The 56,265-nt window shown below is 50.1% G+C and carries 64 protein-coding genes (1 of these 64 only partly in view); 2 read left to right on the top strand and 62 right to left on the bottom strand.

Translation table 11 applies throughout. The features are described from left to right. The 3 genes from EH198_RS16705 to EH198_RS16695 form a co-directional block, all read right to left on the bottom strand. Positions 1-225: the 5' portion of a hypothetical protein gene (locus EH198_RS16705; protein ID WP_124696662.1), read on the bottom strand. The gene continues 1,554 nt to the left of window position 1, outside the view; the window shows 225 of its 1,779 coding nt (coding positions 1-225); it begins with the start codon at positions 223-225; its stop codon lies off the left edge, out of view. A 77-nt stretch (positions 226-302) separates the two neighbouring features. Then, on the bottom strand, positions 303-827 hold the full coding sequence (locus EH198_RS16700) for a PulJ/GspJ family protein (RefSeq protein WP_124696661.1): 525 nt from the start codon (positions 825-827) through the stop codon (positions 303-305). Then, positions 811-1,380, bottom strand: coding sequence for a prepilin-type N-terminal cleavage/methylation domain-containing protein (locus tag EH198_RS16695; RefSeq protein ID WP_124696660.1), 570 nt, complete (start codon positions 1,378-1,380; stop codon positions 811-813). Before EH198_RS16695 ends, EH198_RS16700 begins: the two co-directional genes overlap by 17 nt. Before the next feature lie 186 nt (positions 1,381-1,566). On the opposite strand from EH198_RS16695, the gene EH198_RS16690 reads away from it, so the two are divergent. Further along, on the top strand, positions 1,567-2,352 hold the full coding sequence (locus tag EH198_RS16690) for an alpha/beta hydrolase (RefSeq protein ID WP_124696659.1): 786 nt from the start codon (positions 1,567-1,569) through the stop codon (positions 2,350-2,352). 458 nt (positions 2,353-2,810) lie between these two features. Here the strand turns inward: EH198_RS16690 and argH are convergent, their stop codons facing one another. The 30 genes from argH to EH198_RS16540 form a co-directional block, all read right to left on the bottom strand. Continuing rightward, the gene (gene argH / locus EH198_RS16685; protein ID WP_124696658.1) at positions 2,811-4,223 is read right to left on the bottom strand and encodes an argininosuccinate lyase; all 1,413 of its coding nucleotides are present in this window, start codon (positions 4,221-4,223) and stop codon (positions 2,811-2,813) included. 248 nt (positions 4,224-4,471) lie between these two features. Further along, positions 4,472-5,707 (bottom strand): argininosuccinate synthase, encoded by a 1,236-nt coding sequence (locus tag EH198_RS16680; RefSeq protein WP_124696657.1) that lies wholly within the window; start codon positions 5,705-5,707, stop codon positions 4,472-4,474. Positions 5,708-5,771: 64 nt separating this feature from the next. After that, the gene (gene argF, locus EH198_RS16675; protein ID WP_124696656.1) at positions 5,772-6,734 is read right to left on the bottom strand and encodes an ornithine carbamoyltransferase; all 963 of its coding nucleotides are present in this window, start codon (positions 6,732-6,734) and stop codon (positions 5,772-5,774) included. A gap of 67 nt (positions 6,735-6,801) precedes the next feature. Further along, on the bottom strand, positions 6,802-8,085 hold the full coding sequence (locus EH198_RS16670; protein WP_124696655.1) for an aspartate aminotransferase family protein: 1,284 nt from the start codon (positions 8,083-8,085) through the stop codon (positions 6,802-6,804). 133 nt (positions 8,086-8,218) lie between these two features. Continuing rightward, on the bottom strand, positions 8,219-9,001 hold the full coding sequence (gene argB, locus EH198_RS16665; protein ID WP_246014374.1) for an acetylglutamate kinase: 783 nt from the start codon (positions 8,999-9,001) through the stop codon (positions 8,219-8,221). A gap of 131 nt (positions 9,002-9,132) precedes the next feature. After that, the gene (gene argJ, locus EH198_RS16660) at positions 9,133-10,359 is read right to left on the bottom strand and encodes a bifunctional glutamate N-acetyltransferase/amino-acid acetyltransferase ArgJ (RefSeq protein ID WP_124696653.1); all 1,227 of its coding nucleotides are present in this window, start codon (positions 10,357-10,359) and stop codon (positions 9,133-9,135) included. A 20-nt stretch (positions 10,360-10,379) separates the two neighbouring features. Then, positions 10,380-11,435, bottom strand: coding sequence for an N-acetyl-gamma-glutamyl-phosphate reductase (argC, locus tag EH198_RS16655; protein ID WP_124696652.1), 1,056 nt, complete (start codon positions 11,433-11,435; stop codon positions 10,380-10,382). Between the two features lie 324 nt (positions 11,436-11,759). Then, a complete protein-coding gene (locus tag EH198_RS16650; RefSeq protein WP_124696651.1) occupies positions 11,760-12,644 on the bottom strand; it encodes a YitT family protein in 885 nt (294 codons plus the stop codon). A gap of 3 nt (positions 12,645-12,647) precedes the next feature. Further along, positions 12,648-13,761 (bottom strand): peptide chain release factor 2 gene (gene prfB, locus EH198_RS16645; RefSeq protein ID WP_124696650.1). Its coding sequence is split into 2 segments (ribosomal slippage): positions 12,648-13,688 and positions 13,690-13,761, totalling 1,113 coding nucleotides; the frame shifts between segments, so codons are not numbered across the junction. Positions 13,762-13,905: 144 nt separating this feature from the next. Then, positions 13,906-16,413: a preprotein translocase subunit SecA gene (secA, locus tag EH198_RS16640; RefSeq protein ID WP_124696649.1), complete on the bottom strand. Its 2,508-nt coding sequence runs from the start codon at positions 16,411-16,413 to the stop codon at positions 13,906-13,908. Positions 16,414-16,704: 291 nt separating this feature from the next. After that, positions 16,705-17,256 (bottom strand): ribosome hibernation-promoting factor, HPF/YfiA family, encoded by a 552-nt coding sequence (gene hpf, locus EH198_RS16635; RefSeq protein ID WP_124696648.1) that lies wholly within the window; start codon positions 17,254-17,256, stop codon positions 16,705-16,707. A 171-nt stretch (positions 17,257-17,427) separates the two neighbouring features. Next, entirely contained in the window at positions 17,428-18,837 is a 1,410-nt protein-coding gene (locus EH198_RS16630) for an S-layer homology domain-containing protein (RefSeq protein ID WP_124696647.1), read from the bottom strand. A gap of 243 nt (positions 18,838-19,080) precedes the next feature. Then, positions 19,081-19,278, bottom strand: coding sequence for a cold shock domain-containing protein (locus EH198_RS16625; RefSeq protein WP_025336789.1), 198 nt, complete (start codon positions 19,276-19,278; stop codon positions 19,081-19,083). A 221-nt stretch (positions 19,279-19,499) separates the two neighbouring features. Next, positions 19,500-19,841, bottom strand: a complete 342-nt coding sequence (locus EH198_RS16620; protein WP_124696646.1) for a flagellar protein FliT — start codon at positions 19,839-19,841, stop codon at positions 19,500-19,502. Continuing rightward, positions 19,834-20,223, bottom strand: a complete 390-nt coding sequence (gene fliS, locus EH198_RS16615; RefSeq protein WP_124696645.1) for a flagellar export chaperone FliS — start codon at positions 20,221-20,223, stop codon at positions 19,834-19,836. Before fliS ends, EH198_RS16620 begins: the two co-directional genes overlap by 8 nt. Positions 20,224-20,250: 27 nt before the next feature. Further along, entirely contained in the window at positions 20,251-21,750 is a 1,500-nt protein-coding gene (gene fliD, locus EH198_RS16610) for a flagellar filament capping protein FliD (RefSeq protein WP_124696644.1), read from the bottom strand. A gap of 18 nt (positions 21,751-21,768) precedes the next feature. Continuing rightward, on the bottom strand, positions 21,769-22,158 hold the full coding sequence (locus tag EH198_RS16605; RefSeq protein WP_124696643.1) for a flagellar protein FlaG: 390 nt from the start codon (positions 22,156-22,158) through the stop codon (positions 21,769-21,771). A gap of 454 nt (positions 22,159-22,612) precedes the next feature. After that, entirely contained in the window at positions 22,613-23,731 is a 1,119-nt protein-coding gene (locus tag EH198_RS16600; RefSeq protein WP_124696642.1) for a flagellin N-terminal helical domain-containing protein, read from the bottom strand. Between the two features lie 143 nt (positions 23,732-23,874). Next, positions 23,875-24,105 (bottom strand): carbon storage regulator CsrA, encoded by a 231-nt coding sequence (gene csrA / locus EH198_RS16595; RefSeq protein WP_124696641.1) that lies wholly within the window; start codon positions 24,103-24,105, stop codon positions 23,875-23,877. Continuing rightward, entirely contained in the window at positions 24,099-24,545 is a 447-nt protein-coding gene (locus EH198_RS16590; RefSeq protein ID WP_124696640.1) for a flagellar assembly protein FliW, read from the bottom strand. Before EH198_RS16590 ends, csrA begins: the two co-directional genes overlap by 7 nt. An 82-nt stretch (positions 24,546-24,627) precedes the next feature. Beyond that, the gene (locus EH198_RS16585) at positions 24,628-25,182 is read right to left on the bottom strand and encodes a DUF6470 family protein (protein ID WP_124696730.1); all 555 of its coding nucleotides are present in this window, start codon (positions 25,180-25,182) and stop codon (positions 24,628-24,630) included. Positions 25,183-25,208: 26 nt separating this feature from the next. Then, positions 25,209-26,129, bottom strand: a complete 921-nt coding sequence (flgL, locus tag EH198_RS16580; protein ID WP_124696639.1) for a flagellar hook-associated protein FlgL — start codon at positions 26,127-26,129, stop codon at positions 25,209-25,211. A gap of 17 nt (positions 26,130-26,146) precedes the next feature. After that, positions 26,147-27,745 (bottom strand): flagellar hook-associated protein FlgK, encoded by a 1,599-nt coding sequence (gene flgK, locus EH198_RS16575; RefSeq protein ID WP_124696638.1) that lies wholly within the window; start codon positions 27,743-27,745, stop codon positions 26,147-26,149. 88 nt (positions 27,746-27,833) lie between these two features. Next, complete coding sequence (locus EH198_RS16570; RefSeq protein WP_124696637.1) at positions 27,834-28,334, bottom strand: flagellar protein FlgN; 501 nt, start codon at positions 28,332-28,334, stop codon at positions 27,834-27,836. Positions 28,335-28,346: 12 nt separating this feature from the next. After that, the gene (flgM, locus tag EH198_RS16565; protein ID WP_124696636.1) at positions 28,347-28,634 is read right to left on the bottom strand and encodes a flagellar biosynthesis anti-sigma factor FlgM; all 288 of its coding nucleotides are present in this window, start codon (positions 28,632-28,634) and stop codon (positions 28,347-28,349) included. Between the two features lie 103 nt (positions 28,635-28,737). Then, positions 28,738-29,148, bottom strand: a complete 411-nt coding sequence (locus EH198_RS16560; RefSeq protein WP_124696635.1) for a TIGR03826 family flagellar region protein — start codon at positions 29,146-29,148, stop codon at positions 28,738-28,740. Between the two features lie 114 nt (positions 29,149-29,262). Further along, complete coding sequence (locus EH198_RS16555; protein ID WP_124696634.1) at positions 29,263-30,267, bottom strand: ComFC family protein; 1,005 nt, start codon at positions 30,265-30,267, stop codon at positions 29,263-29,265. Further along, on the bottom strand, positions 30,264-30,977 hold the full coding sequence (locus tag EH198_RS16550) for a helicase-related protein (protein WP_124696633.1): 714 nt from the start codon (positions 30,975-30,977) through the stop codon (positions 30,264-30,266). The genes EH198_RS16555 and EH198_RS16550 overlap by 4 nt, the downstream gene beginning before the upstream one ends. Before the next feature lie 67 nt (positions 30,978-31,044). Further along, positions 31,045-31,434, bottom strand: coding sequence for a phage holin, LLH family (locus EH198_RS16545; RefSeq protein WP_124696632.1), 390 nt, complete (start codon positions 31,432-31,434; stop codon positions 31,045-31,047). Continuing rightward, the gene (locus tag EH198_RS16540) at positions 31,434-32,669 is read right to left on the bottom strand and encodes an N-acetylmuramoyl-L-alanine amidase family protein (protein WP_185702931.1); all 1,236 of its coding nucleotides are present in this window, start codon (positions 32,667-32,669) and stop codon (positions 31,434-31,436) included. Before EH198_RS16540 ends, EH198_RS16545 begins: the two co-directional genes overlap by 1 nt. Positions 32,670-32,832: 163 nt before the next feature. Here EH198_RS16540 and EH198_RS16535 point away from each other — a divergent pair, with 163 nt between their 5' ends. Then, on the top strand, positions 32,833-33,063 hold the full coding sequence (locus EH198_RS16535; protein ID WP_124696630.1) for a hypothetical protein: 231 nt from the start codon (positions 32,833-32,835) through the stop codon (positions 33,061-33,063). Here EH198_RS16535 and EH198_RS16530 read toward each other — a convergent pair. The 29 genes from EH198_RS16530 to EH198_RS16390 form a co-directional block, all read right to left on the bottom strand. Further along, positions 33,023-36,643 (bottom strand): hypothetical protein, encoded by a 3,621-nt coding sequence (locus tag EH198_RS16530; RefSeq protein WP_124696629.1) that lies wholly within the window; start codon positions 36,641-36,643, stop codon positions 33,023-33,025. The two genes, EH198_RS16535 and EH198_RS16530, sit on opposite strands and share 41 nt — an antisense overlap. 12 nt (positions 36,644-36,655) lie before the next feature. After that, positions 36,656-36,928, bottom strand: a complete 273-nt coding sequence (locus EH198_RS16525; RefSeq protein ID WP_185702930.1) for an aggregation-promoting factor C-terminal-like domain-containing protein — start codon at positions 36,926-36,928, stop codon at positions 36,656-36,658. Positions 36,929-37,035: 107 nt separating this feature from the next. Next, positions 37,036-38,646 (bottom strand): hypothetical protein, encoded by a 1,611-nt coding sequence (locus EH198_RS16520; protein WP_124696628.1) that lies wholly within the window; start codon positions 38,644-38,646, stop codon positions 37,036-37,038. A 74-nt stretch (positions 38,647-38,720) separates the two neighbouring features. Next, a complete protein-coding gene (locus EH198_RS16515; protein ID WP_124696627.1) occupies positions 38,721-39,260 on the bottom strand; it encodes a stalk domain-containing protein in 540 nt (179 codons plus the stop codon). A gap of 41 nt (positions 39,261-39,301) precedes the next feature. Continuing rightward, positions 39,302-40,141 carry a hypothetical protein gene (locus tag EH198_RS16510; RefSeq protein WP_124696626.1) on the bottom strand — a complete coding sequence of 280 codons (840 nt, stop codon included), beginning with the start codon at positions 40,139-40,141 and terminating at the stop codon, positions 39,302-39,304. Then, complete coding sequence (locus tag EH198_RS16505) at positions 40,141-41,532, bottom strand: hypothetical protein (protein WP_124696625.1); 1,392 nt, start codon at positions 41,530-41,532, stop codon at positions 40,141-40,143. The genes EH198_RS16510 and EH198_RS16505 overlap by 1 nt, the downstream gene beginning before the upstream one ends. 33 nt (positions 41,533-41,565) lie before the next feature. After that, positions 41,566-41,826 (bottom strand): hypothetical protein, encoded by a 261-nt coding sequence (locus tag EH198_RS16500; RefSeq protein WP_124696624.1) that lies wholly within the window; start codon positions 41,824-41,826, stop codon positions 41,566-41,568. 41 nt (positions 41,827-41,867) lie between these two features. Beyond that, entirely contained in the window at positions 41,868-43,469 is a 1,602-nt protein-coding gene (locus EH198_RS16495) for a right-handed parallel beta-helix repeat-containing protein (RefSeq protein WP_124696623.1), read from the bottom strand. Beyond that, positions 43,466-44,050 (bottom strand): phage adaptor protein, encoded by a 585-nt coding sequence (locus EH198_RS16490; RefSeq protein ID WP_124696622.1) that lies wholly within the window; start codon positions 44,048-44,050, stop codon positions 43,466-43,468. The genes EH198_RS16495 and EH198_RS16490 overlap by 4 nt, the downstream gene beginning before the upstream one ends. Before the next feature lie 46 nt (positions 44,051-44,096). Then, on the bottom strand, positions 44,097-44,384 hold the full coding sequence (locus EH198_RS16485; protein WP_124696621.1) for a hypothetical protein: 288 nt from the start codon (positions 44,382-44,384) through the stop codon (positions 44,097-44,099). 54 nt (positions 44,385-44,438) lie between these two features. Next, a complete protein-coding gene (locus tag EH198_RS16480) occupies positions 44,439-45,401 on the bottom strand; it encodes a N4-gp56 family major capsid protein (protein ID WP_124696620.1) in 963 nt (320 codons plus the stop codon). Between the two features lie 5 nt (positions 45,402-45,406). After that, entirely contained in the window at positions 45,407-46,201 is a 795-nt protein-coding gene (locus tag EH198_RS16475; RefSeq protein WP_124696619.1) for a hypothetical protein, read from the bottom strand. A gap of 81 nt (positions 46,202-46,282) precedes the next feature. After that, on the bottom strand, positions 46,283-48,019 hold the full coding sequence (locus EH198_RS16470) for a portal protein (protein WP_124696618.1): 1,737 nt from the start codon (positions 48,017-48,019) through the stop codon (positions 46,283-46,285). Continuing rightward, complete coding sequence (locus EH198_RS16465) at positions 48,020-48,205, bottom strand: hypothetical protein (RefSeq protein ID WP_124696617.1); 186 nt, start codon at positions 48,203-48,205, stop codon at positions 48,020-48,022. It abuts the gene before it with no gap. After that, a complete protein-coding gene (gene terL / locus EH198_RS16460) occupies positions 48,199-49,662 on the bottom strand; it encodes a phage terminase large subunit (RefSeq protein WP_124696616.1) in 1,464 nt (487 codons plus the stop codon). The genes EH198_RS16465 and terL overlap by 7 nt, the downstream gene beginning before the upstream one ends. Beyond that, positions 49,628-50,101, bottom strand: coding sequence for a hypothetical protein (locus tag EH198_RS16455; protein ID WP_124696615.1), 474 nt, complete (start codon positions 50,099-50,101; stop codon positions 49,628-49,630). Before EH198_RS16455 ends, terL begins: the two co-directional genes overlap by 35 nt. An 81-nt stretch (positions 50,102-50,182) precedes the next feature. Continuing rightward, the gene (locus EH198_RS16450; protein ID WP_124696614.1) at positions 50,183-50,389 is read right to left on the bottom strand and encodes a DUF3797 domain-containing protein; all 207 of its coding nucleotides are present in this window, start codon (positions 50,387-50,389) and stop codon (positions 50,183-50,185) included. 580 nt (positions 50,390-50,969) lie between these two features. After that, positions 50,970-51,155 carry a hypothetical protein gene (locus tag EH198_RS16445; protein WP_124696613.1) on the bottom strand — a complete coding sequence of 62 codons (186 nt, stop codon included), beginning with the start codon at positions 51,153-51,155 and terminating at the stop codon, positions 50,970-50,972. Next, positions 51,155-51,583, bottom strand: a complete 429-nt coding sequence (locus EH198_RS16440; RefSeq protein ID WP_124696612.1) for a sigma-70 RNA polymerase sigma factor region 4 domain-containing protein — start codon at positions 51,581-51,583, stop codon at positions 51,155-51,157. The genes EH198_RS16445 and EH198_RS16440 overlap by 1 nt, the downstream gene beginning before the upstream one ends. Before the next feature lie 212 nt (positions 51,584-51,795). Next, positions 51,796-52,908: a coiled-coil domain-containing protein gene (locus EH198_RS16435; RefSeq protein ID WP_124696611.1), complete on the bottom strand. Its 1,113-nt coding sequence runs from the start codon at positions 52,906-52,908 to the stop codon at positions 51,796-51,798. Positions 52,909-53,208: 300 nt separating this feature from the next. Beyond that, on the bottom strand, positions 53,209-53,559 hold the full coding sequence (locus EH198_RS16430) for a DUF1064 domain-containing protein (protein WP_124696610.1): 351 nt from the start codon (positions 53,557-53,559) through the stop codon (positions 53,209-53,211). Further along, complete coding sequence (locus EH198_RS16425; RefSeq protein WP_124696609.1) at positions 53,549-53,887, bottom strand: hypothetical protein; 339 nt, start codon at positions 53,885-53,887, stop codon at positions 53,549-53,551. Before EH198_RS16425 ends, EH198_RS16430 begins: the two co-directional genes overlap by 11 nt. Continuing rightward, entirely contained in the window at positions 53,880-54,095 is a 216-nt protein-coding gene (locus tag EH198_RS16420) for a hypothetical protein (RefSeq protein ID WP_124696608.1), read from the bottom strand. Before EH198_RS16420 ends, EH198_RS16425 begins: the two co-directional genes overlap by 8 nt. A 112-nt stretch (positions 54,096-54,207) precedes the next feature. Beyond that, a complete protein-coding gene (locus EH198_RS16415) occupies positions 54,208-54,522 on the bottom strand; it encodes a hypothetical protein (RefSeq protein WP_124696607.1) in 315 nt (104 codons plus the stop codon). A 20-nt stretch (positions 54,523-54,542) separates the two neighbouring features. Next, positions 54,543-54,887 (bottom strand): hypothetical protein, encoded by a 345-nt coding sequence (locus tag EH198_RS16410; protein WP_124696606.1) that lies wholly within the window; start codon positions 54,885-54,887, stop codon positions 54,543-54,545. A 14-nt stretch (positions 54,888-54,901) separates the two neighbouring features. Further along, complete coding sequence (locus EH198_RS16405; protein ID WP_124696605.1) at positions 54,902-55,273, bottom strand: YopX family protein; 372 nt, start codon at positions 55,271-55,273, stop codon at positions 54,902-54,904. Positions 55,274-55,305: 32 nt separating this feature from the next. Beyond that, the gene (locus EH198_RS16400; protein ID WP_124696604.1) at positions 55,306-55,599 is read right to left on the bottom strand and encodes a BC1872 family protein; all 294 of its coding nucleotides are present in this window, start codon (positions 55,597-55,599) and stop codon (positions 55,306-55,308) included. Beyond that, positions 55,596-55,883: a hypothetical protein gene (locus tag EH198_RS16395; protein WP_124696603.1), complete on the bottom strand. Its 288-nt coding sequence runs from the start codon at positions 55,881-55,883 to the stop codon at positions 55,596-55,598. The genes EH198_RS16400 and EH198_RS16395 overlap by 4 nt, the downstream gene beginning before the upstream one ends. A gap of 3 nt (positions 55,884-55,886) precedes the next feature. Beyond that, positions 55,887-56,144: a hypothetical protein gene (locus tag EH198_RS16390; RefSeq protein WP_124696602.1), complete on the bottom strand. Its 258-nt coding sequence runs from the start codon at positions 56,142-56,144 to the stop codon at positions 55,887-55,889. Positions 56,145-56,265: the final 121 nt, after the last annotated feature.

The raw sequence follows: 56,265 nt of genomic DNA, 5'->3' as shown, positions 1-56,265 counted from the left end.
CCTGCCCATGTAATTCTGTATCTTTTGGTTCACATCGGCGGTCACATACGCCATGACTTCATCAATTTTTTTCTGCGCCAAATGGATGCTCTGCACATCGTTCTCCCGCGTTTCGGTCCGTGTGGCTCCGCCGATAGTTGCGCTAAGAACACCGACTCCGAGAATCGTAAGCAAAAGCACAATGAACATGACCAGCACGAGAGCAGAGCCCTGTTCGGAGGACAAACGCTCTCCTATCCGTCCTAATCTCATGTCTGTACGATCAGAAGTACCGCTCCTCCGCATGTTGTAAACCGAACCTCCTAAAATCCGAATTGACTGCTCAGCTCCAGCTTATCCTCTACATTTCCTTGGTATTTCAGCACCAGCTTGATCTCAATGGTCCCGGATTCATAGGGAGTGTCAAGCGGTGCGGTTCTTCCATCCGTCTTGATCAACGTGATCGTTGACCCCTCCAGTTTAGATTGAACGGCAATCGGGGAGCCGGAGTCCGCGCCGGTGCTGCCCGTTGCAATAACAATCTCATCGCCGTTTACAGCGATGATCTCCGGGTTGGCACCGCTTTTGATCAGTTCAATGCCGCCGGTTATGTTCTGCACTCGTTCGGGACCATAGGTGTACAGCTTCGTAATGATGGTGGACATAATGAGATCGGCCTCATCCCGCAAAGCGTTCTGTACTGTAATTTGGTGATAGCTTCGCATGCCGAACATCGTCACACCAGAGATCAGTCCCAAGACCATGGCAAAAATCGTAATCGAGCTGATCAACTCGACCAGGGTGAAACCCCGTTCCTCTGCTTTTAGGCGCCTAACGAATTCGTTCATCGGTTATATACCCCTCCACCTCTACGGTATTGGCAGGTGGACTCACGGTATTCGCACGTCTGACCTCCACTTTAACCGGCAGCAAGTAGCTCCGGACAGATGACTGGTTAAGGATGCTTGACACCGCGCCCGTTGGCTGGGGCTGGTTGCCCCATACACCCGACTGATAAACGACATCGATGGTGTAAGTAACGCCGTTCACCCGGGGATGCAGCACACTCGCCAAAGACTCCGTGTCAAAAGTATCCCGGTAAGCCTGCCCTTCAGCGGTGGTATTGTTGCCGCAGGCATCGATTTGGCAGACATTGGCGGATACCGTGTAGCCTTTAGTGACAAAAAAATCCTGCGTTTTCTCAAAATCCTGCTTCTCCATATAAAAAAGCGCGTTCCGCGCCAGATTGACCATAATCGTCTTGTTCTGGTTCGATTTCGAGTAGGACATCGCGTTGACGAAGTATGACGTCAGGACCAGGGAGACGATGGATAAAATCACAATTGCCGCGAGCACCTCGATAAGGGTGAAGCCCCGCTCCTGTTTTAGGTCGAACCGCATAGTTTTCTTTCCTCCGGACCGCATGATGATTTCGCGTTTGCACATCGTTTAGACCTAGTTCTCCTATCATTATATGCTGTGGGCCTAAGACCCACAATGAGTTTCACCGAGAGAATCTAGCACTCTCTACAATGTATATCGGTAAAAGACTATGCTATGATTTGGCTGAAAGGAGGATTTGATGATATGGCTTTGATTGAATGCCGGTTTTATTCGGAAACCTTGGGGCTGGGCACGTCGATGACGGTAATTCTGCCGCAGCAGACGAAGACGCAAATTGGAATGGGCGGCGTCACCCGGGGAACTTCCCTCCATCCCACCTTGTATCTGCTGCACGGCTTATCGGATGACGACTCCATTTGGCTGCGCCGCACGTCGATTGAGCGGTATGTCGCTGATTTGGGGATCGCGGTCGTTATGCCACAGGTGCACCGCAGTTTTTACACGGACATGGCATCCGGAGGCAGCTACTGGACCTTTATCAGCGAGGAGCTGCCGGCGCTGGCGCGCTCGTTCTTTCCGCTGTCTGCGGAGCGTGAGGATAATTTCGTAGCGGGCTTGTCGATGGGAGGGTACGGGGCAATCAAGCTGGGGCTTCGTAAGCCGGAGGCTTTTGCCGCCGCGGCCAGCCTGTCGGGAGCGCTGGATGTGACGAATCTCCATTTAAGACATGGCAACGTGATGTCCAAACGGGAATTTGAGTTGATCTTTGGCAAGGAGGATATCTCGGGGACCGATGAGGACCTTTTAGCCTTAATCCGCAAGGCGGACGCCTCGGGCGGACCGAAGCCGCTGCTCTACCAATGCTGCGGTACGGAGGATTTTCTGTACGAGGACAATCTGCGTTTTCGCGACGCCGCCCGATCGACTTCATTATCCTTAACTTATGAGGAGGGCCCGGGAAGCCATGAATGGGGTTACTGGGATACCAAAATTCAGGATGTGCTGGCCTGGCTGCCTCTGCGAGGGTAAATTCACTTTAAGAGGATAAAACCACTTATTAAGAAAGCTGCCCTTCTCCACTTGAAAGTGGTCTCCTCTTATCCACTACGGGTGCTTTTCCGGTGCTGCCAAAACTGTAATAGTGCATCTTCTTTCGTTGATCCTTTAATCGATTGGAAATGAGCTGCGATCGTGCAGGAATTCCAAGCTATTTCTGCAATAGCAAGAAATTAAGTGGAAAAACATGTATTCGCGCAGGAATGTTCCCTCTTAAGCTAATTTACTGACCATCTTTCAAAGTCAAAAACTTTATTGATCGCGTCGATCGTATGCCAAACTTTATTCTCCTGTGTATATAGAAAAAATGACATTCAACTGTTGCCAGTTTGAATGTCATTTTTAGTGAATTACTTTGTTTGTTCCTCAAAACAGAACCCGTGATGTCTACTCGAGTGGCCTCTTGGATCTGTTTTTGCCGGATAACACGCTTAAAGTTTCTCCGCAAGCTCCGCAACCCATTTTTTCGCTTCGAGCAGATTCTCTTCCGCCCTAACGATCGCCGCCTGCACCTGCACAGTTGCCGTACCGCCGTACACGTTGCGCGCATTGACGACCGCTTCCGGCTGAAGCACCGCGTAAATATTCTCGTCGAACAGCGGCGAGAACTGCTTGAATTCGTCCAGCGTCAGATCGAGCAGGAATTTGCCTTCATTGATGCAGTACAGCACCGTTTTTCCGATGACTTCATGCGCCTGACGGAACGGCAGTCCTTTGCCGACCAGAAAATCCGCAATATCCGTCGCGTTGGAGAAATCGGTATTGACCGCTTCCCGCATCCGCCCCTTGTTCACCTTCATCGTCGCAATCATCGGCGCGAACAATTGAAGGGCGCCCGTCAGCGTCGTTACCGTGTCGAACATGCCTTCCTTGTCTTCCTGCATGTCTTTGTTGTACGCCAGAGGCAGGGATTTCAGCACCGTCAGCAGGCCGATCAGGTTACCGTAGACACGGCCCGTCTTGCCACGCACAAGCTCCGGCACGTCCGGATTCTTCTTCTGCGGCATAATGCTGCTGCCTGTGCAGAAGGCATCATCCAGCTCCACAAAGCTGAACTCCGTGCTGCTCCACAGCACCAGCTCTTCGCTAAGGCGCGACAGATGCGTCATGATCAGCGAGGCGTTCGCCAGAAATTCGACGATAAAATCACGGTCGCTGACGGCATCCAGACTGTTCTCATAAACACCATCAAAACCAAGCTGTTCCGCAACAAAATGACGATCGATCGGAAAAGTCGTTCCCGCCAGCGCTCCGGCGCCCAGCGGCAGCACATTGATGCGCTTATAGCTGTCACTCAGCCGCTCCGCGTCCCGGCGGAACATCGAGACATAGGCGAGGAGATGATGCGCGAACAGAATCGGCTGGGCCCGCTGCAAATGCGTATATCCGGGCACAATGGTCTCCACATTGTCTTTGGCCTGCTCAATCAGCGCTTCCTGAAGCCCATGCAGCAGGTCGACAAGCTCCACCACCCGGTTGCGCAAATACAGATGCATGTCCGTCGCCACCTGGTCGTTGCGGCTGCGTCCCGTATGAAGCTTGCCGCCGACCGGGCCGATTTCCTCGATCAGATGCTTCTCGATGTTCATATGAATATCCTCATCCGAAACGGAAAATTCGACTTCTCCGGCGCGAACCTTTTCCAGCACCTTTTGAAGTCCGTTCTTAATCGTCTCTACATCTTCCTGCGGCAAAATCCCGCATTTGCCCAGCATCGTCACATGCGCCAGACTGCCCTGCACATCTTCTTCCGCCAGCGCTTTATCGAAGCCGATGGAGGCTGTGTATTCCTCCACGAGCTTATTCGTTCCTTTGGTAAAACGTCCACCCCACAGCTTGCTCACCGCTCAATTCCCCCTCTTACGACGTCAGAGGCCGCTCCTTCCTTACGGGGAGGAACGGCCTTCGTCAGTTCTTATGTGACGGATACTTTTGCGTACCCGATTTTTGCTCGATCCTGCGAATTCGCGGCAGTACAAGCCATTCCCAAGCATCCAATTTCCTTCTCAAACCTATACGCCGAACAAACTAAGGTTTATCCAGGCACTTCGCACACTTCAGACCTGCCGGTTTACATCGACAGACCTGCGGCTTATTTCGCCGATTCGGCCACTCCGGTCGAAACCTTCAGACGCAGCGCGTTCAGGCGGATGAAGCCGGTAGCGTCGCCTTGATCGTAGGCCTGTGTCGGATCGGCCTCCATTGTCGCGATATTCGGATTGTACAGGCTGACCGGACTCTTGACGCCGGCGCCGATAATGTTGCCTTTATACAGCTTGAGGCGTACGGTTCCGGTTACGTTCTGCTGGCTCTCGGCTACAAGCGCCTGAATCGCCGTGCGTTCCGGAGCGAACCAGAAGCCGTTGTACACAAGCGTGCTGTAACGGGTAATCAGGCTGTCGCGGACGTTCATGACTTCACGGTCCATCGTGATGGACTCCATTTTGCGGTGAGCGGTGAACAGAATCGTTCCGCCCGGCGTTTCATAAACGCCACGGCTCTTCATGCCGACAAAGCGGTTCTCGACCATATCCACACGGCCGATGCCGTGCTTGCCGCCAAGCTCATTCAGCTTCTCCATAACCTGGAGAGGTGCAAGCGGTTCGCCGTTAAGGGCAATACAGTCGCCCTTCAGGAATTCCAGCTCAATGTATTCCGCCTCGTCCGGAGCGTCCTCGGGCGCGTTCGTCAGCAGGAACATTTCCTTGTTCTCCGGCGCGCTGGCGTCGAACCACGGATCTTCCAGTACGCCGCTCTCATAGCTGATATGCAGCAGATTGCGGTCCATGGAATACGGCTTTGCAGCCGATGCCTGAACCGGGATGCCGTTCGCTTCCGCGTAAGCGATCATTTCCGCGCGGCCCGGGAATTGGTTACGGAACTCTTCCAGCCGCCAAGGCGCGATAACCTTGATGTTCGGAGCCAGACCAGCCGCTCCAAGCTCGAAGCGGACCTGGTCGTTGCCCTTGCCGGTCGCGCCATGCGCAATCGCTGTCGCGCCTTCCGCGATGGCGATGTCGACCATGCGCTTGGCGATCAGCGGGCGGGCGATGCTGGTGCCGAGCAGGTACTGCCCTTCATACAGCGCCCCCGCCTGGAACATCGGGTAGATGAAATCCTTGGCGAATTCCTCGCGCAGGTCGTCGATATATACTTTCGACGCGCCGGTAGCGAGCGCTTTTTCCTCCAGGCCATCCAATTCTTCCTTCTGGCCGATATCGGCCGTAAAAGCGATAATTTCCGCATCGTATGTTTCTTTCAGCCATTTCAGAATGACCGAGGTATCCAGGCCGCCGGAATAGGCGAGCACGATTTTTTCTTTTGCCATTACAAATGTCTTCCTTTCTGCTTAAGGGATTTCTCGCTGCACTTTATCTCCAGGCAAGGAGGGATCAGCCCATCAGGGCGGCCATCAGCGCTTTTTGCGCATGCAGCCGGTTCTCCGCCTCGTCGAAAATAAAGGAGTTCGGTCCGTCGATCACTTCGGCGGTCACTTCCTCGCCCCGGTGGGCTGGCAGGCAGTGCAGGAACATATAGTCGCTCTTAGCGCCTTTAACGAGCTCCTCATTGACCTGAAAATCCTTGAACGCCGCTTCCCGCGCCAGCTGCTCTTCCTCGAAGCCCATGCTCGCCCATACATCCGTGTAGATGACGTCGGCATCCTTCACCGCTTCTTCCGGACTGCGCGTGATAACGATCTCGGAGCCAGTCTCTTTAGCAATTTCCCGCGCCTTGGCTACAACGGCGGCATCCGGCTCGTAGCCTTCCGGTCCTGCGATGGAGACATGCACCCCAAGCTTGGCCCCGCCAAGCAGAAGGGAATGCGCCATATTGTTGCCGTCGCCGATATAGGCAAGCTTAAGGCCTTTCAGCCGGCCTTTTTGCTCATAGACCGTTTGATAGTCGGCCAGAACCTGGCACGGATGCGCCAGATCGCTCAGGCCGTTAATGACAGGCACCGAAGCATAGCGCGCCAGTTCTTCGACCTTGTCATGCCCGAACGTGCGGATCATGATGCCGTCCAGATAACGCGACATAACCTGCGCCGTATCGCCCACCGTCTCGCCGCGTCCAAGCTGGATGTCGTTCTTGCTCAGGAATAAAGCATGTCCGCCAAGCTGAAACATGCCCACCTCGAAGGAAACGCGCGTGCGTGTGGATGATTTTTCAAAAATAAGACCGATCGTCTTGCCCAGCAGTGGCTGATACACTTCACCGTTCTTCTGCTTGCGCTTCAGCTCGATAGCCAGGTCGATCAGATACTGGATTTCCTCCGGACTGTAGTCGTCCAGCTCCAGAAAATCCCGGCCTTTGAGCACGATGCCCTTTGCATTGTCCGTGATGCCCTGACCCATGAATCCGTTCCTCCTTCTTATTGTTGCGGAAACCCGCGAATATATAAACGCTTGTATGCTCTATCGCTTAAGCCTTGTGATTGTTAGCATAAGTATGAATGAGTTCCGAAAGGATGTCCACCGCCTGGTGGATTTCTTCCTTGGTTACGTAAAGGTTCGGCAGCAGACGGATGACATGCGTTCCCGCCGTGACGAACAGCAGACCCTTGGACTGTCCGGCCAGTACGATCTCACCGACGGGCGACTGGCACTCGATGCCGATCAGCAGGCCTTTGCCGCGGATGTCCACTACGAATGGACAATCGGCCAGCTTCTCTTTCAGCAGCCCTGTCAAAAACTCGCCGGACTCGGCCGCGCGCTGCGGAAGATTGTCCTCCAGCATCGTCTCGATGGTAGCCGCCATAACCGCCGTCGCCAGCGGTGTGCCGCCGAACGTCGTGGCATGGCTGCCCGGAGTGAACACCTCGCGCAGATAGCCCTTTGCAAGCATTACTCCTGCCGGGAAGCCGCTCGCTATGCCCTTGGCAACCGTGAAAATATCAGGCTCAATGCCGTAATGCTGATGCGCGAAGAGCTTGCCCGTGCGGCCCATCCCGGTCTGCACTTCGTCCACGATCAGCAGCAGGCCGTGCTGCTTGCACAGCTCCACGACGCTGTTCAGGAACTCCGGCTGCACCTCAAGCACGCCGCCTTCCGCCAGCACCATCTCCAGCATAATTGCAGCTGTATTATCCCCGATGGCCGCTTCGAGCGCAGGAAGATCATGGAGAGGCACCGTGACAAAGCCCTGCGGCAGCGGCAGGAAGCCGTCTTTTACCTTCTGCTGTCCCGTTGCCGTCAGCGTCGCCAGCGTGCGTCCATGGAAAGACTGTTCGAATGTAATGACCTCGTAGCGGCCCGTACCTTTCACCTTCTGGTGGTAGCGGCGCGCCAGCTTGATCGCGGCTTCGTTCGATTCCGCCCCGCTGTTGCAGAAGAACACCTGATCCGCGCAGCTGTTCGCGGTCAGCAGTTCGGCCACCTTGTCCTGTCCAGGGATGTGGAACAGGTTGGATACATGCCACAGCGTATCGATCTGGGCTTTCAACTTCTCGCCAACCTTCTCCGGAGCGTGTCCGAGACTGGTCACCGCCAGACCGCAGGTAAAATCGAGATATTTATTGCCTTTATCATCCCATACCCAGCTTCCTTTGCCTTTGACCAGACTGATATCAAATCTCGCATAGGAAGGAAAAACATGTTCCAGCTTCCCCGAAGACACCTGCTGACCCGCTGTGCTGATTCCCGCTCCCGTGTCCGCGACCTGTACTTCCTTCAAAGAATGATTTTCCGCCTGCGTAAGCTTGCTCATTTCCATTCACTCTCCCCCCGCCCACGCCGCTCTTAAGCGACGGCCGGCATGATTTTATTGGATTCCACCCAGCAGGCCCCCGGCGTTCCAAGTATACCGTCCTTTGCCGTTTGCCTAACTATCCGTTATTCCCTTATTCCCGCACGATCCGTGTACCGATAGTCTCGCCGGACAGCACCCGCCTCAGCACTCCCGGCTCCTTGCCGTCGACGATCACGACCTCGGATACGCTGCCCTGGATACAATCCACCGCGGCCCGAACCTTGGGGATCATTCCCCCGTAAATCTCGCCGCTGCCGATCATTTGGTCGATCTCGTCAACCGTTACCGAAGGCAGAACTCTTTTGCTTCCGTCTTCAACAGTCGTCATAATTCCCGGCACATCCGTCACCACAATCATCTGCGGCGACTGCATGTAGGAAGCAACCGCTCCGGCCGCCGTATCAGCGTTGATATTGTAGCGCTGTCCGGCAGCGTCCACGCCAAGCGGCGCGATCACGGGGATGTAGCCGAGCGCCAGAATACCCGCCACAATTTCCGCTTTGACCCTGGTCACATTGCCCACGAGCCCTACCTCATCACTGTTCGCCACAGGAGCTGCGGTAATGAGATTCCCGTCCACGCCGGATAGGCCGATCGCCTTCCCTCCGCTTCCCTGAATCCGTCTTACAATCGCTTTGTTGATGCTGCCCGACAGGGTCATCTCCACGACATCAAGCACTTCCTCAGTCGTTACCCGCAGACCCTTCACGAAGCTGCTCTCAATGCCGAGACGAGCCAGATTGTCCGATATCGCCGGGCCACCGCCGTGAACGATGACCGGCTTTACCCCTTCCTCTTGCAGATGCCGAAGCTCATCAAAAAAAGAGTCCGGAAGCGCGGTCAGCGTACTGCCGCCGCACTTCATCACAAACATTCTCTCATTGCCCGCGCTATTATCTTTATAAGCACCATTTTGCGTCATGAGTTTCGTTATCCTTCCTTGTAGAAGGCCGTATTATGCCTTCATTGTATATGTCATACAGCAACGCCGGAAACGTCCGCCTTTTAAGTCCGGTAAGCGGCGTTGATCCGCACATAGTCATAAGTCAAATCGCAGCCCCATGCGGTGGCGCTGCCCTCGCCGTCAGCCAAATTCACGGTAATAAGTGTGGTGTCCCCCTGCAAATAGGCCAAAGCCTCCGCTTCGTCAAAGATCACAGGCTTCGACTGGCGCAGCACCTCAATAGTGCCAAGCGATATATTCACCTTGTCGACCGATACCGGAACACCCGCTCTGCCGACTGCGGCAATAATCCGTCCCCAGTTGGCATCCGCGCCGAATATGGCGGATTTAACCAGGCTGGAGCCTACCACCGTCTTCGCAATCGCACGCGCCGCCGCTTCGTCACCCGCGCCGTTAACCTGTACCTCAACCAAATGAGTTGCGCCTTCGCCGTCTCTGGCAATCGCCATCGCAAGATGGCGGCACACATGCGTGAACGCTGCTTCAAAAGCTTCCCAATCCGGATGCAGCTTATTCAGCTCTTCGTTGCCTGCCAGACCGCTGGCCATCGCTACGAGCATATCGTTGGTGCTGGTATCGCCGTCCACGGTAATCATATTGAATGTCGTGTCCGTCGCCTTGCGCATCAGCGTCTGAAGCGCCTCCTGTCCAACGACGGCATCCGTCGTCATAAAGCCGAGCATGGTGGCCATATTCGGATGAATCATGCCGGACCCCTTGGCCGCTCCTGAGATCAGGACTTCCGTATCCCCGATTCGGACCTTTACACAGCATTCCTTTTTCACCAGATCGGTCGTCAAAATCGCCTGGCAGAACTCCTCCGCCCCGTCCGCATCGCCCGAAAGCTTCGCCGGAAGAGAGGCAAGGCCGTCGCGCACGCGGTCCATCTTCAGCAGCTCGCCAATAACGCCCGTCGATGCAACCGCCACATCATTCTCGCTGACGCCGAGGTGCCGGGCGGCGACCGCCCGCATCTCATAGGCATCAGCCTCGCCCTGTTCTCCGGTGCAGGCATTGGCATTGCCGCTGTTGACAACTACAGCCCGAAGAACGCCGCTGCCGAGGCTCTCCCGTGTTACCTTAAGTGGAGCCGCCTGGAACAGGTTCGTTGTATATACCGCCGCTGCCGTCGCCGGCACCTCGCACAGTATGGCTGCGAGATCGTTGCGGTCAGTTTTTTTCAAGCCGCAGTGCAGGCCTCCGGATGTAAACCCTCTAGGTGTCGTAATGCTTCCGCCTTCCACGACGGTGTACAGCTTCTCACTCATGTCTTATTTCCCGTTAAGCTTTACGGATACACAGGCGTGTAACCGAGCCCAAGGGTTTCCTCCCATCCCATCATTAAATTGAGATTTTGAATCGCCTGCCCCGCCGCGCCTTTCACGAGATTGTCGATAACCGAAATAATCGTGACCCGGCCAGTACGGGCATCCGTCGCAAATCCGATGTCGCAAAAGTTCGATCCGCTGACTTCCTTCGTCGCCGGCCAGATCCCGGCATTTCGCACCCGGACAAAAGATCTTCCCTCATAATAGTTACGATATAAATCGACAAAATCCTGCTCGCTGTAATCTCCGTTCATACCCGCATACATCGTGGTCATAATCCCCCGGGTCATCGGAACGAGATGCGTGGTGAACGTTACCGTCACCGCTTCTCCGGCAATCTCAGTCAGAGCCTGCTCGACTTCGGGAATATGCTGATGCTTGTTGATCTTGTAGGCTTTAAAGTTCTCATTTACTTCCGCATAATGAACGCCTACGTTTACTCCGCGTCCCGCGCCCGATACACCCGATTTGGCGTCAACGATGATACTGTCCGGTTTGATCCATCCCGCCTTAAGCGCCGGAATCAGCCCAAGCAGCGTCGCCGTCGGATAGCAGCCCGGGTTGGAGATAAAATCCGCGCCCGCCGCGCGTTCCCCGAACACCTCGCACAGTCCGTATACCGCCTGTTCCAAATAACTCGCCTGCGGAGCCGGATGCTTGTACCAGCGCTCGTATTCGCCGCCGTCTTTCAGCCGGAAATCGCCGGACAGGTCAACGACCTTAAGGCCCGCCTCCAGCAGCTGCGGAACCAGCTTGGCGCTTACGCCGGCCGGCGTAGCCGTGAACACGACATCCGCCCTTTCCTTCATTTCCGCCGCATCCACGCCGTCCAGATTTCGATGCAGCACGCCGGTCAAATGCGGAAATCCTTCTTCGATCGGCGCTCCTGCGCTTGAAGAGGAAATCACCGAGGTGATTTCCACCTTCGGATGAACCTGAAGCAGCCTTATCAGCTCCACGCCTCCATATCCCGTCGATCCCACAATTGCCGCTCTTAGCTTGCCTTCCACCGTCATTTCCGGTTACCTCCTGCCGTTTCTCTCTATTATACCGGATAATTCGACTTATCCGCCGTCCTTGGAAATATGTATTATTATACGTCCTAATTAATATAAATACAACCGATTATGTAACATTTATATCCTCCAAGAATAGCCGATTCCCACCCCATACCATGTACATTTTCCACTTTCCTATTTTAAGAAGAAACGCCTGACGGCGTCTTTTAAGACGCAAGTACGTTTCTCGTAAAAATATAAGACCAAACGATAAGCGCGAAGCTTATAAAGTCTTATATTTCGAAAAAAGAAGCGCCGCTTCTCCTATAGTTACAGGAAAAACTACGCTTCTCTCTTGAATCCTTCGCCCAGCACCTCATGCGCGTCGCTGATAATGACGAACGCTCCGGGGTCCACCGAGCGGACAATTGCCTTCAAACGGGCCGTCTCATTCTGCCCGACCGCCACCATCAGGATCGTACGGTTATCGCCGGTATACCCGCCGTGAGCATCCAGCTTCGTTAGGCCCCGGTTCAGATCATGCAAAATCGCGTCGGAGATCGCCTCGGTATGATCCGAAATAATATAGGCTACCTTGGTATAGCTGAAGCCCACTTCCAGCGCGTCGATGACCCGGCCCGTTACGAACAGACCGATAAGGGCATACATGGCCTGCTCCATCCCCAGCACGAATGCGGCCAGCGTAATCACCGTGCCGTCCAGCAGGACGACGGACAAGGAGAAGCTGAAACCGGTCACCCTCTGGATAATCTGCGCCAGAATGGTAAGGCCCCCTGTCGATCCGCGTCCGCGGAACACAAGGCCGAGGCCGAGACCGACACCGATTCCGCCGTAGATAGAGGCCAGCAGAGGATTAGCTGTCGGCACCGGACCGTCTTTGGTCAAGTAAATAAACAGCGGTAGCACAATGCTGCCCAGCAGCGACCGGAGCCCATAGCTTCGGCCCAGGATCAACACGCCAAGTATAAAGAGCGGGATGTTAAGCGCCCACTGGGTAAAAGCCGGCTCCGCTCCGAACCACGACTCCGCCAAGATGGACAAGCCCGATACACCGCCGGAAGCGATCCGGTTCGGCAGCATGAACAAGTTGAAAGCGAGCGCGGTAATGAGCGAGCCAACCATGATCATCGTCGTATCCGCAAGATGACGGAGCGGTCCGTTCAGCGGAATAAGCGGCGGCCTGCCCCGTGTTTTCATTGCAGCCATCGGTTACTCAGCCTCGGTCTTGATCTGGCTGCGTAAATATCCGTCGATAAAAGCATCGAGATCGCCGTCCATTACGGCACCGACGTTGCCGGTCTCCACTGAGGTGCGATGGTCTTTGACCATGCTGTACGGGTGGAAGACATAAGAGCGGATCTGACTGCCCCAGGCTATGTCGGATTGCTCGCCGCGAATCTCATCCAGCTCCCGCTGCTGTTCCTCGAGCTTGCGCTCATACAGCTTGGAACGCAGCATCGTCATCGCGCGCTCCCGGTTCTTGATCTGGGAACGTTCATTCTGACAGGTCACTACTATGCCTGTCGGCTGATGGGTAATCCGGACTGCTGAGTCGGTCGTGTTGATATGCTGACCGCCCGCGCCAGTGGCCCGGTACGTATCAATCTTCAGATCCTCGGTGCGGATCTCGATGTCGATATCTTCATTGATTTCCGGCACCACGTCGCAGGATACAAAGGATGTATGCCGTCGCCCCGAGGCGTCGAACGGGGAAATGCGCACCAGACGGTGAACACCTTTTTCCGCCTTCAGGTAACCGTATGCGTTATAGCCTTTGATCAGCAAAGTTACGCTTTTGATTCCGGCCTCATCGCCCGGCAGGTAGTCCAGTACCTCCACCTTGAAGCCGCGCTTCTCAGCCCAGCGGGTGTACATTCGAAGCAGCATCTGGCCCCAATCCTGGGATTCCGTTCCGCCGGCTCCCGGATGAAGCTCCAGAATGGCGTTCAGCTTGTCGTAAGGCTGATTGAGCAGAAGCTGAAGCTCAAACTCTTCCAGCTTGCCCGTCAGCGCGCGTACATTCGCTCCGATCTCGGCAGCTAGTTCTTCGTCGCCTTCTTCATCCGCGAGTTCGGCCATCAGCAGCGCATCGTCATATTCCTGCTGCAGCTTCTGGTACTCGTCTACGCCAGACTTAACGGCGTTCATCTCGGCAATAAGGCCCTGCGCCTTCTCATTGTCATCCCAGAAATCCGGAGCGGCCATCTTCTCCTCGAAGTTGGCGATCATCTCCTTCTTGAGGTCTAAGTCAAAGAGACCCCCTAAGGTTGGTTAATTTCTTGCCGATTTCGCGTAAGTCTTGCTTTACACTTGGATCAATCATGTACTCACTGCACCTTCCATAAAGGATATATTTGAATGGGTATAATCAAGAAGAAACGGCCGAGCCGCTTACGGGAATCTCCCCGGCCCAGCCGTTCCTCATTTTCTTTTCATCATACCGACTTTGTCGGCGGATTTAACCAAATTAGGCGTTTTGTCCGTGGCAGTTCTTGAATTTCTTGCCGCTGCCGCAAGGACAAAGATCATTACGTCCCACCGTTTGGCCGACCGCTACCGGACGCTTCTCGGCAGGCTCGCCGTTTGTAGAGATTTTATTCTCTTCCACAACGGATTGACGCTCCTGGTTCGTCTCAATATGAGCCTTCATGATGTAGGTCGCCACTTCTTCCTGAATGGTCGCCGTCATCGCATTGAACATCTCAAAGCCTTCGAACTGATATTCGCGCAGCGGATCGGTACCGCCATAAGCACGCAGATGAATGCCTTGGCGAAGCTGATCCATCGCATCAATGTGGTCCATCCATTTGCTGTCGACAGCGCGCAGCACAATAACCTTCTCGAATTCGCGCACCAGCTCGGAGCCGAGCCGTTCTTCACGGGCTGCATATTTCTCCAGCACCTTCTCGAAGATGGACTCCACGATCTCCTCGGCTTCCTTGCCCCACAAATCGTCGCGGGTGAGGGAGCCTTCGTCAAGGAGCTTGCTGTTTACATAATCAGCGACTTCCTGCAGCTCCCAGTTCTCGGGAATGTCGTCGCTGCAGTGCGCTTCTACGACCCGTTCGATGACCGGACGGATCATTTCAATAACGATATCCTTGATATTTTCCGATTCCAGAATTTCGCGGCGCTGCTTGTAAATAATTTCGCGCTGCTGGTTCATGACATCGTCATATTGGAGAACCACCTTGCGGATGTCGAAGTTATTGCCTTCCACCCGTTTCTGGGCCGATTCTACCGCACGTGTAATCATCCGGCTCTCGATCGGCTGGTCTTCTTCAAACCCAAGGCGCTCCATCATGTTCAGCACATTGTCCGCGCCGAAACGCTTCATCAGTTCGTCGCCCAGCGACAGGTAGAACTGCGTCGAGCCCGGATCGCCTTGGCGGCCCGCACGACCGCGGAGCTGGTTGTCGATCCGCCGGGATTCATGGCGCTCGGTACCGATGATATGCAGTCCCCCGACTTCCGATACACCTTCGCCGAGAATGATGTCGGTGCCGCGGCCCGCCATATTGGTTGCAATCGTTACCGTGCCGGGTTGTCCCGCATGCGAGATGATTTCCGCTTCCGCCGCATGATGCTTGGCGTTAAGCACCTGATGCTTGACGCCCTTGCGCTTCAGCATTTCCGAGACAAGCTCGGAGTTCTCAATCGACACCGTACCGACCAGCACCGGCTGGTTCTTCTTATGGCGTTCCACAATCTCCTCGACAACGGCGTTAAACTTGCCGTTCTCGCTCTTGTAGACCACATCAGGCATATCTTCGCGCTGGTTCTGCTTGTTCGTCGGCACCTGAAGAACTTCCAGTCCGTAAATTTTCTTGAATTCCTCTTCTTCCGTCTTTGCCGTACCGGTCATACCGGCCAGCTTGCGGTACATACGGAAGTAGTTCTGGAACGTAATGGTGGCTAGTGTCATGCTCTCGTTCTGTACCTGAATTTCTTCCTTCGCTTCAATCGCCTGATGCAGGCCGTCGCTGTAACGGCGTCCCGCCATCAGACGTCCCGTAAATTCATCGACGATGACAACTTCATCCTCCGTCACCACATAATCGACGTCACGGCGCATAATGACGTTTGCCTTCAGGGCTTGAACAATATGGTGGTTGAGCGTGACGTGGCTGTGGTCGTACAGGTTCTCGATGCCGAAAGCTTTCTCGGCAATCGCCACGCCTTTTTCGGTCAGCGCGACGGACTTCACCTTGATATCCACAGTGTAATGCTCTTCAGGCTGCAATCTTTTCACGAAACGGTCAGCTGCATAGTACAGCTCCGTCGACTTCTCGGCTTGTCCGGAAATAATTAGCGGCGTCCGAGCTTCATCGATCAGAATGGAGTCCACTTCGTCAATGATGCAGAAAAAGAGCGGACGCTGCACCATTTGCTCTTTGTAGAGCACCATGTTGTCGCGCAAATAGTCAAAACCGAATTCGTTATTCGTGCCATACGTAATATCGCAGGCATAAGCATTCTGTTTATCGGCATGGTCCATGCCGCTCAGGTTAACCCCGACCGTCATGCCCAAAAAATTATAAATTTGTGCCATTTGGGCGCTATCGCGCTGGGCCAGATAATCATTGACCGTAACGACATGCACGCCTTTTTCAAGCAGAGCGTTCAAGTAAACCGGCAGTGTTCCGACCAGCGTCTTGCCTTCACCGGTCTTCATTTCGGCGATTCTGCCTTCATGCAGCGCCATTCCTCCGATGAGCTGCACATCAAAGTGCCGCATGCCCAGCGTACGCTTTGAAGCCTCGCGTACGGTTGCGAAAGCCTCCGGAAGAATTTCATCCGCCGTCTCACCTTTTTCAATCCGGGCACGGAACTCCTCGGTCTTGGCTCTCAAGGCTTCATCGGACAACGCCTCAAATTCAGGCTCCAGCCCGTTAATGATTTCGACCGTCTTCAACAGACGTTTGACATCGCGTTCATTCGTGTCGCCGAATATTTTTTTAACAAGTCCTAGCATGGTTAACCCCTTTCATGCAACACAGATGGTGGAATCTCAGCCCATCCTCACAAAATTGAAAGGGCCACTTAACCTATTCGATTCCGCTGCTTCATAAATTGTAACAGTTTGTAAGAGTTGCCGCAATACAAGCAGAAGTTACCTGCTCTGCGGACCTTCATATATACGCACAAGAGCCCTATCCGCTTCATGCGAATAAGGGCTCGGGTAATTATTTTCATCTGGATGACATTTCAGCTTATCCAAGGATGACCTTGCAATGGGACACCCTCATTTACCGATCACATCTGGTCAATCCTGTTCAATCAATCCATATTTGCCGTCATTTCGTTTGTACACGACACTTACCTCGGAAGTGTCAATGTTGGAAAATACAAAGAAATTATGTCCCACCATATTCATTTGCAGGATCGCTTCCTCCACGTCCATCGGCTTCAATGTGAAGCGTTTGTTTCGCACAACCTCCAATTCTTCATCCTGTTCTTCCAAGGCGACGGAACCATTCGATCCGCCTTCCACGAAAAGCGTCTTCAGGCTTCCTTCCTGACGGAACTTCCGGTTGAGTTTGGTTTTGTGCTTGCGGATTTGGCGCTCAAGCTTGTCCACTACCCCGTCGATCGAAGCATACATATCATCGCTGCGGACTTCCGCGCGAAGCGTGACACCGGCCAGCGGGATTGTCACTTCCACCGTATGAAGACCCCGTATAACGCTGAGCGTCACGAAACCTTCTTGAGTAGGGGGCGCATCGAAATACTTCTCAAGTCTGCTGAGCTTCTTATCAACATACTCTCTCAAAGCGTCGGTCACTTCAATTTGTTGACCTCGAATGCTGAATTGCATGGGCACTCCTCCTTTGCACCTTTATTATACCAAAACGTAAGCTGCATGTAAAAAGTTTAAATTTAAACTAATGCGCTTTCAAGTGCAAAAAAAGACCTGAAGCACCAAGGCTTCAGGTCCGCGGGTAACTTGCTCCGATATAAGTTGTTGAGCTTTCTATCCTGCTGTTTGTTATTTCGTCTGCACGGTGACGACTTCAACCGGTGAGTATCCGCCGGTGTCGTCCCCTGCTACAAGGTATACCTTGTATTCCTTGCCGCTGGCAAGGCCGGTGATCGTAATTGAAGTTTGGGTTCCGGGTATAATGACCGGTAGGCCTCCACTCCATCCGCTGCCGACGGCAACTCCTGAGGCGTTTTGCCCGTTCCATACCTGCGCGGCGGTAGGAGCTGCGGCTCCCGTCGCAATCGACGGGTCGGATGGAATCACGACATAGCGGATTTGTCCGGCCAGATCACCCGCAGAGCCGTAAGTTACATATACCACCGATGTAACAGTAGTCGATGTTCCTGACGCGGCGTAAGTGATTCCCGTTACCGTGCTTGCCGTTGTCTTGAAGTCCACTCTCGCTACGCTCACCGACCGGTTGCCGTAATTATCAACCAGGATAATAAATGCGGAATAATTCGTACCGGCCGTCAGTCCATATACGGAGAAGGAAACAGTACTGGATGCAGTCGTGGACTTCAGTCCTTTATTCACCACCGATACGCCGCTTCCAGCCGAACCGTTAAGAACCTCGTTAACGGTTGGCAGCGCTGCCGAGCCGGCTGCGACCACATAGTATACCGAACCGGTAACGTTGGACGTGAAATAGACGTCTGCCGTTACCGAGCCCACATGGCCGTAAGTCGCTCCGCTTACTGTCGGATTTACGACCGTGCCGCCTCCTCCGCCGCCCCCACCAGTGGACGGTGTCGGAGCAGGGGTAGCCGACGGCGTCGGCGTCGCTGGTGTCGTACTCGCGCCGCCGGTATAATGGGCGGACGAGTTGCCAACGATGATCACCGCTTCCGCGCGGGTCAGCGGTTTCTTCGGTCCGAACGTACCGTTCGGATAACCTGTAATAATCTTCAGGTTGGCCACAGCCGCAACCGAGCCACGGGCCCATGCCGAGATTTGCGCAGCATCCTTGAATGTCGTTGACGTTGCATCGGTGCTAAGGTGCAGTACCTTCGCCGCAATGACCGCCGCTTCCTGGCGTGTAATCGGACTGTTGGGGTGGAAGGTGTTGTTTGAATAGCCGTTGATATATCCGGCTTTAACCGCCTTCGCTACCTCGCTGTAAGCCCAGTTCGTGGTCTTGACGTCCGTAAAAGTAACCGTTGCCGTGTCCTTAAAGCTGAACAGTCGATTGACCACAGCTACAAATTCCGCCCGTGTAATCGCTTTGTTCGGCTTAAAGGTACCGTCCGGATACCCCGTCAAATATCCTTTGTCCAGCCAGTCCTGCACTTTGCTCTGCGCCCAGTGCCCTTGAATGTCCTTAGGCGTGGATGCGGCGGATGCGGCTCCAAGCGAGCCGAACACCATTCCGATTCCGAGGACCCCGGTCAGAAGACCGCGCCAAAACTTTTTCATACTGTTATTCACTCTCCTATCTTTGTAGTGGGAATAGTCATTAAATAAAGACAGAATAAGCTCAACAATTACCCGCTCTCTCTATTCCAGGGCATTTTACCAAATTCCTGCTTGAAATTTACAAAAGATGTATTCTTCTCAAAAAAAATAAAAAAAGACCCCAGGATTCCCCAGGGTCTCTCGCTAGCGTCGTCTCAATTTGCTAACCATCTACCGTATATGTAGGTCGGCTATGCCGGATGATTATAATTTGATTACGTTAGCTGCTTGTGGTCCGCGCGCGCCTTCCACGATGTCAAACTCAACCGACTGTCCTTCTTCCAATGTTTTGAAACCTTCGGTTTGGATCGCGGAGAAGTGAACGAATACGTCGCCGCCTTCTGCAGTCTCGATGAAACCGTAACCTTTTTCTGCGTTAAACCATTTAACTTTTCCTTCCATTGCTTGAACATTCCCTTCATCATCAAATGAACGTGAGTCTTGCTCACAATTCTGACTATACCACCGCGAGTTCTCTGTTGTCAATTGGAAAAGAAAATGATTACCTTCAATTATTTCCCATGCCAATATTTATAGAAAAACAATGCGCGACAATAAATCAAAAGAGGAACAGATGAGTAGTATTACCCAAGTGTCCCTCCGATTGAAACATGTATACGAAATTATTTTTTTCGGTCCATTAAAATGCTGTCCGGGGTGTAGCCGGCCTCGTAGGCGCTGCGTTGGGCTTTGGCCATATTGCGCTTGTGCAGTCCGTCCTGGGCTTCCAGGCGGTGCGCATTCATACGGGCGAGGATCGCGCCATCGTGTTCCAGAATGCTGCGGATGGCGAGTTTTTGGGACTCAGTCAAAGACTGATGATTTTCGACAATCTGCTTGCCGATATTATCGACAAGATTCTGCCGTTTCTCGACAAAAGCTGTAAGTTCTTCGTAAGGGGCTTCCGGCAGACGAGTTAGCATACTATCAGTAAGTCGGCCCAGCTCGGAAATTAAACTATCCATTCTGAATTTCCTGGCCCGCCGTCATCTTGGCTGCTTGGGCGAAGGCCTGGCGCAGTTCGGACAGGTAGCCGAGAGCCTCTTCTACCGGCTCCTTAGCCTTCTTGATGTTGGCCTGAATCAATAGATGGTTGGTATATTCATACAGAGCGTAAAGCCCATTCGAAACTTCATAAGATCGATCTAGCGTTATAATCAATTCGTTGACAATGGACTGGACTTTTCCCAGGTTGGTGTTGACTTTCTCATAATCGGCGGCGTCCATGCCCTCCATCGCACTCTTACCGAACCGGATCGCTCCGTCAAACAACATAAGCAACAGTTGCGATGGGCTCGAGGTCTGCACGGCCGACTGCCGGTATTTATCGTAAGGAGATGTGATCATAGCGTTCACCTTTCTTTTGCGTCTGGCTTATGAATTTAAGTAGCTTGTTAGGCTGGAAGATTGACTGTTATACTTGCTGATTGCCGTTTCCATGGCAGTGAATCTTTTGTAAAGATTATCTTCGTAATCATTCAATTGATTTTGAAGATTTAAAATACGGGTAGTATAATCGGAAAGCTCTTTTCCCATAACACTGTCCGATTTGAACGCGGCTGTCAAGTCGGATGAATATTTGGAAGTACCGGCTTTTGTCGATAATTTCTCAATGGCGTTAGTCATCCCGGTAGATAAGCTGTCGAACAGCCCGGTAGTCGAACTGCCAGAACTCCCCTGAAAAATTGTCGTAACCTGCTGGGGATTATCCGAGAGAGCTTGTTTCAGCTTGTCTTCATCAATGTAAAGCTTGCCGTTCTCGTAGTATTTCCCCGTCGTAATTCCTATCGCGCTTAGCTGCCCCAACTTGTCCGTCAAAGCGGAACGCATGGAAGTAAGGGTCGATTTCAGAATGTCGTCGTTTTTCAGCAGCCCGCTTTTGGCTTTGGTCTCCCAAGCCTCAATCTGTGTATCCGTCATTTCCTTCTTCTGGTCATCGGATAAAGGAGTATAGTCAGTATATCTTTCTTCACTAACTTTCGTATTTAATGCGCTCAGCAAATTATTATAATCGGATACAAAGCTTTTAATGGACTCTAGTGCCTTTGCTGGATCTGTCGTGGTGGTTACCTTGGCGGATGTCGTGGTTTGAGACAATAATGTAAGCTGCACTCCGTTAAGTTTGAAGCTGTTGGTGGCAAAGGTCAGATCGGTCGAGCCACTGGAACCGAGGACCTTGATTTTCGCTGGCTCATAAGTCGAGATTGGATCTGTAACGCCACCAAACAGATTCTGAAAAGTGTCGCCGGCACCCAGTGTAAGGGTACCGGAGGAACTATAAGTTTTGGACGCGATAGTTAGCTTTCCGGTTACCTCGTCGAATTTCGCTGTTACATTGGCGTCGGTGGTATTGTTGATCTTTGAAATGGCCTCCGATATACTTAAATCTTTAGAAAGTTCGATTGGCACACCATTATTAACCGTTATTGTATAGGTATTCGAAGCCGTTACACCTGTGTTAATTGCCTGTAAATCGGCCAAGGTGGAATTTGAGGTAATTCTCGTTCCGTCAGCCTTCACCATTGAGGCTCCTGCTGTCTCCGCCGTTGCAGACTTAGCGAGTTGAACGACTTGTATGTCCATAGAAACCCCGTTGGCATCCGCCGTCGCTTCCGCTTTAAGAGCCGTTGTATCACCGGTGACTACCGCCGTTTGAGTATTCATAGCACTTGATTTATCGTAAGCAGTGAGTTTATTTGTTTTAAAATCAACAAGCTTGCTATTTATCTCCCGGTAGTTGTCTCTTTGCCACTCCATGACCTGTTTCCGCTGGGTCAGTTTATCCAATGGCATTCTTTTGGCTGTCATCATCTGCTTAACAATGCTATCAGTATCAATCCCGGAAACTATACCGCTCACTCGAAGAGTCGTCATGACTATTCCCCCTATCCTCTAAACTCTTTCATCTACAATTATTCCTGCGATCTCCATCATATTGGCAACGATATCCAGTGTTTTCTCCGGAGGAATCTCTCTGATCAGTTCGCCGGTGTCTTTATTAAGGACTTTAACCATAATCGCTTTTGTTTCTTTGTGTATACTAACTTCAAATGTTGTCTCAGGTCCTTCCAAAGCTTTTAGGAGCTTTTCTAGCGCCTTCACAGTTTGCTCTTCCCCCGGTGATACGGTAACACCCTGACTCTCCAGTTTCTTCAGTTGGCCGGTCGTATGAACACTTTCAATACTTAAGGTGTCCGCTTCCGATGACTTGAAACTCGGCTTAATCCGGTAATCTGGAATTGAATTTTTGTAACCTCCTGTATTCGATAAGCGGACATCCATAATCGGCACCCTCCGTGGAAATATTTATACTATATTTATCGGATATTACCGTAAGGAATTAATATAGTTTCCAAATAATCTTTTCAGTTTCAAGAAGTTATCCAAGTTAAAAGAGCCATTATCCGGGGCCTCAAATTCACTGCACTCTCGCACCTCCCGACCTGTCATCGGCACTTTTATCGATGTGCTTCCACTTACTTTCTTCGTTATGAGCAGGCGTCCAGCTAAGCAAGGAATTGAATCCTTCTTTGACCGGACTTTCATCAGCCTAGTGAACGTGCTTACTAGGTACGCTGAAACTTTAAGTAGGGCTCCTCCAAAGAGAAGCCCCCAATGCTCAAATATCACACACTATGTATGTTCTAATATATGATATATGCTTTCGTCTCGTATCCGTTCGTTTCAAAAGAAAGAGACTCTAGAAGATCTAGAGTCTCTTTGCATTCCATTAAGATTAACGGAGTAATTGCAGAACGCCTTGTGGCTGTTGGTTCGCTTGAGCCAACATTGCTTGAGCTGCTTGTGCCAAGATGGAGTTCTTGGTTTGTTCGCTCATTTCCTTCGCCATATCCACGTCACGAACACGGGATTCTGCGGCGCTCAGGTTTTCAGAAGATGTGTTCAAGTTGTTGATGGTGTGTTCCAAACGGTTTTGATAAGCACCCATTTTCGAACGCTCATCAGACACTTGTTTGATTGCATCGTCAACAATTTGCAAACGCGCATTAAACGTTTGAGCAGCATTTGTTACGTCTACATCCGACACATGTGCAGCTGCACCTGTACCCAATGCAGTAGCTTGCATGTCGTTAAACTGCAGGCTAAGGGTTTGGTTTTGGTTGGCACCAATTTGAAGTGTAGCTGTGTTACCTGTGGTATCGATAGTTTTAGCAGTGATAGCAGCATTAGTGTAATCCACAGTTGCTGTTGATGTAAGTTTCACGCCTAGCTTATCAAAATTAAGCGTTCCACTATAAGTAGCGGCAGCAGCAACAGTGAGAGTTTGGCTCACGCCGCCTTGAGATAAGGAAATCGTTGTAGCAGTAGTTGCAATTGTATAAGTTGCACCTGTTTTCGCTCCTGCAGCATCGATACTTACACCAGCGGCTGCAAGGCCTACCTCAGCAGTACCAGTACCCGCTGCTTTCACTCCCAATGTACCAGTCAATAATTTTTGAGTGTTAAACTCAGTTCTATTTGCAGTTGCTGTAATTTCTGTGGACAATTGGGCTACTTCTTGCTGGATAGAACTTCTGTCAGCAGCAGTGTTTGTATCGTTGTTGGATTGGACAACAAGTTCCCGCATACGTTGCAGCATAGAATGAGTTTCATTCAACGCGCCTTCGGCAGTCTGAATCAAGGAAATACCATCTTGCGAGTTACGAGCCGCTTGGTCCAAGCCGCGAATTTGTCCGCGCATTTTCTCGGAAATCGAAAGACCCGCAGCATCATCACCGGCACGGTTGATGCGAAGACCCGAAGAAAGCTTCTCAATGTTCTTGCTTTGGTTAGCTGTGTTGGTATTCAATTGACGCTGCGTGTTAAGCGATGCAATATTGTGGTTGATAATCATTTGATATTTCCTCCCTGAAATAAGTTGATCCACATCCATGTGGTAACACTGCTGTTAAGGTCGGCCGCCCCTCCAATCAGTGCCTACTATATATATCGTCTGCTTGCAAGCAATCTTTATAGCATTTTTCTCTTTTTTCAAATTTATTTTGACCTCAGGTGGTCAATCAGGGCATTCAAGCTGCTTGCAGCCGGGGCTGCGGATTCCTTATTGCTTTCTTTTATGGACAAGTAGACCTCCTGCCGAAAAATATCCACATTCCTCGGAGCGGATATGCCGATCTTGACGTTGTCTCCCTCCACACTGAGAATCGTGACCTCGATATTGTCCTGAATGACAATGGATTCTCCCTTTTTGCGCGCAAGAACTAGCATGATGGCTCACCCTCCTTGGTTTGGCCTTCCGTCCACAAAAGCTGCTTGGCCAAGTAAGGAGAACGGTGAAGCACAATCTGCTTACCGAGCCGCTTCTCCGGATTAAGCACGACGGGGGCGAGCAGATTCAACGTAGATTCTTCCGGCGTGTCTCTGATTGTTACAATGGCACGCACCAGAACCGAATCCGATATTTCCAACTCCTCCGCTTCCATGTCAGGCAGCTCAAACTCATAATGAGGATAAAAAACAAAGGGATCGGTCAGCAGAAAAGAAAGATTCTCCGTCTTAAGCGATTGCAGATACGAAAACGGCCCTTCCTGCAGATCAATCATCGCAAATTCCGTCTCCTGCTCAAACCCGGGAATTCCTTTCGGAAAATGGTAGATCTGTTCATCATGTATATCAAGCGGACCTAAAGCGGTTGTTTCGATAATCATTTCGTTCAGCACTCCTCTTCGTTAATTGTCGTATTAAAAAAGCTATAGATGGCCGTTAACATTCCATCTATAGCTTATAGTCCTAGACCTGCGCGTCAAGCACCTGCGGCGTAAAGGTCAAAGATGGCTTTTGCCGCAAGTAAATCTCAACGCTGGACGGTGTGTAATGAAATTGCGGTTTATTTTGCTCCACCTGGATATGAACTTCGGCTCTGCGATACTCGATCTGCACTGGAACCGCCTTAATATCAATATCTACATTATCATAGGAGGCGGGACCGCGCACTTCCGGATAAGATACCGGCTGCCAGTCCTCTCCATAAACTTCACCGATCGAGTTCCCGGGCTTGTGGAAATTGGCCATGCGTTCGCCCTGTTCCATTCTCTTGGCGATTCCCTGCAGCCAAAGCTGTTCAACGCCCGAATAAATGCGCTGACTCATCTCGCGGTACGTTCCGCCCGTATATGCGGCGCGTGCCCGGGATTGGTCAATCGTCACCTCGGGTCCCGGCTGGTGAATATTCCATTCCCCCGGCGTTGTCGTGATCTGTATATCTGCCGGAGGCTGGCTGATTGTCAGATTTCCCGGCGTTGTCTCCATCCCGATGAGCGCCGGTGTCTGAGAGATTTGCACCATCACCTTCAAGGATGAGCACCTCCTGTCTATCTAATGAAGTCAACCAGAGAATTTTGAATAATCTTTGCCCCAACCGACAGAGAAGCATTATAGATATTTTCTTGAACTTTAGACTTCGTCAGCAGTTCGGCATAATCTCCGTCTTCCGTTTTGGATTGCATATCCGTTAAATTGACCTCCAAATCGGTCAGCCGATTCTTCATTAGTTCAATCCGGTTTGATTTGGCTCCTACATCTGCTTGAACGGTTAACATTTTATTGTATCGGCTATCAAGATTGCCCAATTGATTGGACACTTCCGAGGTATCGCCATTTGCCAGCGCAGCGGAGATTTTATCAATTACCGCAAAGATATTATCGCCTTCCTGTCCGCCGAACATTTCATTCCCCGTAATATTGATAGGAAGCTGTACGCTCTCCCCTACCGTGTAATTTAACTGACCGTCATCTGTTATAACCGAGGAGGCGCTAGAAGTATCCAATTTACCGTCGGCCCCAGTTGGAAATTGATAGGGCTGCTCTGTGTACTGCTGACCGTTAAAAATATATTTCCCCTTAAACTGGCTGTTCGCGATATCAATCAGCTGTTCCTTGAGCTGCTTCACTTCAGCATTAATGCTGTCGAGTGCCTCTTGGGGATTCGTTCCGTTCGCTCCCTGAACCGACAACTCCCGCAGCCGCTGAACAACATCTCCCGCCTGCGTCAGAACTGTATCATTAAATTCCAACCATGACGTCGCATCGTCCACATTCTCCTGATACTGCGAGTTCGCGGACAGCTCCGACCGGTAACGAAGGGAGTAGGTGATCCCGACGGGATCGTCAGACGGCTTATTGAGCTTTCGGCCGGTGGACAGTTGGAGCTGAGTGTCATTCATGGTGCGCGCGTTGCGGTTAAGATTTAGCAGGAGCTGTGAGTTCATCATATTGGAAGTTACTCTAAGCATCTCTAGTTCCTCCTCTCTTATCTGCCGACGGTGCCGGTGGAATTAATGAGTTTATCAAGCATTTCATCATAAGTCGTCATAAAACGCGCTGCGGCGCTGTAAGCATGCTGGAACACGAGCATATTAGACATTTCTTCGTCGAGTGATACACCGCTTACGGATTGGCGGCGGGCGTCGACCTGCTGTACCAAGTAGTTGGAGTTCTCCGTCTGACGGGTCGCCTCCTGCGACTGAACGCCAAGCTGTCCCACCATTGTCTTATAAAAAGTGCCTGGAGTGGCTTTGATTCCGGTCGGAGCGGCGAATATTCCTGTCTGCTGATTGGAAATCAGAAGCGCCAACGTATTGTTTCCCTTCACAACAGTCTCCGATGTTCCGGTACCGCTTGTGCGCAGCGAAGTCGCCAGCAGGTTGGTGTCAGTAGCAATTTCAGGATTAAAGGTGATATTGCCTGCCGTAATTGCACCTCCGTCGCCGGTGAACAGCGGCTTACCTGGATTTAGTGTGCCGTCCATTGTATAGCCCAGCTGGTGCAGCCCGTTAAGCCCGTTAACCGTCGTTTTAACGTCTGCGTTCAGGGTTGCTCCCTGCGGCATGGCGTCGCCGGCGGTCAGCGTAGCTGTTGTACCATCCGCCTTCGTAATCGAAGCATCATTGGTCAGAATAGTTCCCGCAGGCATAATGGAACCCTTGGGCAGCGTAACCTCGACCGCTCCGGTAGCAATCGTATTGGCCATGTTATTAAGCTGGGCTTTATAGTCAGCCACGTACCTCTTGCTGGAATCGATCATGCCGTAGACTTCCCCGGATTTCAAATCGCCGGTTGCCCCATCTCCGTATGCGCTAGTCAACGAATCCGAAGTGACGTTCGAAGCCGCGAAGCCCTGAACAAGCTGCTGGCCGCCTAGAGAAATATTGTAGCCGCTGTCGGTTGGCGTCACGCTGATATTGATGATTTTGGACAGCTTGTCTGTCATCAAATCGCGCTGGTCGCGAAGATCGTTGGCCTTGTCGCCCATGCTCTCTATCCGGAATATCGACTCGTTAAGGTTCGCAATCGAGGATAAATAGCCATTGATCTCGGTCGCTTTAACGCCCATATTGGTCGCCAGGTCGCTGTCCAGATTGTCCAGCTGTCTGCTCATATAGTTGAGCGCGTCCGCCATCGACTGGGAGGTCTGAACGACGATTTTACGCGCGGTGCTGTCTTCCGGATTTTTGCTGAGATCGGACCATGATTTCCAAAAGTTATCCAATACGGTGCTGATTCCCGTCTCCGAAGGCTCGTTAAAAATCGACTCCAGCTTGTCCAGCGTATCGGATTGAATGGTCCAGCTACCGAGCGAGGAGTTCTCCCCGCGGAACTGGTCGTCGAGAAAAGTCTCTCGGATACGTTCAATGGAGCCGAATTCCACGCCTGTGCCAAGCTGCCCCGGAGAAGTGGAGTTGCTGAAACCGTAAGCTTCAATCGGTCTGGAAGCGGCCATTTTGACAGTCTGGCGTGTATAGCCTTCGGTATTGGCGTTGGCGATGTTGTGTCCCGTTGTGTTGAGCGCCGCCGTCTGCGTGACAAGGCTTCGCCGGGCGGTTTCAATTGAGTGGAAGGTTGATGTCACTTCTTTTCCCCCTTATGCCTTCTGGTTAATCCAAAGCAAGCTTGCGGTGAATCTATACCTGTCTGTATGGTGAAAGTGCTAATCCATGCTAACCCCTAGCGTCAAAAAGACCCGGTCGGCTCGGAGAGCTGGCTCTGCCAGACGGAGGTTGATACGTAATTTCCTGATTTGGTCTTCCGACCAGCAAATCAAGGGAATAATCTATAAATGCAAGCGACTGCTCAATCAGTCTCTGGTTCAGTTCATTGGCCTTTTTCAAACGGTCCAAAGTGTCTGCCAGTTGGCCCTGGATATGCAGCAGCCGCGCTTTGTCTTCAGGATCAAATACAAGCCGGGAAAGTTCAGTCAAATTTAAATTTAATTGAGAACGGATGCCGACTCCCTGTAAAAAAGCGAATACGCTCTGTTCACGCTGCTCCTCAAGCTGAGCGCTAATCTTCGTCAGTTTGGACTCCCGGCTCAGGATATCGACCAGACTCTCGATGTTGTTGTCCATGATAGCCTGTTTCTTCGCAGCGGCCAGATCAAGCATCTGTAAATGGTTCTCGTCCAGCCGCTCCAGCAGTTCAATCAATGTTGTTAATGACATGGATGGATTCACCTAATTCTCGGAGGATTGCTTAAAAAAGGGGGCGAGTTTCTCAGCGAGTTGGGATGCGTCTACTTGATAAGTACCGGCGGAGACCTGTTGCTTCAAGCTTTGAATTCTTTGGGCGCGTTCCTTATCGACATTCCCGCTGTTCTGCGCTTCCAAAAGCTTCATGGCTTCCGTAGAAATGGTTACCTCGTCTTTGCGTGTGCTTTTTTTCATTTGTTCCTGCCTTTGCGATTCCGCATTCCGTTGGTAAGGGTTAATCGGATTAATTCGTCCGCTTTCGTTGATTTTCACAATTCACACCTTCTTTCGATTATAAAAAGGCCGATAATCTTTACTAAGTTTATCGGCCTTAATTGAAACATACTTTATAGCTGAAAGCGTATTTTTCCGGAAATTATTGGCCGCGCAGCTTGTCAACCGCCCTATAGGCTCCATTGGAACCCTTCCGGGAAGCTTCCGCAGCGGCGCTTTCTTTCGATGCATTCATTAAATCTTTGGTCAGTCTTCCGCGGCAGCTGTCGCACATATGCCCTTCCCGGATCAGCGTTCCGCATACCTCACAAGGGTACATTATATTCGGCGCGTTCGCGATGGAAATTCGCCCCTCACGAATAAAGCGGGTAATTTCTTTGATTGGGATCTCTGTGGCATCGGAGAGCTCTTGAATATTGGCGCCTCTATTCTCACGCAAGTATTTCACGCAAATCTCATACTGCTTCTCCAGTTCCTTGATGCAGGGCTGGCACAGCTCCATAACATTCTTGACGTAAATCCGGCCGCACCGTGGACAATTATCGATATTCATATTCGGCAGCCCCCTTTCCTTCCATATTATCCGTCATTAGACTGCTTGTGCTCCTAGATTACATGATTGCGCCGGTTTCGTCTATGGCTTCCCAATCTGGAGAAAGGATTACCTTTACGAGCGCGCCCAAGTCAGGCTGTAAATTTCGGCTTGGCAGCCGGCGGACGATACCATCTTCTGCAGCACATCTGCACAAGCACGGATGGTGCTTCCCGTCGTGTAGATATCGTCCACTATAACAATTTTTAACGGTTGCGAACTAACTGGAGATTGGTTGGTGTTCCCGGAAGCGGAGCGGTGAGAAAATAAAAGCCTTTCCGCAAATCCACCTGCCCATACCGGATTCGGAACAAAAGCGCGCTTCATATCGGCAAGCCGCTCCGCCCTGGTCTTAAAGCTCTGTTTGCCGGTATGATGTGCGCGGACCAGCAGTTCCATAACGGGGATGTCGCGGCGTGCCGATATGAACTGCGCCAGTCTTTCCGCCTGATTGAAGCCGCGCTCTGCGAGCCGGACGTCACTGACAGGTACAGGAACAAGCAAGTCCGCCTCCCATCGGCGAGCAATGCCGGATCGAGCCGCGCGAATGGGCAGTCGCGGGCGCTGAGAAGATACCGGCGGAAAGTGAAGCCATGACAGCAGGTCCTCCCATCCACCGCGCCGATATCCGAAATGCCGCTTGGATGCAGTTGCCGGATTTCCGGATTTGGCTGTGGGTGCCCTTTCCGCTTCACGCCCGGACTTCGCCTCAGCTTCCATTTCGGCTTTAAGCGTTCTGTAGGCTCTATCCAGCATGACTCCAAGGACTTCGACAAAGCGCTCGTCTCCCCTATATTTGTACTGTCCAAGCCATTCCCGCATCTCGCTGCTGTAGGCCACCGCACTCCTGTTGCATATCAGAGAGGAAGTATCGTTTCCGCGAGCGCAGTCCGGGCAGCCCACATGGCGGCCGCATTTTTGGCAGCGGGGGTGCAAAATCCACGGAACGGCTACGGCGCAATGTTCGCAGATGCCCGGCAACTGGGACGACAGCCTTCCTTCCCGGCCGCACGTCAAGCAATGATCCTGTACCGGAGCCAGGAGAGAATGAACGGCATGCAGCCAGCTTCCCCGCTTCATTGTACCGTCGCCTCCTTGTTCAGATAGCCCTTTTTGCGGGCGATCCGGTTCATTGTCCGAATCTGCGCACATGCGCCGCGCTGCGAGCGGTCCCACTGCCTGGAAGCAAACACGACTCTGCCCCTAGGGTCGTCCTTGGAGCGGCCGGCTCGTCCGGCCATCTGAACCAGTGAAGCCTCGTCAAAGAGCCGGTTGTCCGCATCCAGCACAAACACATCGCTGCGGGGAACGGTGACTCCCCTTTCCAGAATGGTCGTTGTTACAAGCAGGGAAATTTCCCGGCGGCGGAAAGCGGCCACCTTGTCGACTCTTCCGGGGTCCTGCGAAGAGGTTCCTTCGATGACAATGCCGGGAAGAGCGCGGCGCAAAAGCTGAAGCAGCCTATTAATCTGCGCAATCCGTGCCACAAACAGAAAAATCTGCGCCTTCCGTTCAAGCGACTGCTTCAGCGCTCTTACCAGCTTTACCGGCAGCCGTCCACGCTTCAGGCATTCGCCGACTGGGGGCATTTTTAAATGTTTCGGCACCGGAAGAGGAAAGCCATGGAAGCGGACAGGCACTCTCGCATGCGCCAGTCTTCCCCGGCGAACCTCACGCTGCATATCCTGCGGCGGCGTAGCAGACAAGTAAATAAACGCTCCTCCGGGCTTGCAGGCTCCTTCGGCGGCAAAGGCAAGCATGGGATCGTTATGGTAAGGAAATCCGTGCATACTAATTTACACACGATTATGATTTTTTTCTTCTATTGTAATTATAGTTTAACAGTAAAAGACCTCATTAAGAGGTCTTCTTATATTCCAGCGTTTTTGTTTTTGCATTATAGTCCAGCACCGCTTTTTCGATAGCTCCCTTGATTTGTTCCGGGGTAATCGGTATGCCAACTCCTGCCGCCCGTTTGGATAGGCGGGAAAATGCTTCGTTATACTTTTGGCTACTTGGCATATTGTAAAATTCTTTTTCAACGACAGAAAATACTTCGCTGGCGATTTTTTGAACCATTTCAATCTGCTTCAGAGATTCGGTTGTTTTAGCCAATGCTTTTTTGCTTTCAATGTATTCATTCCATTTGACTTCAAGCAGAGAAAGTGTGCGAAGGAATATTCGTGTCAGCATACCGACAACAGCAATGGCGATAATGACAAGCGCTTGATTTACGTAATCTTGCATTAGATAGCCCCCTCTTGTTTTGGTGGATACAGAAGTACGGCCTTGGCGTTTTCAAGGCTTGGTTCGTAGAATACCCCTACGCCTGCTGGAACAAGGTCACGCGCCTTAATATAGGCCGTGTTGTCGATCAGCAGCGTATCAAGCGGCGTTCCGCTTAGTACGACCTGCTTATCTTGGAACGTCCATAGGGCGCCGAGTATGGTCAGTACGGACCTGGCAGGGACCCAGCTTATTCCTTCCTTGATATAGCCGGGATCGGGCAGCTTCTCTGTGCCGATTACCGTTGTGATTGGAGTAAGTCCCGGGTTCGCGGTAGAAACGTTGTACGTGACGCCAAAGAATGCGCAGGAACCTTGGACAATAGCTTCTGCAAACGTATCTTGGAACTCTTCAGTCATGAGGACAGCTTCTTCCTTGGGATTACTGAGGAATCCCGGCTCGAGCAGAATGGCTGGCATCTTCGTTTTTCGCGTCACCGATAAACTTTTTTTATTGACTTTACCATCTTTGAAACATGTTGCTTTCAGTACATACGGATGGAACATGGTAGCAAAGTCTTTGCTTATGACATTCGTGTAATACGTCTGTGTTCCTTGGGACGATTTAAAAAAACTATTTGCATGGATGGAGATAAAAGCGTCTGCTTTCGCTTCATTAGCTATTTTGGAACGGTCTGTAAGCTTGATGAATACGTCTGTGCTGCGGGTTAAGATAACTTTCACTTCAGGGATGGATTTAAACCGTTCTGCAACTTTCAGCGCTACAGACAAATTGAAATCCTTCTCCAACTTCTTTGTGCAGCTAATCGCTCCTGTGTCCTTTCCGCCGTGTCCAGCGTCAATTACTACGGTTAGCTCGTCCATTGTCTTCCTCCTTTGCTGGGATCCCCGGGCGGTGACCGGCTGTGATAAGGTCGATGATGTAGTTGAGTTCTTCGCTGCCCGTTTCCTTGATCGTTTGGTACGTCCATACAACCTCGTTGGCTGCCATTTTGCACCACCTAATAATTCGATTTGTTTCGTTGCCCATTTACGCCAGTCCTCATTTTCATCAGCCAAATACGGGAAGTGATCAGCCAGAAACTTGCGGAACATCTTCATTCCTGACCGTTTACCCACGGCGTAGACAATATAAATCAAGAGTGCATCCCACTTTAACGTGTCAGCGCTCTTGTAAATGAAATATGATACGTCATACAGCAGGTCCAAGAGATTCCACAATATCTTCACCACCATAAAGGAACATGTCGCGGACTTCCGGCCCATGAAAAAGCAGTATCAGATGTAGGAGTTCATCCGATACTGCTGATTGTTTGTATTCTGATTCGTCGAATTGGATCATTTGCTCACCTTGTTTTCCATAATATAATAAGATCAACAACATTACGGAGGGGTAAAAATGACATATTTTGCGTATTCCGTGTACGGTATTCTCGGAATCTTCGCTTTGCGATTTGTATTTTGGGAAATCCCGATGATGTGTTCAAGCTACTGGAAAGGCGTGCTTTATGCCATCGGTGGGATTTCCCTGTTAATCGGCGTTTCGTTCCTGTTTACCCATTACTTTTTGATCGGCGTCATGCTTACGATTACTGCTGCAATTGTTTTATTTTGTCTTCGATCTTTGTGATTTCCTCATACTTTTTCTTCTCACTCATGGCAGGATCTTTTTGAATCTCCTTGATCTTGCGCCGGTTCGTCTCAATCGCCCGTTTCATCATGGCCGCGTCATAAAATCCCCCTTTGTCCGGTGCAGCAAGGTACTGCTTCGTCTGTTTCTCACTTAGCGGTCTGCGGTCGTTTTTGTAATACTCTTGACCGCTGCTGGTTGCCGGTGCGCCAAACAACAATCCCCTGCTGATTTCGGCTGGGGTTTTTTCGATTCCGAATTTGAGTTCCTTTTTCTCATTCTTGATGCCGGTAGTAAGCACGTTTTCGGTATACGCACCGCCGCGAAGAATGGCGTCTGCCCCGGTGATGGTTTTTTTGATCTGATTTCCGCCAAACGGGAGGACCATTTTAAACAGCGGATCTTGAATTCCTTTGGTCAGTACCAGACCTTCACCAAACCGCGTCGGGTCTTTGTCTCCAAACAGTTTTTCACGGCTAGGTAATTTTATCCCGTACAGCGTGGTTCCGTTTTCCGGGTACATGGACGCTGCCGACTGTCCAAGCGGAAGGTTAGATAAGACTTCACCGCCGAGTCTTCCGGCCCGTTCCAATGGTGATAAATCGTCTTCCGTCGCTGCTGTATAAATGGCGTCAATCGGGTCAAAAGCTACACCGCTTCCCGTTACTTTCTCCATGCCCTTGTTTAACAGGAAGTTGGCCGCGAACAACGTTGCAATCCCCACAAAATCTTTTTCGCTCACAAAGTCCTTCATGACTTTCCATAGATTTGCAACTTCCAGTTGGAACGGAGCAACCACCTGGAACACCTTGGACTTTTGAAGCAAAGGCACTTCCCCAATTCCCCGGCCAGCTACCAAGCGGCGGGTATGTTCATCCGCGTATTTTACCGCATCAGTCACCTTAAGAGACTTTCCTTTTGCATAGGCCGAGTTCCAGACAAACGAAGTACCCACGCGGTCTGAGGTTTCCATCATCCATTCCGCAAAGCGCTTGGGTTGCTCTAAAATTTTGGTATTGAACTGCCGGAAGTCTTTGCCGATATAGCGTTCTCTCATAAAGATAGATCGTTGCATAGCTTCGTTCGGCTGAAATATGGACTGTACGGTACGCGCGGCTCCTTCCGCGCTGTGCTGCTTGGCAAAGGCCATCCCTTGCGGAATGTTAGCGAACTGTGAGAGCGTGGATCGAACATTCCCAAGAATCACATTGGCCTTTACACGGTTATTGGCCCAACTCAGCACTTGAAGGGTCTTTCTTCCGCCAATTTCCTCCACCCACCGGTCAAGCGGTGATGTTTTACCAGAAAGGTCATTTGCATAATTGTTCAGGAACTTGATGAAGTTGTTCACGTTCCGCGAATCGGTTGTCTGCTCGGCCAAGTTCTTCGCCAGCGTCCGGAATACGTTGATCTGTGGGTCGATATGCATGGCGTAGGAAGCAGCTGGAATGTATTCGAGGAATCCGCCAACGGCATCATTTTTAAACTCCCCGAGACCGCGCTTTTGTTTGAAGCTGGCCCACTTGCTTTTCGGTTCGGTGAACGGCGAAATACCGGATAGCTTCGGGTCAATCTTAGATGGAGTTTCAAACATGTTCTTCAGCCCCGAAAGCCCGTTTAACTCCCGAAAGTGCCGATAGTAGTTCTGCCGCTTCGGTACAATCTTATCCGGGCGAGTCGGGTAAATATTCGCCACCGTCTCGTTTACCTGATCCAAGAGAGAATCGTATTTATTCCGAAACCATTGGTCGGCTTTCACAATGTTTTTCCAGTTATTTGGCGCTTGCTGTTTCAGTTCATCCAGCGTGATTTGTCCTTCTCCGTACTTTTGTACCAGTTCAGACGATTTGCTTCCCTTGCTGATGCCAAGTTTCTTCACGATGGTTTCATGAAGTTCTTTGGTCAGGTTCTTTTGCGTGTCGACATAATAACGCTTTGCTTCATCAAATGGATCTAAGATCGAACGTTTCACGGAACTGAAGTTCTTTCCGAATACGTCACGGAAGTTACGGTACACGTCCGATGTATTCAACCGTATGTTGGAAAGGTCTTTTAACTGGGTTGCGTCCATATCCCCAAGACCAAGTTCTTGCTTCTCTGCGGAGAACTTCAGGTCCTTGTACATCGGCTTGGCTTGTTTGAAGATTTCTTTCACATGCGGACGGATTTCTTCACCAAACTCCCGCACCATCGTTTCCGTAAAGTCAGCCAGTTTAACCGCGCCTTTCATCATGTATCCGGCTCCGAGCTTGGCGTACTGCGCGTAAATATCGACAGGGTTTGAAGATAGACGGTTTCGGCTCTTGGCAAGTTCCGCCTTAGCCTGTGCAATCCAATCGTCAGCGACAGAGTTTAATTTGTCTCTTACCCGAGGATGCGGCGTTTCATCAACATTCAGATTATCCAGTTCATCCAGAGAATCCGCAGGTTTCGGTTCTTCTGCGACTCTCGAGGGAACCGATTGGTTTTGCATGCTCGGCGCCGATTCCTCTACCGCATTTCTTCCGGCTCCCGCACGTTCATTTCCGAGTTGCAGCAAATAATCAATGTCGTCCTGTGAAGGTTGTTCACCTGCTGCGGCCCGAGCATCAATCGCTTGTTCTCTCGCTGTTAGGGGAATCGGATTCTCTTTGGCCTGTGGCGGTTGTGCAATCGCAATCGGCTCGGTTCCCGGTGCTAGGCTGGAACGCTCCGCTGCAGCCGCTTGCCGCGCTGTTCCTCTTCCTTCGGGAAGCGCGAGAATTTCCGAGATTCCCTGTTCGGGAATATGTTTTCGCTGCAGTAGCTTCTGCAGTCCCGCGCCCACTCCGCTTATCGCCAGGTCGCCAGCGCCTCCAAGTGCAGCGGAATATCCGATATCCTTGGCACGCCCCGCAATGGACTGTTGTTTGCCGTTTAGCGCCTCCCCGACCTCCACGGCTCCTTGGAATAACGTTCCGCCTGCCGCGCCGCGTGTGAGGGTCTGGATGGCTTTAGGAGCATTCTTCACAAGCGGATTCACCAAAGCGCCTCCCGCTTTCCATGCCGCTTCCCCGGGGACCAGGGAACCGAGAATATCCGCGACCTTTCCGCCATTGACGTTTTCGGCGCGGTCGATCTTCTCCTGCGTGGCTTTTCGTGCTTCTTCCGGACCAATATGGGTAAAGAGCCGGTCAATCGCTTCGGTTCCGCTAAAGGTTGCTGCCGATTTCATTCGGTCGGTAAAAGCATTGAATCCGTCCACCGCGTCCATAAACTTATTGGTTTTCTTTGGATCAGACTTGGTTTTATTCAGGTCTACGCCGGTTGACTGCTTATAGGTCTGCACTGCGCCGGGGTCACCGGCGACAGCGCGAGAAAGGGTGGAATGCAGCGGATTCATGTCGATCATCCCGCCGGTTTTCTTGTACAGGTCAGGCATGGGTGTTCCCTTGGCTTCTTCGGCCATCTTGACCGAGTTGGCCCTGAACGCATCTGAGCGGCTTGTAATTGACTTTTGCTCTCTTTGATTCGTTTTAAGTGTCCCGTTCAGCGCTTGTTTCTTGACTTCCTCTGCTTTTTTTCGCTGATTGGACACAAACTGTTCATACCGCGACGCCATACGGCTTCACCTCTAGTACCATTTATTTTTATCCCAGAATTTCAGAGCTTTGTAAGGATCTCCATATCGATCCACGACATACTGAATACCATTAACCGCTTGCTGGTAAGGGTCGTTCCAGTCTACTTTTCTGCCGCCATAATTAGCACGGGTTCCATCCAAGAATTGAAATAACCCGGACGCTGAAGATTTAGGGTTCTTCGCGTTCGGGTTATACGACGATTCTCTCGCGACCAGTTCCTCAAGTGGCTTCTGCCATTCAGCCGGTTTACCTGAATTTTTCAACGCGCTTGCAATGGCTGCTGAAGCAACGGCATAATTCTTTGGATTGGCCTTCGCAGCCTTTGTAGTTTTGTAATAGTTGGTGTACGCCCCGGCGTCACCGGGGCTTTTCAGTTTCCCGAGGATACCCCGTACTTTTTATCAAATGAAGCAATCTCTGCTGGAGTCAGGCCAAGAACCACCATAGCTTGTGAATCCTGACCATCAGGCAATCCCATTGCCATAGTCTGCTGATAGATCCTCTCCTTGGTAGCTGGATCGTTAGGAATACTCTTAGCTCCAGTTGTAGGATTTTCTACGGTAAAGGATTGTCTTAATGCGTCAACGGCTTGGTTGACTGTCATTCCGTTATACTTCGGAGTCGTTGCGGCAGACGATTTATCACCATATTCTAGCCATGCTCTGGAATTCTCGTCCTGCTGAATGCCAAGCGTCGCTTCTCGATAAGCTTGGTCGTTATCGGTTTGGAGCTGCTGAAGCGCATAATTAAGGCCAAACTGTTGAACATCTTCATCAAATTTCGCCTGCCACTGGCTGTCAGTGATTGCATCCCGCGCTTGCTTATAAGCAAATTCTTCAGACCATTGCTTTTCATTGGTGTTTTGCTGACGTGTCAGTAATCCTTGATTAAAGTTCGTGTTTTGTTGGGCCGATGTAAGCGGAGCGTTCGGGTTCTGCGATTGGCGAATGTATCCGCTCCAATCCGATTGCGGATTTAGAACTCGTCCCGTAGCATTCATGTAGATCTGAGCCGCATTCACGTTAGCCTCTCTGTTTTGCGCGTCTAGTTGTTGGCCTTGAATCGTGCGGATCATCGGCGTGGCTTGGCTGGCGATACTGGAATTCGTGTCCGCTCCGTACTTGCTGATATCCACGCCCATTTGCGAAAGCATCGCTCGGATTCCGTTGGCCTGGTTGCTCAGTTTCGTACGATCCGCAGCGGTGATTCCCGGTGATTCGGCTTGCTGCTTCAGGCCCATAAGCTGGTTCACTAGGTTCTGCGCCTCGTCTCCGCCTGGAATGTATCCGGTACGGTCAGCTCTGGCGTTCATATTGTCGATTCCCCGCTGATCTTCTTTGATGTACGTATCTGCCAAAGCGCCATAGTTGTTAAACTGCTGCTGCTTCATGTTTTCCTGGTCCATGTATCTTTGATACGCCTGCTGCATGAGCTGCGGAACCACCTGTGTTTCCACGTTTCCCATTTCCTGCGAAGCGATTTCGCCCATGCGGTCACCTGTGATCGTGCTGTTTAAGATTCCGCGCCGGCTCATTTCGGCCTGCGCCGCGGAGTTTCCACTTTGGATGTTGCCCTGCGCCCGCTGCAGTGCTGCTTGATACGCTGGATCGGACTTCGGGTCGTAGGAGAACGGCGTAACTTCCCTGGTCGCAATCTGCCGCATGAGGTCCAGGTATTCAGAAGACTGCTGATTGTTCGTCTTGGTCGGAGTAGACACAGGCCTTGGCGCGGTCTCCGTGTTACCTGATGCGGCTTTCATCACTGGTGGTTTATAGCCTAACTGATTGTTCAAATACTTCTGCTGGGCAGTTACATCCAGCCCCTGCGCCTGCCGGTCGGCAATGACTTTAAGCGCCCGCTGCTGTTCGTTTTGCACATAGGTTGGGTCGGTGTTGATTTTAAGCTGATTTTGCGCCATTTTCTTCTTCGCATCGACAGTAGCGGTATTATAATCCACCACTCCATTTCCCGGTGCTGCCATATCCTCACTCCTTTGCAATAGAAAAAGGACCCCGGTTGGAGTCCTTTGTTATAATGTCGTCAATTGGGAGATAGTTATTGTGCTTGTAGCGCTTCTATTTGTTTTTCCAATTCATCATATTGTGCTTTTAGTTCGTTTATTCTTTTTTCATAATCTTCGTATTTAGATTTCAACTCTGCATTGTTTCTATCTCGCAAAAGTTGAATGTAAATCGGATTGCCTTCGATAGCTAGATTTACAATTTCACCATGCAATTTAATTGCCTGTCTCTTCAGTTCTTCAATCTGTGACGTATTTGTAGAAGGAGTTTGAGATGTTGTAGTTGATATAACTGTATTTTCTTGAGTTGTCACATTTTGTTCCTCCTTTTTATTAAGTACCACTGTTTTCCCGGAAACAGAAACATTATATCCTGCGGCCTCTCCGATCACTCGAACCGGGGCATAGCTTTTACCATCAACCGCGATAGCCGGGACTGTTAATTTCTGACCGTCAACCGTAACGGTGTATTCAGTCTGAATTTTCTTTCCTATTTGAGAAACAGAATCCCCAAATGCCTGAACAGAAACCATTACTAAAGCGCCTGCGATAAATGATGCGACAATTTTCTTCATCCCGTACACCTCTATGTTATATTTTGGCATTAGTATAACATTTAATTTTGAGCGTGGGAATGACCTGGTATTCCCATCCATGTCCACGTAGTTACACCATCAGCGTCTAGTAATTGAGTTCCGATGGGTATTCCTCCGTTGGCTGAACCTGAAATGCTAGTTGACACTCCTTTGTCGGCCTTCGATGCAAGTGCATCTGCAAGAGTTTGGCTTTCTGCACTACTGTATAGTTGTCCGAAACCAGGTATATTAATATAATCTAAAACTCCCGTTCCACATACAAGTTGTAATGACCCATTCAATGTTCCTATAGATAAATCAAGAGCTGATATCATGGCAGAGAAACCAAATCCAGATAACGGACCAAGAGATAATGACACGTTACCATCCTTACGAAAAACAATAGTAGGTTCAGTAGTAATCCCAGGTTCAATGGTTACCGAGTTATCTGCATCCGTATACACCGCGATCAAGTCCCCATCATCATTCAGCTCAGCCCGAGGATAGGCCCCGTTACGCGTAGCGATATAGGAACCGAATATCTGCACAGACTCAATGAGCCCGGATATGATATGACCCAGGTTCGCGGTGATGGCCGACAGTTCACTTACATTGATTTTCTCGGCGGTGACCGCATCAGCCTGGATTTTCTCGGAATTGATGGAATCAGCCTGAATCTGAGTAGCGGTGACGGAGTCTGCCGCCATCTGCTGCGCCGTGATCGATCCGGCCACAATTTTTTCCGCGTTCAGTTCGTTAATGTTTCGCGTGTCCAAATGTTCCAGAAGCCACGAAAGTTCCTTCACCATCTTGCCGACAGCGTTCTTCAGTTCATCTATGGTTTTCAAACCATCAGTGTTGGGTAGATTAACGGATGCCACTATGCGTTCCTCCTTGATACCTCGCGCACAATGCGGTGTATTTTGACTTTTCCCGTGCCGTATAGCTTCAGACGATACCACGTTTCCGGAGTGCGGACAATCACTGGTATTCGTGTGCTCCGAATCTGTCCGGTTCCATTCGCAATGGTGCTTACCACGTTCCAGTCAGACCCTTCGGTTCCTGCGGCGTAGGCTATGTTTAATGTGGACCCAACCTCGATGTCCGCTATGACCCATACTCTATTAATCGACTTACGGACGGTTTCGTCTCCCTCGGAGAAAGGTTTTGTCTCAATGGACCAACTGATGGCGTTACCGGCTTCCGTATCTCCACCAGCTTGCACAATGCGGCCATCGGATAAGGCCATATACAGCGTTTGACCGTCCAGGTAGTAGGCGGTTGCCACTAAGCTGCACGGCCACCAGCGACCGCCTTGAAGGTCGTATTTCAGTGTGACATTTGGTGTTTGTGCGCTTCCTGTAACAAGGGAAAGATACAGGAAGCGCGCATCTGTACCCGCTGTGCAGTGATGCGCGTAAGCTTGGTTGATGGATTCGATATACTTTTTTACCGGTTCGCTGATCTTGGTCGGTACTGCGCCGCCTCCGTAGGCATACACCCCATCAGCAGCGAGCCAGTATAGTGCTGAATTGGTCGGAACAATGGAGCGATCCGACACGCAACCGACACCGTAGGGCTGCTGCATCTGGAAGTTGGTCGAATCTTCACCATACAGTTCGTGCATCGTGTACTTTTTGAACAGGATAACGTGATTGCTGTACGCTACAAGTCCGGTCGGCTTCTCTCCGTCTGGCGTTTCAACGGTGATTTTACCCGTTCCCGTGTATTTGTCAGTGCTGGTCCAGTCCGCAGCGTCCCGAAGTCCTGAGTAGGAAAGGAGATTATCGCTGCGATTCGACAAGTAGAACCGGTTCGCGTGGGTCGTAAGGAAGTCACTGCCAGCAGGCGCACTTCCAAGCGCGGTCAATGTGGTTCCGTCCCACTGCTGAAGCTGCAGGTTACCGTCGATGAAATACATTTTGCTTCCATCGAAGAACATGGCCGCGTCCCACAGTCTTTCATTGTTGGTGTTTCCGTGGTCGTATACAGCAGTCCATGATGATCCAGTGAACTTGTACAGCCCGTTTCCATTGCCGCAGTACCAAACACCAAGGAACTTGAACAAGCGGTTTACGTAGCCTCCTGGAACGCTGTGAAGTGAATAACCGCTTACCGTCTGTAATGTGGGATAAAGCAAAGAGTCCATGTTCACCGCAGCGGTACACTGACCGTCTGCGATTTCGATGGACTCTTGTGATTGGTTTATTCCGTCTGCCAAGGTGACAATGACGGGCTTTGCTTTATCGGGATTAGACGCCCATGGCTGCATGAGTTTCCTCCTTTCTTATGGCACAGTATGGTCCTACTTTGGTAATTCGTCGATGAATTTCAACAGTAAATCTTGAACAAGATAATCTACGTCTTTTCCATTTTCATCTTCCCATTTTTTAAGTTTATCACTTTGTTCATCAGATAGACGTATCTCTGTGTATATACGGCAGTGACCTATTTTAATGTAGTGAGTTTCTCCTACTATCTCATTTCCTGTGAATGACAACACTTGGTCGGCGTCATTTTGCGTAGACATGTCCTGTGAATTGATGATTTTATTGTGTCTTATCAACACTAATTACCTCCTACACATTTATTTTACTTGATCTTTGATTAAACCCATGCAGTTCCTGTCCAAAATATTTTCGTTCCAGTTGTTGTGTCATAATATAAGTAACCAGCATCGTTTGCGGTTAATGTCGGTCTTTGCGCTGTCGTTCCCGTACCGCATCCGTAAGCCACCCATGTTCCTGAACCAGTAGCGTTAATACATTTCCAGCGATCAATGTTTCTCACTAATGTAGGCGTAGGATTTTCGCAAATGTCTCCTACAGACCACGTTCCACTTGTAGGGGCGGAATTTGACCTCGTTACTTTTTGCGTACCAATACGCTGTAAATAAGTTTCTGTAGAAGCATCAAGTCCAGCAGGGGTATTGTTGACATAATCGTTGTCCGCGATGGTATTTTGCAGGGAGGCATTAACGAAAATGTCGTTAGTCGATCCGCTAAATACGTTGTTTGCAATCAAATTCTTGGTGTAAGCAGATGTAATCCGTCCTCCGTATGTTGCATTTGTTTTAAATGTGTTTCCTGCAATGATATTGTGATCCCCGCCGCTTATTTTGGATTCAACCGAAAGCATGTATAGCGCAAGAACGTTATCTCCTGAAGGATTGTTGATTTCAACGGTATTACCCATAATTGTGTTATAAGACGGGAAGATGTTTTGTCTAGATGTAAGCATCACCCCTGCACGGTACGTGCCGAATACCGGAATGCTTCCGTCTGAGGTGATGACATTTCCGATAATAGACGAATGGTGCGTATCACCTTGGATATTGAGTCCGACCAAAGCGAAGTTTTCAATTCGGTTACCAATTACAGTACAATAAGGTGCAGATCTTATGTCAATACCTGCGCTGGCAGTTACGTTCCGGATGCGATTGCCTATAATAGTTATGTTTTTAGAGTAGTCGGTAGCAGTTGAAGCCTGCTCTAACGTAATTCCGTTTCCACAATCATTAATGGCGTTCAGCGCTACGGTTGTTTTTGTACTTACCCGTTTTAATCCGATACCACCGTTCGGGAAATTCGTGATTCGGTTATATGATATTACATTTTCATACAGATTCGAACCATTAAGACCATCGTTAACATAGATTCCCAAGTCACGACCCAAGTCAATCCGATTACCAATGCACAAACTGTTCTTTGCTCCGGAAAACATAATCCCTGAATCAGGTGCATCATATAAGTTGCAATTGATGATATTCGCATTCTCACCGCCGAATGTAATAATATCAGCAACCAAAAAAGTAGCGTTATTCGCACCGTTTCCGTCAACAATCAGATCAACACATGCAACGTTAGAGAACAGACCTCCTAGACCATCCATGTTATGAATGATGTAATAAGAGGTAGATGAATTAACACAAACTCCATCTCGAAGCTTCAGCTTTCCACCAAAACTAACAAGGCGTACATTCGTTTTAAGCGTAATCGCCGTAAACAAATATTCCCCGGGAGGAACAATGACTGTTCCACCTCCTGCATTGTAGGCTGCGCTGATCGCATCACGGATATAGTTTGTATTATCAGAAAGTAATTCTGATGCCCCGTAATCACGGATGTTATATATAACATCCTTCCACGTTTTACGGTTCACCTCTCCACTTCGGAACTGCTGTGCAATTAATTGCGAGGCATTACTCATATCAATCCCCCCATGACATCTTCAATAACAGGGTAATCCGGTGTTTCGTCATTGGCCTTCTGGAACTCCTCAATAAGTCCGTTATACTTTGCTGTGTAGTTATTGACCATTGCCACATCATTGAAGTTCTCAGCAATCTGCACCAATGCACCATAGACAAGAAGCATATGAAAGTCTTCATCCAATTCCGGAGAAACAGATAGGTCCGAAGTTGTCAGTTTGTAAGGCTCCCGGTTGTAAAAGATGGTCAGTCCACCTATGTTATCCTCTGTTGGCGTGGGGTATATACCAAGTTCATCACCGTCTGTGAAGTAATAAAAAGGTACGCCAGCCGTTTTTTTTACATCTTGATAGATATACTCGCAATCATTTACAAGCACATCTATGACGCTACTACGGGCGCAAGGAAGGGAATAGGAAAACACATCAGATATGATGTCATCATTCCACATCGTGTTGATCTTGAATGTAGTGCGGAATAACTCAACTTGAATCTGGTTGATCTTACGGATCACACTGTCATTGGACAGGCCATGCGGGTATTTTTCGGATATTTCATCCAGAATCTCTTGAAGATTCATGTTATCACCCCTTAATAGACAAAAAGGCCCCGGAATGGGGCCGTTGTTACATCACTTTGACTTCTTGTTGTGTGCTATTCTCGATGCGCTGGGTTACAGCGCGTGTGCGTGTATAGGAATCCTGGTAGATTTCCGCGATGGCCTGCGGAACTTCCACCTGTACTCCGCGTGGTACGGTATAGACTACTCCGTTAAATCCAATAGGAACTACTTTATCTCCGGGGTTTTGCGGATCGTCAGGAATGATGATGGACACTTTCGGCATAGCCTTAAGTTGCTCCGCCGCCGTTCTTTCTGCTTCTGCTGCCAACTTTTCAAGGGATTCTCTTGCCATAATATTGCCTCCTTAAATTAAAAGGGAGCCGTTAGGCCCCCTCATTCAGATGATTTATAACGATGCTCCGGATTCGTAACGGATGATTGCCAGTTCCTGCAGTCGTGCCACCGTGAACGCGCACTTCCAAGCAATTGTATTGAACTGGTTCAGTGGGTCAGCAGATCCAGCAGAACCGGCAGGATGCACGATAATGTCCGGTTTCATGCTGCCTTCGATGTCCGGCAGGCCGTAAGCGCCTTTACCGAGGAAGATGGTTCCGTATACGTCAGCAGCCGCGGCGCCTGCGCCTGCAAACTTCACGCCGTTATCCACTTCCATGAAGTAAATGCCGTACATTTTACCCAGCATACCTTCTTCGCGGTTTTTGGTGTCCACGTAGGTGTTTTGGTCTTTCCATTCCTGCAGCTGCATGATGTCCATCGCCACGTCTGTATGAACGAGGGCCACATAACCAGATCCCCCGCCAGGAAGTTTAATCTCTTTGACCTTGTTGCGCTTCATGGTGCGTCGTACTTTCAGGATATCAGCAGCCGTAATCTTGTCGGTAGCAGCTACGGTCACGCGGGAAGTGCGTCCAGCCGCATACACCACGTTCGTTCCGGCAGAGAGTACATCCCGCACAATAACATCGATGGATTCACCGGCGTTTTCGCCCATTAGCCCAGCGGCTTCCGTCAAAAGCGGATCATAGCCGGTCATGTTGATGAATTCAGAAATCTTCGTCCAGCTTCCGTATTCGGAAACGGTAGCCGTGATGGACACAATGTCCAAGTTTACACCGTCCGGCGTTACGCCTTCAGTGAGGGCCGTAGTGGAAACGGCCAAGGAGTTCAGTCGGCGGAAGTTTGTGGTTGCGCCTTTACGCTTAGGGATGGCTTTCTTTTCGCCAAATTTGGTCCATGTGAGTTCCGGAAGCAGTCTTTCGAGCATTTCATCTTGGAAAAAGGTATGTTGCTCGGCGGTTAATGCGTTGACTCCTGCTGTGGCGTTATAGCCTTGTACGTTTGTCGACATTTAGTTTACACTCCTTTAGTTTGGCCGCGTTTCACAGCGTCTCTAAAGGCTTTCCGCTCGGCTGGAGACATGGACATATAGCCCGTTGCCGTATCCGGCGAATCCGCCCCTAAAGCGCCGGTAGAACTGTCGGCGTTTTGTTGTAGTTTTCGGATCGCTTCTTGCTGGGCTTGCTGCTGTGCGGTTTGGATACGGGAATCATAGGTAACAATCTTGTAGGCATCCTCTAGGGAGTACCCGCGCTCAGCGGCAAGGTTAATCACCTGCGCTTTATGCTGCGTGAAATCGGGATAGGAGGCGGCGTCCGCTTCCATGGATGCAATTTGCTGTTCCACCTGACGAATGGCGTCGGCTTCAGCTCGTTGCTGATCTTTCTGTTTAAGCTGGTCTAACTCGCTTTTCAGCGGTTGTACATATTCACGGATTACTTCTTCGGGAACGCCAAGCCGATCCGCTTCCTGTTGGATTCTGCGGTCTGTCTCGGCCTGCTCCAGGGCTTCCATGTACTGTTCGTGCGTTTCAAAGCCGTAAAACTTGGCGGTGCGGTCAAGAATCTGCTGATAACGCTCGGCCTCTTTGGCTTTTTCGGACACCTTATCGTAATTCAGTCCCTTTTGGACCCAATTCGGCACCTCATCCTCTGGCACAAAGCGTTCTTCCTTGTTGTACTTGACCTTTATCCCTCTAGGCTCTTCCTGTGGTGGGGAAGTCTCTACGGGAGTTTCTATCGACTCAGTCACCGTTTCGGTAACAGGTGTTTCTTGCTGTTCAATGCCGCTATGGTTGGCGGTTTCTTCCATGGGTTAAACCTCCTTGCTCTGTGGTAGGAGCAAATTTGTGTATGAAAAAGGGCAAAGGATTCTCACCCTTGCCCTGTGTAGCTAGGCCATCATGGCCGGCGGTGCTTGCTGCGGTGACATCGGAGCCTGCCCCATCATCTGCGGCTGCTGCATGATGATTTGCTGTAGGAACATCATCTGCTGATCCGGCGGCATGGCATCAAACATAGCGCGTTCTTCCGGCTGCATGCCGTTTACGACCTGTTCCATCTGTCCGATGATACCCTTCTTCTCTTCGATCTCCTTCATTAATCGGTCCCGGAATGGAACCACGGTACGCGGGGCGTACTTGAGGTACTGCTCATACGTGATATCTCCACGGTCCAGCGCCTTATCCAGACTCGATAGCATCAAAGACTCAGAATAGGTCGAAGACGGACCAACGTCGATTTTAAGCGTAAGCTCCGTTCCATGGTACTGCGAACCATCGAACATTGCCGGATACTCTTCTCCGTCATCATCTTTCAGCGTAACTTGGCGCGGGAGATTGTATTTTACCTTCCAAATGTCCTCCCATATGCGGCCAATGTCCTCCACCAAACGGTAGAAGCGGCGCTTGATGGACTCAATAGGGATTGCCGATGCCTTCTGCAGAAGCATAATAGCCGTGGCGTTCAGGTCTGCGCTGGGAGCCGACCCTGTCGCGGCCTCATCTGCTCCGGTCATTTGCCGGGTATACATGAGGATAGATTCCACCAGATTAGCGGCAACTGCGCTGATATTGCCTGGGTTCATGTATTTTACACCCTCGCTCCCTGGCGGCGAGTGATCTTCGATCATCTCCCCCGGCGCATTGGTGACCTTACTCGGGTCAATCGCTCCCTTTTTATACAGCAGCTTGGGCCAGCCGGTCAGCTGTACCGATAGAATCTGCATAGCGACCAGCGTATTAATGGCCTTTTGGTTCGGAATCAACCCTTCCGTGTCTCCTATGCCGAATATGGACTTCTTCCGGCGCTCCCACTGCATGACTGCTACCGGATACAAGGAAAGCATGGTTTCCGTTGCCTTCTTGATCGTAAGGCCAGATGCAGACTTGGCAAACATTACCTTGCCGCCCTCTTTCCAGTAGCGCGTTAGCACGGTAACTTTTCCTTCATCGTTCAGTTCATCCTTAGCCATGTCGTAGCCTTCATCCTGCGTATCCTTATCCGGCTTGATTTGGGATACCATTTCCTTACTCATGCCGTTGTTCTCCGCATATTCCCGCACACTTTTCACCGGTTCCCGGCTGGATATGAGGATATACGGCTGTCGCTGTACATTCCTCTGCTGCGGATTTCCGAAAAAGATGTTCATAGGGTCGATGATTTCCCCGACCATTTCCCCGATAAATGGATACTGTGTTCCGCCCTTGATGCTCATATCAAAATAGTAATGCCAGATGGCGGTCCCGGTGTTCGCGGCAACGTCTAACCCTTCTTCGTTCAGCTCATCCTGCTTAATTCGCTCCCAGGTAGCGGAAGCGTATCGGCTGAACAGGTCGCCAACATCGGACTGCGGGTCCGTTTCGTCCATTTCCTCATTGCTGAACATCATGTTAATCTGCTCGCTCATGACGTTTGCTACTTTGTGCGTCTCGATCATCTTAATGAGGTTGAATACGGGACGCGGCAGCGCTTTGGTGCGGTTTGTGACGGGCGGCCACTGATCACCGGCCTTGAAGCGTTCATACTCGGGCCATTTGTCGAGGAATCCCATCTTTCGTTTGTACGAGAGTCCATCTTTATGCTGCCGCTCCATTTCACCAGCTAACTTGTCTAGCGTTTCTTCCTTCACCTATTCACCTTCTTTCGGTCCGCCAAGCCATTCGGCTACGACACTTTCAATATCCTGCTTTTGTGCAGGGGTTAACGGCTTCACTTCACCGATTAAAACCCGCATCTTCTCATTGATAAGAGCAATTGTGCTTTCTTCCAGGTTCGGTAGTTTGAGCAAGTCGCCCAATTCTTTGACGTCTACCATGCGATGTATTCACCCCCGGTTGGTTCGTCTGTACGGAATGGGAACGGCGTAACTTTCTTTTCTTCCTGCGGCAGTACGCCGTTAAAATAAATAAAGCGATGGAGCGCTTGGCTCATCGCGTCTACTTGATCATCATGTTTACCATTCGGGAAGCTTGCTGCTTCTTCTACAAAGTCCTGTATCCAGGATGTGCGCGGCAGAAATACGTTACCAGACTCGATATAAGCAGACACCGCGTTTACCCTTGCCACCTTACCACCTTCAGGATTAACGGCCACTATGCCTCCAATCTCGCGGTGTAGCGTTGCGATAATGGCTGAACCGTTTGCTTTGTCCTCTATAAGCTTCCAGTGTGCTTCTGGATACTTCTTTACCACGTTGCGAATGGTTTGTATGGTAGCCGGGAAATTCATCTTTGCCCGCACCTGATCCACCAGATACATATTGGCCTGTACCTTTCCCCACACCTGTATAACAACGAAGTCACTGGTGTCCTCGTCCTTGAATGTGGCATCGACGCTAATCAACATGGAGGCGAATGGCGGTGGTGAATCGTAGTACCTCCACCAATCACGCTTAAGCATGTTTCCGTCTGCTGCTGAAGGTCGCTGCTGATAAAGCGCATTGAACACCCGGGAACCAACATCCGTCCGGATTTGCTCCATGCGTTCTCTATCAAATCCTTGCTCAGGCCACAACGGTTCACCTTCAGGCCGATGGAGGTAATCGTCTTTCTCCGCGAGTGCCGGGAAGTTAATGACCGTCCATCGCTCTCCCTTGTGAACGCCCTCTTTGATCTCGTCAGCCTCTTTCTTTAGCAGTCGTCCTACTAGATCATCCTCGTGCCAGCGCGTCATTACAACGACAATACGACCGTCAGGAGTTAAGCGAGTGTATAGTGTGGATGTGTACCAATCCCATATTTTCTCTCGCATAGTCTCACTGTCGGCCTCTTCCGCGTTTTTAACGGGGTCATCAATGATTGCTATTCGTGCGCCCTTACCTGTGATTGGACCGCCTACACCGGCTGCATGTAAACCTCCACGATATCCACTGGTTCCCCAAGACTCTGCAGATTGGTTATTCCTGTCCACCTCAACCTCGAATACTCCGGTGTTGCTGGTCAGTGTATCCCTAGCAATACGCGAGAATCCACGGCTCAGGTCAACGGAATAAGAGGCGAGTATGATTTCATCGTCTGGATTGCGTCCAATGTGCCATGCTGGAAACTTACGGCTTACCCTTTCTGACTTGCCGTGACGCGGAGGCATAGTCACGATTAATCGCTTGAGCTCACCGCTTGACACCTTCATCAGCGTTTCGTCCAGTACATCTAGGTGCTTTCCGTCTTTGTCACGGTATTCGCTGTCATAGTCGACAAAATAAGAGAAGTCAGCATAGGCGCGGGCCTGTCTGACTTCTTCAAGCGTCGGCAACCTTGCCAATGAGGTTCTCAAGGTTCTTCAACTCCTCAGGTGAAAGCTTCTTAAGATCTTGTTTAAAGGTCATGGACCCGTTTATGTTCGTGTTTGCTGTAGGGTCACCTTTCATCAATGCCATCTTATCGTACATCGTGCCGTTGTATGTGCTTAGCTGATTAAGTGGTATTTCTCGTTCTCCGTCTAAGGCTTCTTTGATCATCTTATTCCCTAGCTCAATACCATTGATAAACCCTTCCCAAATCCTAGTGATCACTTCTTGCTTTTTATCTTCACGAAGTTTCTCGAAGCTTTCTTTTTCTTCGGGGTTGCTTTCTACCTCTTTTGCAATCTTCTGCACCGTAGACCATGAAACGCCAAGCTTCTTTGCTACATCGTTTTTATTGTCGCCTAAGACAAGGTGAGCCTTGATCTGTTCTTTCAGTTCGTCAGTTAGCTTCTGTCCTTGCTTAGCCATAATCTCACCACCTTTGCACTTAATTACGATATAACACCCGTAAATTTTGAGACTCGATGATCATATAACAACGTAAATACGTTACTTTTGGTTGATTCTACCGTAATTTTTACCCTGAACATGTACATGCGTCTTGGTTTCAACCGCCTTGTAACCACATTTACATTCTCTGGTGAACGTATCATCCGTGATTTCAAGCTTTCCCTCACCATTTCCGATGTTGCTGTTACCACAGTCTGGGCATGTAGCGTACTTCTTCATAAGTTCTACAGTTTCTGGTAGGTTCATATGGTTACCTCCAATCTATGAATGTCCCCGTATATAGGAGATACATCAGTATGAGTAGTAGATATAGAATACGTTCAGATCTAACCATCTTATCCGGCCCCCGTTTCACTGGGATTATTCGGTCTGACTCGATGGCGCTTCGCGCAAAACACAAAAAGAGCAACGGCGTATACCGTTACTCTATCTGCTAGATGTGGGCAAAGATTTGCACCTTGCATGATTGAATTTGACCTGCACCGTACGCAATCCGCGCTACTCTGTAGGCGACCAATCTTACAGACGTCCATATGGACTGTAGTCTAAGCGTCTACCTATTCCGCCACCACATCATATATCGCAATCCACACCACCGAGTCAAAGGAGCGAGTCTGTCACCTTATCGGTGTGTGGTTGTTGCTAAAAGGTAGCGCCGACCCGTAGCAATCAGCGCTGAGTTCAGGAGTAGATATTCAAGGGATGAAGCGGCCAAGAAACCGAGTGGGCGGCGACTGCGCATTTAGCTACCGGCGCCCATGCCCGAGTTTCTTATGATATTATTTTATCATTTCCCGTGATGCATTTGTGTGCAATAATGCGGCATTCATGAAGTGAGATAATCTTTGTATGCTTCCGTCCATTTGTCTAAAGTTTCTTCCTCTTCGGCATATCCTATGCCATCTTCCAAATCTACATAATAAACACCGTCTTCCGTTACATCCGTAACAGTAAATTCAAATACCCACCCTTTTTCGTAACCAGTATACGTTTCTCCTTTTTTATATTTCATCACGCAGGCTCCTTAAATATCCAATTGCGGTCAAACATGTGGTCGAAGTTATTTATTTCCCGTTCTTCCTCCGCCATCGGATGCAGCGCTTTTGCTAGACTATTAATCGCCTCTGTATGCCATCTCCCGACCGTTGTACGATCTTTATGAAGAATAGCTGCAATCTCCTTCAGAGACATTGTATTGCGTTCCAGATACTTTCTCATGATTACCGTTCGTTGGTCATCGTTTAACACGTAGTCTACTGCCCCTCGTATGAGTTTGACAATCCGGTTGTAGCGCTGCTGGTCCCATGTGGTTAGGTTTCTCATTCGCTCCGTGTATATCAGCGGTTGCCTTTCCACTTCTGGAGGTTCTCCACACATCATCGCCGCATACTCATACGACCTGAAGTTCTTCAGCAGCTCAGTCACTTGGTTGTTGTCCATGTTCTCCCTCCTCCTCGATTAATTCATACCTACTCGCTGGCTCCCACAAAATCCAACCTAATATGTCATCACATATTCTAATGCGGTTAAGAACCATTGGCCGAAAACCTGCGAAACGATATTCAACGTCAACCACAATACCGGTAAACCAGTGAGAGTCTTTTCGCCTTACTTTGTCTCCTCGTTTCATGATCATGAGAAGAAAAGGCAGCTTACGCCGCCTCCACCTTTGTCCCAAATACCGCTAACTCAAGCGCTTGGAGTCTTTCTTCAACTGTTTTATCTGCCACTGGTGTACCAGCGTCTGCTTTATCCAGTCCACCGGCTGTGCTGTCATCGCCTTGAAATGCCGGCACCGTTACAGGATGTTCCTCCATCGCCACAGGCCCGTTGCTATCCGCACCCACATGTTCTGCTTCTGCTGCTGCTTGCTTGGCAAGGTATTCGGTTCGAAATGTAGGTGCCTGCTCGGCGGTCACCACCCTGTATTTCCCTTTCATGTCTGATGGATTTTCAGGATCTCCACTCAACTCGAACCATGTAATCTCAATTGTTTCATCCGTTGTAGCCAACTCAGCAAGATATGATTTGTGACCATCATCTTTCCAACGAACATTGTAGATAACAGGTTTAGACTCTTCTTCCTTACGACGTTCTTCAAAGAATCGTTCTTTTGCGTCTTTCACCTCAATAACATTCGCCGCAGCCGATGCACCAACAGCGATTTGCTTTTGCAGGTCATCATTCCAGCTTTTAGCCTGTTCCAGTTGTTTGTTTGCATCTTCCAATGCCGTTGCCGCTGCATCCCGTTTGCTTTCCACATCGGTAATTTGCAGTTTTGCTGCGCTCAGTTCAAGCGACAAACGACCGTTTTCCTGCGCGGACGCATCGTATTTTTCCTGAATCTTTGCATTTTCCGATTCAAGAGAAGCATTCTTTTCTTCCAGATCCTTGATCTTAAGTAGCGATACCTTTTCCCGTTCAACCACCGCAGCTTCAAGCATCGAACGCACATATTCATAAGACGCTTGGGCTTTTTCTTCAGTGAAGTTAAGGAACAATTCTTTCGTCGGCACTCCAAAATCCAGATTGTCGAAGATATAGGCGATTTCTTTGGTCGATTCCGCGACTCTTACCTCGTGCTGGGCCTCAATCTCTGCCGTTTTCTCTTGCAGCTTTTGCGCCTCGATTTGCTGCGTCAACTCATGTATCTCCTGCTCAAGATTTGCCACTTTTGTGCCGTTTTTGAGCGCTCCGCGTTGGTTTTCCACGTTCAATTCGTACTGAAGCTTCTCGATATTCGACTGAATCTCTGTTATATCCATTTGTCAAGTCTCCTTTTCGTCCGTATATATTCTATTACTCTTATTTTACCATATTTCACGGATGTATTGTACTATTTTCGTAGTTTTTTAGCTTATTTTACGCACCTTTATTTTCTCGGTCAGGTGGTCTGCCTAGAATTTTATATTCATCGTCGCCAAACGATCTTTTTGGCTCGTAGAGCGATCTTTCTATCTGATAGTGTATTTGTGTGTCCAACGGTAGAATAACGCCTCTACGCCGTCCATATTCGTCCACGAGCCACATTGACGAGCCGAAGTTAACCCAGCACATTTTCATAGTCAGACCTCCTTTATTTCAAGATCAGGGTATCGGTTGTAGAATAGCTTTTTCCGCAGTGCGTAATCCCGGGTAATGGCTCCCTTGGCATCCTCTATTTCCTGGTGTCCGTCTGCGTATGTAACCAGGAAGTCGGCCGTGTATTTGATAGGTTGTATCACCTTCCCGGTACGCTTGTGCTTGAATTTATCTATCAGTACGTATTGTGGATGCAGCTCTATATCCTTGACGATCCCAGCACGTTGTAATAGCAGAAGTTCTCGATAACGGTTTGCCTCTCTCTTGCTGTCGAAGGTTATTCCGTTGACCTGCGTCTTTCTGGCTCCAAACTTGTTCTTTGGTTTAGTCGCCATTATGGATTACCTCCAGTTTGTCTAATCCGAAATGTGCTTGCGTCCGGTAGAAAGTGACGTACACCTCGTTTAATTCGTTCCGTTTCGTTCTTACTTTTCCTTCACCGTATTCTGGGTGATCTTTATGCCGCACTTTATCCCCCGGCTTGATGTCTGGCTGTACTGGTGTGGGGTCAAAGGTGCCGGATTCAATGCGTTCGATGTAGTTTTCAAGCGCATTGACCACTGGATGGACGTCATATCCCGGGTCGGCGTCGCGCAGTAGCACGTTCACCCTGTCTTTCATTGCCTTCAGAAGTTTATCTGCTGATATTAAACGTTCACTCATTGCTTGTATCCTCCCCTGGTAGGTTGATAGGAGCGTAATGAGTGACTTTCGGCAAGACAACATGATCATGACAGGTAATCCATATTTCCGGGTCCCGGTGCTTGTATGCCGTGCAGATCATTGATTCCGGTTCATCTTCCTCTATAACGAGATATTCCATGTCGTGAGTCGGCGGATTCGCCGGGTCATACTTGATCCAATTGATCATAGGTTTGTTGTTCCTTTCTTTATGGGGAGCCAGATAAGCCATAAACCCTTATCCGTCCCCCGTTATCACTGGGATTATTCGGTCTGACTCGATGGCCTTCGGCCCTAATGCATCACTTGGCGTACTCAGCCGCGATTGCTTCCATATAGCATTTCTTGCAAACCTTTTTATGCTGGAGAGATTCGGGGAACGGGAATACCCTACCTTTCTTGTAAATGTCCCGTTCTTCACTTCCGCACTTTTGGCACGGTTCATATAGTATTTCACTAGAAGTGTAAGAAGGTTCAAATTCAACATACACCTCAAATTCTGTCTCGCATTCTTCGCACTCATGGTCAAATGTGTTGTTGCTCGACAATCCATCAGTTAAAGCATGAGACATGTCATTCTCGTGTCCGCAGTACGGGCAATCTACGGTATCACTCATATCCTCTTCTCCCCCTTAATCTATTCCATCAATTCTTGTGCATACTGAAGTTGTTCTTGCGTGATTTCAACATTAACTGGCTCGTAGTGTTCGCACACTGCACAAAAGTCCAGCGATATAAACGGATCTGGACCCCACTTCTCTGTAAGTACACGTTTTAACTCTGCATGCCATTTTTTATGTTCTTCAAAGTCCTCGGCTGTAGGGGCAAGCTTATCTTTGCGGATAATCATGTAGCCGTTCTGGATATTGTCCAAAGTAACGTCCAGATTTTCATCGTCCCAATCTCCGACATCAGCATTTGCTGCAAGGTATCTTTCTGTATTCGTCTTGTTGCGCATCACCATTACTGTTACTTTGTCCATTCCTCTTATCCCCCTTATACCTCTAGTAGTTCTGGATTCTCGTAGATGTTGCCGATGACTTCAACGTCTTCCGTCCAAACTTCCAAATAACAAAGTTCTTCGCTGACGTTTGGCACTGCTTCAAATCCGAAGCAACCGTCTCTGAACACTACCTTCCGTCCATATCCATGACCTAAATAGGCTTTTACGCCGACCACATCCCCTTCACAGATCTCCCGGCCGTTCTTGTCCTTTAATCCGGTGTATTGCAACAGAACGATATTTCCCTTCCGATGCTCTTCAAATGGATCTTTATATGACTCTACGCCGTTCATATCCTCCATATATGGGACAATATCGCCGTCCTCATCCTTCACAACCCATGCCCGGAACTTAATCTCTCTCACGTGTATCCTCTCCCTTTGGGGTCTCTGCCCCCTTATAAGTTAAGTCCAGCCAATAAAGATGCTTTGCCTATAGCTTCTGGCGCTGAATTTATATTCTCTACAAAATCTGTATAATTCCATCCGACACTCCACTTGCCATTGTGACGCCCAATATTAAAGTCATGCCACCGTTGTTTCATCTTCTCTAACACTTCCCATGCTGCGGATATGTCCGTTGAGTAATGAACATGTGCGACCATCTCTAATTCAAATATCTGGTTGCAGATTAGTTCGTCCAATTCCCGCCCCGGCTCCATCGCCAGTATCTCTTCCCTTGTGAGTGTCATTGGTTATCTCCTTCCTCACCCTTGCCTATGGCCTCCAGGGCCATCTGAGTGATGCCGTAAGACAAAACGTGTGAGTAGTTACGGATTATTGCGACAAGCACGTTCTCAGCAGCGTAGAACTGTCTACGGGCCAGTTTTACATCAGACACCAGTTTAGTAATATCTCCCCGTACAGCCATGCTGTTGTGCTCTGGTTCAATGCTACGGCCTTCCCCATCCGTGGACATCGTTCGGTATTCCTTACTGAGTTCATCCAACTGCTGATTTGTAAAATATGCGTTCATGATCTATTCGCCCTCCTTGGGTGCTGGGGTATCTGGGTAAAGGGTGGATAACACGTTTTCGAGTGTTCTCATTGCAGCTTGTCGATTATCCCATGCATCGAGGCTAATCCATGCGGACTGCGCGGCCTCTTTCAGCCGTTGTTCCCGGGCCTCTGCTGCATCAGCACGGGCTTTCTCGGCTTTTGTACGATCGTTTGCCTTAGACACTATACTGAGCATTTTTCCGTAGCTTGGCATCTTCACTATGGGTGTTTTGGTCATTGGGGGTTTACCTCCTCAACCACTTCAACAGCAGATAAATTCCCATCTTCATTACGCCACATCCGGCATACGTCGAACGGGCTCCACCTAGCTTCTTTGTCGTTATACTCTACTTTTCTGG

The organism is Paenibacillus rhizophilus (genome assembly GCF_003854965.1).
GTDB lineage: Bacteria > Bacillota > Bacilli > Paenibacillales > Paenibacillaceae > Paenibacillus_AQ > Paenibacillus_AQ rhizophilus.
This window is presented reverse-complemented; position numbering and strand designations above follow the sequence as displayed.

Excerpts from the sequence above, each read along its gene's own strand:
- EH198_RS16585 (WP_124696730.1), bottom strand. The coding sequence starts at position 25,182 with ATGGTGCAAATCTCTCAGACACCGGCGCTCATCGGGATGGAGACAACG.
- EH198_RS16400 (WP_124696604.1), bottom strand. The coding sequence starts at position 55,599 with ATGACACTCACAAGGGAAGAGATACTGGCGATGGAGCCGGGGCGGGAA.
- EH198_RS16540 (WP_185702931.1), bottom strand. The coding sequence starts at position 32,669 with ATGGTGGTGAAGATATTGTGGAATCTCTTGGACCTGCTGTATGACGTA.
- EH198_RS16650 (WP_124696651.1), bottom strand. The coding sequence starts at position 12,644 with ATGGCTGCAATGAAAACACGGGGCAGGCCGCCGCTTATTCCGCTGAAC.
- argF (WP_124696656.1), bottom strand. The coding sequence starts at position 6,734 with ATGGGTCAGGGCATCACGGACAATGCAAAGGGCATCGTGCTCAAAGGC.
- EH198_RS16555 (WP_124696634.1), bottom strand. The coding sequence starts at position 30,267 with ATGAAGCGGGGAAGCTGGCTGCATGCCGTTCATTCTCTCCTGGCTCCG.
- EH198_RS16390 (WP_124696602.1), bottom strand. The coding sequence starts at position 56,144 with ATGACCAAAACACCCATAGTGAAGATGCCAAGCTACGGAAAAATGCTC.
- EH198_RS16690 (WP_124696659.1), top strand. The coding sequence starts at position 1,567 with ATGGCTTTGATTGAATGCCGGTTTTATTCGGAAACCTTGGGGCTGGGC.
- EH198_RS16695 (WP_124696660.1), bottom strand. The coding sequence starts at position 1,380 with ATGCGGTTCGACCTAAAACAGGAGCGGGGCTTCACCCTTATCGAGGTG.
- EH198_RS16395 (WP_124696603.1), bottom strand. The coding sequence starts at position 55,883 with ATGAACGCATATTTTACAAATCAGCAGTTGGATGAACTCAGTAAGGAA.
- EH198_RS16425 (WP_124696609.1), bottom strand. The coding sequence starts at position 53,887 with ATGAGTGAACGTTTAATATCAGCAGATAAACTTCTGAAGGCAATGAAA.
- EH198_RS16545 (WP_124696632.1), bottom strand. The coding sequence starts at position 31,434 with ATGCAAGATTACGTAAATCAAGCGCTTGTCATTATCGCCATTGCTGTT.
- EH198_RS16590 (WP_124696640.1), bottom strand. The coding sequence starts at position 24,545 with ATGATTATCGAAACAACCGCTTTAGGTCCGCTTGATATACATGATGAA.
- EH198_RS16700 (WP_124696661.1), bottom strand. The coding sequence starts at position 827 with ATGAACGAATTCGTTAGGCGCCTAAAAGCAGAGGAACGGGGTTTCACC.
- argB (WP_246014374.1), bottom strand. The coding sequence starts at position 9,001 with ATGTTTGTGATGAAGTGCGGCGGCAGTACGCTGACCGCGCTTCCGGAC.
- EH198_RS16600 (WP_124696642.1), bottom strand. The coding sequence starts at position 23,731 with ATGATTATCAACCACAATATTGCATCGCTTAACACGCAGCGTCAATTG.
- EH198_RS16410 (WP_124696606.1), bottom strand. The coding sequence starts at position 54,887 with ATGGACAAAGTAACAGTAATGGTGATGCGCAACAAGACGAATACAGAA.
- EH198_RS16490 (WP_124696622.1), bottom strand. The coding sequence starts at position 44,050 with ATGAATCTTCAAGAGATTCTGGATGAAATATCCGAAAAATACCCGCAT.
- EH198_RS16505 (WP_124696625.1), bottom strand. The coding sequence starts at position 41,532 with ATGCAGCCATGGGCGTCTAATCCCGATAAAGCAAAGCCCGTCATTGTC.
- EH198_RS16440 (WP_124696612.1), bottom strand. The coding sequence starts at position 51,583 with ATGGACAACAACCAAGTGACTGAGCTGCTGAAGAACTTCAGGTCGTAT.
- fliS (WP_124696645.1), bottom strand. The coding sequence starts at position 20,223 with ATGATCACATCTCCTTACGATAAATACCGGCAGTCGGCCGTGCAGACC.
- fliD (WP_124696644.1), bottom strand. The coding sequence starts at position 21,750 with ATGACGACTCTTCGAGTGAGCGGTATAGTTTCCGGGATTGATACTGAT.
- EH198_RS16485 (WP_124696621.1), bottom strand. The coding sequence starts at position 44,384 with ATGGCAAGAGAATCCCTTGAAAAGTTGGCAGCAGAAGCAGAAAGAACG.
- EH198_RS16670 (WP_124696655.1), bottom strand. The coding sequence starts at position 8,085 with ATGAGCAAGCTTACGCAGGCGGAAAATCATTCTTTGAAGGAAGTACAG.
- EH198_RS16450 (WP_124696614.1), bottom strand. The coding sequence starts at position 50,389 with ATGAACCTACCAGAAACTGTAGAACTTATGAAGAAGTACGCTACATGC.
- EH198_RS16435 (WP_124696611.1), bottom strand. The coding sequence starts at position 52,908 with ATGGATATAACAGAGATTCAGTCGAATATCGAGAAGCTTCAGTACGAA.
- secA (WP_124696649.1), bottom strand. The coding sequence starts at position 16,413 with ATGCTAGGACTTGTTAAAAAAATATTCGGCGACACGAATGAACGCGAT.
- EH198_RS16620 (WP_124696646.1), bottom strand. The coding sequence starts at position 19,841 with ATGGATAGTTTAATTTCCGAGCTGGGCCGACTTACTGATAGTATGCTA.
- EH198_RS16520 (WP_124696628.1), bottom strand. The coding sequence starts at position 38,646 with ATGGCAGCACCGGGAAATGGAGTGGTGGATTATAATACCGCTACTGTC.
- EH198_RS16495 (WP_124696623.1), bottom strand. The coding sequence starts at position 43,469 with ATGAGTAATGCCTCGCAATTAATTGCACAGCAGTTCCGAAGTGGAGAG.
- hpf (WP_124696648.1), bottom strand. The coding sequence starts at position 17,256 with ATGCAATTCAGCATTCGAGGTCAACAAATTGAAGTGACCGACGCTTTG.
- EH198_RS16430 (WP_124696610.1), bottom strand. The coding sequence starts at position 53,559 with ATGGCGACTAAACCAAAGAACAAGTTTGGAGCCAGAAAGACGCAGGTC.
- EH198_RS16630 (WP_124696647.1), bottom strand. The coding sequence starts at position 18,837 with ATGAAAAAGTTTTGGCGCGGTCTTCTGACCGGGGTCCTCGGAATCGGA.
- EH198_RS16680 (WP_124696657.1), bottom strand. The coding sequence starts at position 5,707 with ATGGCAAAAGAAAAAATCGTGCTCGCCTATTCCGGCGGCCTGGATACC.
- EH198_RS16455 (WP_124696615.1), bottom strand. The coding sequence starts at position 50,101 with ATGGCTAAGCAAGGACAGAAGCTAACTGACGAACTGAAAGAACAGATC.
- flgL (WP_124696639.1), bottom strand. The coding sequence starts at position 26,129 with ATGCTTAGAGTAACTTCCAATATGATGAACTCACAGCTCCTGCTAAAT.
- EH198_RS16475 (WP_124696619.1), bottom strand. The coding sequence starts at position 46,201 with ATGGAAGAAACCGCCAACCATAGCGGCATTGAACAGCAAGAAACACCT.
- EH198_RS16465 (WP_124696617.1), bottom strand. The coding sequence starts at position 48,205 with ATGGTAGACGTCAAAGAATTGGGCGACTTGCTCAAACTACCGAACCTG.
- EH198_RS16415 (WP_124696607.1), bottom strand. The coding sequence starts at position 54,522 with ATGAGTGATACCGTAGATTGCCCGTACTGCGGACACGAGAATGACATG.
- EH198_RS16535 (WP_124696630.1), top strand. The coding sequence starts at position 32,833 with ATGACATATTTTGCGTATTCCGTGTACGGTATTCTCGGAATCTTCGCT.
- EH198_RS16605 (WP_124696643.1), bottom strand. The coding sequence starts at position 22,158 with ATGGATGTCCGCTTATCGAATACAGGAGGTTACAAAAATTCAATTCCA.
- argJ (WP_124696653.1), bottom strand. The coding sequence starts at position 10,359 with ATGAGTGAGAAGCTGTACACCGTCGTGGAAGGCGGAAGCATTACGACA.
- EH198_RS16530 (WP_124696629.1), bottom strand. The coding sequence starts at position 36,643 with ATGGCGTCGCGGTATGAACAGTTTGTGTCCAATCAGCGAAAAAAAGCA.
- EH198_RS16625 (WP_025336789.1), bottom strand. The coding sequence starts at position 19,278 with ATGGAAGGAAAAGTTAAATGGTTTAACGCAGAAAAAGGTTACGGTTTC.
- EH198_RS16480 (WP_124696620.1), bottom strand. The coding sequence starts at position 45,401 with ATGTCGACAAACGTACAAGGCTATAACGCCACAGCAGGAGTCAACGCA.
- EH198_RS16570 (WP_124696637.1), bottom strand. The coding sequence starts at position 28,334 with ATGTCATTAACAACATTGATTGAACTGCTGGAGCGGCTGGACGAGAAC.
- EH198_RS16560 (WP_124696635.1), bottom strand. The coding sequence starts at position 29,148 with ATGAATATCGATAATTGTCCACGGTGCGGCCGGATTTACGTCAAGAAT.
- EH198_RS16445 (WP_124696613.1), bottom strand. The coding sequence starts at position 51,155 with ATGAAATATAAAAAAGGAGAAACGTATACTGGTTACGAAAAAGGGTGG.
- argC (WP_124696652.1), bottom strand. The coding sequence starts at position 11,435 with ATGACGGTGGAAGGCAAGCTAAGAGCGGCAATTGTGGGATCGACGGGA.
- EH198_RS16550 (WP_124696633.1), bottom strand. The coding sequence starts at position 30,977 with ATGCACGGATTTCCTTACCATAACGATCCCATGCTTGCCTTTGCCGCC.
- EH198_RS16420 (WP_124696608.1), bottom strand. The coding sequence starts at position 54,095 with ATGATCAATTGGATCAAGTATGACCCGGCGAATCCGCCGACTCACGAC.
- EH198_RS16515 (WP_124696627.1), bottom strand. The coding sequence starts at position 39,260 with ATGAAGAAAATTGTCGCATCATTTATCGCAGGCGCTTTAGTAATGGTT.
- csrA (WP_124696641.1), bottom strand. The coding sequence starts at position 24,105 with ATGCTAGTTCTTGCGCGCAAAAAGGGAGAATCCATTGTCATTCAGGAC.